The 56,570-nt window shown below is 70.3% G+C and carries 50 protein-coding genes and 2 pseudogenes; 30 read left to right on the plus strand and 22 right to left on the minus strand.

Translation table 11 applies throughout. The annotated features are described in order from the left end of the window. Positions 1-183 (minus strand): annotated as a pseudogene (locus ACWGKQ_RS24940) (hypothetical protein); the annotation flags it as partial. A 298-nt stretch (positions 184-481) separates the two neighbouring features. Here ACWGKQ_RS24940 and ACWGKQ_RS24945 point away from each other — a divergent pair. Then, positions 482-1,675 carry an acyl-CoA dehydrogenase family protein gene (locus tag ACWGKQ_RS24945; protein ID WP_453294151.1) on the plus strand — a complete coding sequence of 398 codons (1,194 nt, stop codon included), beginning with the start codon at positions 482-484 and terminating at the stop codon, positions 1,673-1,675. Between the two features lie 36 nt (positions 1,676-1,711). On the opposite strand, the gene ACWGKQ_RS24950 is transcribed toward ACWGKQ_RS24945, so the two are convergent. Continuing rightward, the gene (locus ACWGKQ_RS24950) at positions 1,712-2,152 is read right to left on the minus strand and encodes a cell division protein SepF (RefSeq protein ID WP_390977655.1); all 441 of its coding nucleotides are present in this window, start codon (positions 2,150-2,152) and stop codon (positions 1,712-1,714) included. Between the two features lie 581 nt (positions 2,153-2,733). On the opposite strand from ACWGKQ_RS24950, the gene ACWGKQ_RS24955 reads away from it, so the two are divergent. From ACWGKQ_RS24955 to ACWGKQ_RS25035, 17 genes and pseudogenes are all read left to right on the plus strand, one after another. Next, complete coding sequence (locus tag ACWGKQ_RS24955; RefSeq protein ID WP_453294152.1) at positions 2,734-5,052, plus strand: nitrate- and nitrite sensing domain-containing protein; 2,319 nt, start codon at positions 2,734-2,736, stop codon at positions 5,050-5,052. Further along, positions 5,049-5,477 (plus strand): roadblock/LC7 domain-containing protein, encoded by a 429-nt coding sequence (locus tag ACWGKQ_RS24960; protein WP_453294153.1) that lies wholly within the window; start codon positions 5,049-5,051, stop codon positions 5,475-5,477. The genes ACWGKQ_RS24955 and ACWGKQ_RS24960 overlap by 4 nt, the downstream gene beginning before the upstream one ends. Beyond that, positions 5,474-5,824, plus strand: coding sequence for a DUF742 domain-containing protein (locus ACWGKQ_RS24965; protein ID WP_453294154.1), 351 nt, complete (start codon positions 5,474-5,476; stop codon positions 5,822-5,824). The genes ACWGKQ_RS24960 and ACWGKQ_RS24965 overlap by 4 nt, the downstream gene beginning before the upstream one ends. Continuing rightward, positions 5,808-6,404, plus strand: a complete 597-nt coding sequence (locus ACWGKQ_RS24970) for a GTP-binding protein (protein ID WP_453294155.1) — start codon at positions 5,808-5,810, stop codon at positions 6,402-6,404. The genes ACWGKQ_RS24965 and ACWGKQ_RS24970 overlap by 17 nt, the downstream gene beginning before the upstream one ends. 581 nt (positions 6,405-6,985) lie before the next feature. Then, the gene (locus ACWGKQ_RS24975) at positions 6,986-8,758 is read left to right on the plus strand and encodes an FAD/NAD(P)-binding protein (protein WP_453294156.1); all 1,773 of its coding nucleotides are present in this window, start codon (positions 6,986-6,988) and stop codon (positions 8,756-8,758) included. A gap of 112 nt (positions 8,759-8,870) precedes the next feature. Beyond that, entirely contained in the window at positions 8,871-9,686 is an 816-nt protein-coding gene (locus ACWGKQ_RS24980) for an LLM class flavin-dependent oxidoreductase (protein WP_453294157.1), read from the plus strand. Between the two features lie 93 nt (positions 9,687-9,779). Then, on the plus strand, positions 9,780-10,559 hold the full coding sequence (locus tag ACWGKQ_RS24985; protein ID WP_453294158.1) for a DUF1684 domain-containing protein: 780 nt from the start codon (positions 9,780-9,782) through the stop codon (positions 10,557-10,559). Between the two features lie 250 nt (positions 10,560-10,809). Beyond that, entirely contained in the window at positions 10,810-11,709 is a 900-nt protein-coding gene (locus tag ACWGKQ_RS24990) for a S1 family peptidase (protein WP_453294159.1), read from the plus strand. 123 nt (positions 11,710-11,832) lie between these two features. Continuing rightward, a pseudogene (locus ACWGKQ_RS24995) lies at positions 11,833-12,659 on the plus strand (slipin family protein). A gap of 279 nt (positions 12,660-12,938) precedes the next feature. Then, positions 12,939-14,018: a S1 family peptidase gene (locus tag ACWGKQ_RS25000; RefSeq protein ID WP_453294160.1), complete on the plus strand. Its 1,080-nt coding sequence runs from the start codon at positions 12,939-12,941 to the stop codon at positions 14,016-14,018. A 416-nt stretch (positions 14,019-14,434) separates the two neighbouring features. After that, positions 14,435-16,381, plus strand: coding sequence for a RiPP maturation radical SAM C-methyltransferase (locus tag ACWGKQ_RS25005; protein ID WP_453294161.1), 1,947 nt, complete (start codon positions 14,435-14,437; stop codon positions 16,379-16,381). Then, on the plus strand, positions 16,363-16,953 hold the full coding sequence (locus ACWGKQ_RS25010) for a DUF5825 family protein (protein ID WP_453294162.1): 591 nt from the start codon (positions 16,363-16,365) through the stop codon (positions 16,951-16,953). The genes ACWGKQ_RS25005 and ACWGKQ_RS25010 overlap by 19 nt, the downstream gene beginning before the upstream one ends. 43 nt (positions 16,954-16,996) lie before the next feature. Beyond that, positions 16,997-17,338, plus strand: a complete 342-nt coding sequence (locus tag ACWGKQ_RS25015; RefSeq protein WP_453294163.1) for a hypothetical protein — start codon at positions 16,997-16,999, stop codon at positions 17,336-17,338. Continuing rightward, positions 17,331-18,272, plus strand: coding sequence for a hypothetical protein (locus ACWGKQ_RS25020; RefSeq protein WP_453294164.1), 942 nt, complete (start codon positions 17,331-17,333; stop codon positions 18,270-18,272). The genes ACWGKQ_RS25015 and ACWGKQ_RS25020 overlap by 8 nt, the downstream gene beginning before the upstream one ends. A 1-nt stretch (position 18,273) precedes the next feature. Continuing rightward, positions 18,274-19,056 (plus strand): class I SAM-dependent methyltransferase, encoded by a 783-nt coding sequence (locus tag ACWGKQ_RS25025; RefSeq protein ID WP_453294165.1) that lies wholly within the window; start codon positions 18,274-18,276, stop codon positions 19,054-19,056. 212 nt (positions 19,057-19,268) lie between these two features. Continuing rightward, complete coding sequence (locus ACWGKQ_RS25030) at positions 19,269-22,721, plus strand: DNA polymerase III subunit alpha (RefSeq protein WP_453294166.1); 3,453 nt, start codon at positions 19,269-19,271, stop codon at positions 22,719-22,721. Between the two features lie 23 nt (positions 22,722-22,744). Beyond that, positions 22,745-23,725 (plus strand): DNA polymerase Y family protein, encoded by a 981-nt coding sequence (locus ACWGKQ_RS25035; protein ID WP_453294167.1) that lies wholly within the window; start codon positions 22,745-22,747, stop codon positions 23,723-23,725. Positions 23,726-23,832: 107 nt separating this feature from the next. Here ACWGKQ_RS25035 and ACWGKQ_RS25040 read toward each other — a convergent pair whose 3' ends face one another. Further along, complete coding sequence (locus tag ACWGKQ_RS25040) at positions 23,833-24,765, minus strand: alpha/beta fold hydrolase (protein ID WP_453294168.1); 933 nt, start codon at positions 24,763-24,765, stop codon at positions 23,833-23,835. Between the two features lie 217 nt (positions 24,766-24,982). Here ACWGKQ_RS25040 and ACWGKQ_RS25045 point away from each other — a divergent pair, with 217 nt between their 5' ends. Both ACWGKQ_RS25045 and ACWGKQ_RS25050 read left to right on the plus strand, forming a co-directional pair. After that, positions 24,983-25,639, plus strand: coding sequence for a TetR/AcrR family transcriptional regulator (locus ACWGKQ_RS25045; protein WP_453294169.1), 657 nt, complete (start codon positions 24,983-24,985; stop codon positions 25,637-25,639). 80 nt (positions 25,640-25,719) lie between these two features. Then, positions 25,720-26,436 (plus strand): alpha/beta fold hydrolase, encoded by a 717-nt coding sequence (locus tag ACWGKQ_RS25050; protein ID WP_453294170.1) that lies wholly within the window; start codon positions 25,720-25,722, stop codon positions 26,434-26,436. Positions 26,437-26,841: 405 nt separating this feature from the next. On the opposite strand, the gene ACWGKQ_RS25055 is transcribed toward ACWGKQ_RS25050, so the two are convergent. Further along, complete coding sequence (locus tag ACWGKQ_RS25055; RefSeq protein ID WP_453294171.1) at positions 26,842-27,423, minus strand: TetR/AcrR family transcriptional regulator; 582 nt, start codon at positions 27,421-27,423, stop codon at positions 26,842-26,844. Between the two features lie 127 nt (positions 27,424-27,550). Here ACWGKQ_RS25055 and ACWGKQ_RS25060 point away from each other — a divergent pair, with 127 nt between their 5' ends. Then, the gene (locus ACWGKQ_RS25060; RefSeq protein ID WP_453294172.1) at positions 27,551-28,390 is read left to right on the plus strand and encodes an alpha/beta fold hydrolase; all 840 of its coding nucleotides are present in this window, start codon (positions 27,551-27,553) and stop codon (positions 28,388-28,390) included. 363 nt (positions 28,391-28,753) lie between these two features. Here ACWGKQ_RS25060 and ACWGKQ_RS25065 read toward each other — a convergent pair whose 3' ends face one another. From ACWGKQ_RS25065 to ACWGKQ_RS25075, 3 genes are read right to left on the minus strand one after another with little or no spacing between them, the layout of a single operon-like run. Next, the gene (locus ACWGKQ_RS25065) at positions 28,754-29,158 is read right to left on the minus strand and encodes a zinc-binding dehydrogenase (protein WP_453294173.1); all 405 of its coding nucleotides are present in this window, start codon (positions 29,156-29,158) and stop codon (positions 28,754-28,756) included. Next, on the minus strand, positions 29,095-29,679 hold the full coding sequence (locus ACWGKQ_RS25070) for an NADP-dependent oxidoreductase (RefSeq protein ID WP_453294174.1): 585 nt from the start codon (positions 29,677-29,679) through the stop codon (positions 29,095-29,097). The genes ACWGKQ_RS25065 and ACWGKQ_RS25070 overlap by 64 nt, the downstream gene beginning before the upstream one ends. 1 nt (position 29,680) lies before the next feature. Beyond that, the gene (locus tag ACWGKQ_RS25075; RefSeq protein ID WP_453294175.1) at positions 29,681-30,163 is read right to left on the minus strand and encodes a nuclear transport factor 2 family protein; all 483 of its coding nucleotides are present in this window, start codon (positions 30,161-30,163) and stop codon (positions 29,681-29,683) included. A gap of 105 nt (positions 30,164-30,268) precedes the next feature. Here ACWGKQ_RS25075 and ACWGKQ_RS25080 point away from each other — a divergent pair, with 105 nt between their 5' ends. After that, positions 30,269-31,105 carry a LysR family transcriptional regulator gene (locus tag ACWGKQ_RS25080; RefSeq protein ID WP_453294176.1) on the plus strand — a complete coding sequence of 279 codons (837 nt, stop codon included), beginning with the start codon at positions 30,269-30,271 and terminating at the stop codon, positions 31,103-31,105. 213 nt (positions 31,106-31,318) lie between these two features. Here ACWGKQ_RS25080 and ACWGKQ_RS25085 read toward each other — a convergent pair whose 3' ends face one another. Further along, positions 31,319-32,284: an alpha/beta fold hydrolase gene (locus ACWGKQ_RS25085; protein ID WP_453294177.1), complete on the minus strand. Its 966-nt coding sequence runs from the start codon at positions 32,282-32,284 to the stop codon at positions 31,319-31,321. Positions 32,285-32,487: 203 nt separating this feature from the next. Continuing rightward, positions 32,488-33,390 carry a LysR family transcriptional regulator gene (locus ACWGKQ_RS25090; protein ID WP_453294178.1) on the minus strand — a complete coding sequence of 301 codons (903 nt, stop codon included), beginning with the start codon at positions 33,388-33,390 and terminating at the stop codon, positions 32,488-32,490. Between the two features lie 167 nt (positions 33,391-33,557). On the opposite strand from ACWGKQ_RS25090, the gene ACWGKQ_RS25095 reads away from it, so the two are divergent. Both ACWGKQ_RS25095 and ACWGKQ_RS25100 read left to right on the plus strand, forming a co-directional pair. Further along, a complete protein-coding gene (locus ACWGKQ_RS25095) occupies positions 33,558-35,051 on the plus strand; it encodes an MFS transporter (protein WP_453294179.1) in 1,494 nt (497 codons plus the stop codon). A 297-nt stretch (positions 35,052-35,348) separates the two neighbouring features. Further along, positions 35,349-35,930 carry a TetR/AcrR family transcriptional regulator gene (locus ACWGKQ_RS25100; RefSeq protein WP_453294180.1) on the plus strand — a complete coding sequence of 194 codons (582 nt, stop codon included), beginning with the start codon at positions 35,349-35,351 and terminating at the stop codon, positions 35,928-35,930. Between the two features lie 155 nt (positions 35,931-36,085). On the opposite strand, the gene ACWGKQ_RS25105 is transcribed toward ACWGKQ_RS25100, so the two are convergent. After that, complete coding sequence (locus ACWGKQ_RS25105) at positions 36,086-36,529, minus strand: SRPBCC domain-containing protein (protein ID WP_453294181.1); 444 nt, start codon at positions 36,527-36,529, stop codon at positions 36,086-36,088. Between the two features lie 5 nt (positions 36,530-36,534). Beyond that, positions 36,535-37,470 (minus strand): NADP-dependent oxidoreductase, encoded by a 936-nt coding sequence (locus ACWGKQ_RS25110; RefSeq protein WP_453294182.1) that lies wholly within the window; start codon positions 37,468-37,470, stop codon positions 36,535-36,537. Positions 37,471-37,607: 137 nt separating this feature from the next. On the opposite strand from ACWGKQ_RS25110, the gene ACWGKQ_RS25115 reads away from it, so the two are divergent. Next, positions 37,608-38,426, plus strand: a complete 819-nt coding sequence (locus ACWGKQ_RS25115) for a LysR family transcriptional regulator (RefSeq protein WP_453294183.1) — start codon at positions 37,608-37,610, stop codon at positions 38,424-38,426. Positions 38,427-38,808: 382 nt separating this feature from the next. Here the strand turns inward: ACWGKQ_RS25115 and ACWGKQ_RS25120 are convergent, their stop codons facing one another. Further along, entirely contained in the window at positions 38,809-40,068 is a 1,260-nt protein-coding gene (locus ACWGKQ_RS25120; RefSeq protein ID WP_453294184.1) for a cytochrome P450, read from the minus strand. 843 nt (positions 40,069-40,911) lie between these two features. Between ACWGKQ_RS25120 and ACWGKQ_RS25125 the strand changes: the two genes are divergently transcribed. Together ACWGKQ_RS25125 and ACWGKQ_RS25130 are read left to right on the plus strand one after the other, a co-directional pair. Further along, entirely contained in the window at positions 40,912-41,772 is an 861-nt protein-coding gene (locus ACWGKQ_RS25125) for an esterase/lipase family protein (RefSeq protein ID WP_453294185.1), read from the plus strand. 295 nt (positions 41,773-42,067) lie between these two features. Then, positions 42,068-42,517, plus strand: a complete 450-nt coding sequence (locus tag ACWGKQ_RS25130; RefSeq protein ID WP_453294186.1) for a GNAT family N-acetyltransferase — start codon at positions 42,068-42,070, stop codon at positions 42,515-42,517. A 22-nt stretch (positions 42,518-42,539) separates the two neighbouring features. Here the strand turns inward: ACWGKQ_RS25130 and ACWGKQ_RS25135 are convergent, their stop codons facing one another. Further along, positions 42,540-42,674 (minus strand): hypothetical protein, encoded by a 135-nt coding sequence (locus tag ACWGKQ_RS25135; protein ID WP_302832631.1) that lies wholly within the window; start codon positions 42,672-42,674, stop codon positions 42,540-42,542. Between the two features lie 141 nt (positions 42,675-42,815). Between ACWGKQ_RS25135 and ACWGKQ_RS25140 the strand changes: the two genes are divergently transcribed. Continuing rightward, the gene (locus ACWGKQ_RS25140) at positions 42,816-43,430 is read left to right on the plus strand and encodes a class I SAM-dependent methyltransferase (protein WP_453294187.1); all 615 of its coding nucleotides are present in this window, start codon (positions 42,816-42,818) and stop codon (positions 43,428-43,430) included. A gap of 31 nt (positions 43,431-43,461) precedes the next feature. On the opposite strand, the gene ACWGKQ_RS25145 is transcribed toward ACWGKQ_RS25140, so the two are convergent. Both ACWGKQ_RS25145 and ACWGKQ_RS25150 read right to left on the minus strand, forming a co-directional pair. Then, positions 43,462-43,965, minus strand: a complete 504-nt coding sequence (locus ACWGKQ_RS25145) for a DUF402 domain-containing protein (RefSeq protein ID WP_453294188.1) — start codon at positions 43,963-43,965, stop codon at positions 43,462-43,464. Beyond that, complete coding sequence (locus tag ACWGKQ_RS25150; RefSeq protein WP_453294189.1) at positions 43,946-44,875, minus strand: GNAT family N-acetyltransferase; 930 nt, start codon at positions 44,873-44,875, stop codon at positions 43,946-43,948. The genes ACWGKQ_RS25145 and ACWGKQ_RS25150 overlap by 20 nt, the downstream gene beginning before the upstream one ends. 69 nt (positions 44,876-44,944) lie before the next feature. Between ACWGKQ_RS25150 and ACWGKQ_RS25155 the strand changes: the two genes are divergently transcribed. Next, positions 44,945-45,316, plus strand: a complete 372-nt coding sequence (locus ACWGKQ_RS25155; protein WP_453294190.1) for a GntR family transcriptional regulator — start codon at positions 44,945-44,947, stop codon at positions 45,314-45,316. 219 nt (positions 45,317-45,535) lie between these two features. On the opposite strand, the gene ACWGKQ_RS25160 is transcribed toward ACWGKQ_RS25155, so the two are convergent. After that, the gene (locus tag ACWGKQ_RS25160) at positions 45,536-46,306 is read right to left on the minus strand and encodes a DUF72 domain-containing protein (RefSeq protein WP_453294191.1); all 771 of its coding nucleotides are present in this window, start codon (positions 46,304-46,306) and stop codon (positions 45,536-45,538) included. 19 nt (positions 46,307-46,325) lie between these two features. Further along, positions 46,326-47,420 carry a DUF5925 domain-containing protein gene (locus ACWGKQ_RS25165; protein WP_453294192.1) on the minus strand — a complete coding sequence of 365 codons (1,095 nt, stop codon included), beginning with the start codon at positions 47,418-47,420 and terminating at the stop codon, positions 46,326-46,328. A gap of 197 nt (positions 47,421-47,617) precedes the next feature. Here ACWGKQ_RS25165 and ACWGKQ_RS25170 point away from each other — a divergent pair, with 197 nt between their 5' ends. Further along, positions 47,618-49,042 carry a GH39 family glycosyl hydrolase gene (locus ACWGKQ_RS25170; protein ID WP_453294193.1) on the plus strand — a complete coding sequence of 475 codons (1,425 nt, stop codon included), beginning with the start codon at positions 47,618-47,620 and terminating at the stop codon, positions 49,040-49,042. Positions 49,043-49,090: 48 nt separating this feature from the next. Here the strand turns inward: ACWGKQ_RS25170 and ACWGKQ_RS25175 are convergent, their stop codons facing one another. From ACWGKQ_RS25175 to ACWGKQ_RS25195, 5 genes are all read right to left on the minus strand, one after another. Further along, positions 49,091-52,903 (minus strand): lipopolysaccharide biosynthesis protein, encoded by a 3,813-nt coding sequence (locus ACWGKQ_RS25175; protein ID WP_453294194.1) that lies wholly within the window; start codon positions 52,901-52,903, stop codon positions 49,091-49,093. Then, entirely contained in the window at positions 52,896-53,696 is an 801-nt protein-coding gene (locus ACWGKQ_RS25180) for a polysaccharide deacetylase family protein (protein ID WP_453294195.1), read from the minus strand. The genes ACWGKQ_RS25175 and ACWGKQ_RS25180 overlap by 8 nt, the downstream gene beginning before the upstream one ends. Then, on the minus strand, positions 53,689-54,678 hold the full coding sequence (locus ACWGKQ_RS25185; protein WP_453294196.1) for a glycosyltransferase family 2 protein: 990 nt from the start codon (positions 54,676-54,678) through the stop codon (positions 53,689-53,691). Before ACWGKQ_RS25185 ends, ACWGKQ_RS25180 begins: the two co-directional genes overlap by 8 nt. Beyond that, a complete protein-coding gene (locus ACWGKQ_RS25190; RefSeq protein WP_453294197.1) occupies positions 54,675-55,496 on the minus strand; it encodes a glycosyltransferase family 2 protein in 822 nt (273 codons plus the stop codon). The genes ACWGKQ_RS25185 and ACWGKQ_RS25190 overlap by 4 nt, the downstream gene beginning before the upstream one ends. A 422-nt stretch (positions 55,497-55,918) precedes the next feature. Further along, positions 55,919-56,362, minus strand: coding sequence for a hypothetical protein (locus ACWGKQ_RS25195; protein ID WP_453294198.1), 444 nt, complete (start codon positions 56,360-56,362; stop codon positions 55,919-55,921). Positions 56,363-56,570 lie beyond the last annotated feature (208 nt).

The raw sequence follows: 56,570 nt of genomic DNA on the forward strand, positions 1-56,570 counted from the left end.
GGCCGCCCCGTCCGCCCTCCCCCCGCCTGCCGCCTGCCGCCTGCCGTCGTCGTCGCCTGCCGCCTGCCGCCTGCCGCCTGCCGCCTGCCGCCTGCCGTCGTCGTCGCCTGCCGCCTGCCGCCTGCCGCCTGCCGTCGTCGTCGCCTGCCCTCTGCTGTCAGCTGCCGTCGCCGCCTGTCCCATCGGCCCCCTGCTGTCCCGCTGCCCGCGGCCCGCTGCCTCGCGGTCGCTGTCCTGTCGCCAGCTGCCCCCGCCAGCTGCCAGCTGCCCCCTCCGCCGCCCTCCTCCAGCCGCCCCCCGCCCTCCCGCGTTCGCTGGCCGCTGGCCCCGTCCCACCCCCCCGTCACCCGCCGGCGGCGGAGTACCCCCGCAGGTCGGTCCACTCCTTCTCCCGCTCGGACGGGTGGTGTGTGGGTGGGGCAGTGGGGAGACTGTGCGTAGGCTGGTGTAACTAGCGGTGCTAGTTTTGGGAGGGTTCTGAATGTCCGTGTCCGTGAAGTTGCCTCCGTTCGATGCCGGTGATCCGCTCGGGATCGACGATCTTCTGGAGCCGGAGGATCTCGCCGTACGGGAGACCGTGCGGAGCTGGGCGGCCGATCGGGTGTTGCCGTTCGTCGCCGAGTGGTACGAGAGCGGGGCGCTGCCCGGCATCAGGGAGCTCGCGAAGGAGCTCGGTTCGATCGGGGCGCTCGGGATGTCGCTGAGCGGTTACGGCTGCGCCGGGGCGTCCGCCGTGCAGTACGGGCTCGCCTGTCTGGAGCTGGAGGCCGCCGACTCGGGTATCCGGTCGCTCGTGTCCGTGCAGGGGTCGCTCGCCATGTACGCCATTCATCGGTTCGGGAGCGAGGAGCAGCGGCAGCGGTGGCTGCCGGGCATGGCCGCCGGTGATGTCATCGGGTGCTTCGGGCTCACCGAACCCGATCACGGGTCCGACCCCGCCGCCATGCGGACGTACGCCCGGCGTGACGCCGGCGGCGACTGGGTGCTCGACGGGCGGAAGATGTGGATCACCAACGGGTCGGTGGCGGGCGTCGCCGTCGTGTGGGCGCAGACGGACAACGGGATCCGCGGGTTCGTCGTGCCCACGGACACGCCCGGGTTCTCGGCGCCGGAGATCAAGCACAAGTGGTCGCTGCGGGCCAGTGTCACCAGCGAGCTGGTGCTGGACGACGTGCGGTTGCCGGCCGATGCCGTGCTGCCGGAGGTCACCGGGCTCAAGGGACCGCTCAGCTGTCTGTCGCACGCCCGGTACGGGATCGTGTGGGGTGCCATGGGCGCCGCGCGCACCTGCTTCGAGACCGCCGTCGACTACGCGAAGTCGCGGGAGCAGTTCGGTCGGCCCATCGGCGGCTTCCAGCTCACCCAGGCCAAGCTCGCCGACATGGCGGTCGAACTGCACAAGGGAATCCTGCTCGCCCATCACCTGGGGCGGCGGATGGACGCCGGCCGCCTGCGTCCCGAGCAGGTCAGCTTCGGCAAGCTCAACAACGTACGGGAGGCGATCGAGATCTGCCGTACCGCGCGGACGATCCTCGGGGCCAACGGGATCTCGCTGGAGTACCCCGTGATGCGGCACGCGACCAACCTCGAGTCGGTGCTCACCTACGAGGGCACCGTCGAGATGCACCAGCTGGTGCTGGGCAAGGCACTCACCGGACTCGACGCCTTCCGGTGAACCCCGCGCGGGGCAGGGCCGGTGAGCGGCCCTGCCTCAGCTCTGGTTGAAGAAACCGTCCTCCCGGCGCGAGGCCGGCTCACCGCTGACGATCTCGGTGTTCGCGGGGGTCAGCAGGAAGACCCGGTTGGCGACCCGCTCGATCGTGCCGCGCAGGCCGAAGGTCAGCCCGGCCGCGAAGTCGACCACGCGCTTGGCGTCGGCCGGCTCCATGGCCGTGAGGTTCACGATGACCGGCACGCCCTCACGGAACAGCTCGCCGAGCGCACGGGCGTCCCGGAAGCTGTCCGGGGTGACCGTGCCGATCCGGCGGCCCTTCTCCTCGGCGGTGTCCGAGGCCACCTTGACCCGGGGGTCGGTGACCCAGGCATCCCCGGGCTGCTCGGTCCCTTCGGAGTAGTCGTCGTCGTAGTAGCGCTCGTCATCGTTGTCGTCGACGAGGCCAAGCCAGGCACTCGCCTTGCGTACCGATCCCATGGACGCCTCCTCTCACAGCGGTCTTTCTTGCTTCCGCATCCCTATCGTCGTCCATGATGCGGATGGCGCGCCAAGTGGATAGACGCCGCACGGGGGGTTTGTGACGGTACTGGTGCAGAGCCAAAACGTCGAGAGCCCAGGTACCCCAAGGGCCGGAGCTCACACGGCTGCTGACTGTGAGTGAAATATGATTGTCTCCGGCGTACGGGTGATGCACGGTGCGTACGGGTGAACGGGACGCGCTCGCCGCGGTGGCCGCGAGCGCTCCGCGCGGGTCGGCGCGGTCATCACAGGCTGCTGTGACCGGCTCTGACGGTGACTCAGCGGCTCGGCGACTCGGGGGTCGCGGCCGGCTCGGGTACGACGCGTGGCGTCAACCGGCGTGCGCGTCCGTCACCGTATACGGATTCGGGGCACAGGGGCGGCTGCCTCGGGATTCGCCTTGATCCTGTTTCCGTGACGTAAAACAAAAACATGATCGGGTGACCGCTGCCCGGAGAGGTTCGTTGGCCGGAGCGCAGAACCATTTCTGCCCCCGGTTCTGCGCATCCACCAACTCGCCTCATGATTAAGGCACTTCCGTGCAAGCAGCCACCATTCGCGCCAGGCTCCTGAGGATTCTGGTCCTGGCCCTCGCCGTCCTGCTGACACTGCTGGGCGTCGCGGCCGGCGAGCAGGTCTCCGCCTATCGCAACGCCGCCGCCACCGCGGACAACGCCCGGCTGGAGATCACGCTCCAGGGCCTGATCCACGAACTCCAGAAGGAGCGCGGTCTCACCACCGGATACGTCGGCGGCGTCAAGGAGTTCGCGGGCAAGCTGCCCGCGCAGCGCAAGGCCACCGACACCGCCCGCGACCGGCTCGACCAGGCACTCCGGGGCCGTTCCGACGCGGCCGCCGGCTCGGTGCGCGAGTCCCTCGGACGGCTCGACGGACTCGCCGGCATCCGCAGGCACGCGGACGACCACACCGGCGTGGTGAAGGACACCTTCGACTACTTCACCACCACCATCACCGTCCTCGACCGGCTCGACCTCGGCCTGAGCGACGTCCACGACGCCACCCTGCGCGACGCCTACCAGTCGCTGCAGATCCTCGGCAACGCCAAGGAGTTCACCGGCGAGGAGCGCGCCATCGTGCTCGGCTCGGTGCGCGCCGGGCAGTTCAAGGACGACGACTACAGCCGGTTCATGGAGATCAGGGCCGGCCGCCTCGCCGCCCTCGACGCCTTCCCGCGTTCCGCCACCGACGCCCAGCAGCGCCGCCTGGACGCGGCCATGACCACCCCGGACGCCGAGCGCGCGCTCGCGTACGAGGCCACCGCCGTCAAGGGCGGCGGCAGGCTGAAGTGGAACGACATCCCGCCCATGCAGTGGTGGGACGCGATGACGTCCACCATCAACGGACTGCGGGACGTCCAGGTCTCGCTCGGCACCGACGTCGAGAACCGGGCCGCAGCCCTGGAGGGCACCGCCCAGCGCGACCTGCTGCTCTTCCTGCTGCTCGCTCTCGGCACCGTCGCCGCGCTCGGCGCGCTCGCCCTCGACTGTGTACGGTCCGTCTCCACGCCGCTCGCCGAACTCGCCCAGCAGGCCCGCGAGGTCGCCGGGGAACGGCTGCCCAAGGCCGTCTCCGCCGTCCAGGACGGCTCCTACGGCGAGCACCCCGAGCCACCGGCCCCGCTCGCCGTCTCCGGCCGGGCCGGCGCCGAGGTCAAGGAGGTCGCCGAGGCCTTCGACCGGGTGCAGCAGGCCGCCTACGACCTCGCCACCGAGCAGGCCGTGCTGCGCCGCAACGCCACCGACTCGCTGGTCAGCCTCGGCCGCCGCAACCAGAACCTGGTGCGCCGGCAGATCAGCTTCATCAACAAACTGGAGCACGAGGACGCCGACCCCGCGACCCTCGCCAACCTCTTCGAACTGGACCACCTCGCCACCCGCATGCGCCGCAACGCCGAGAGCCTGCTCGTCCTCGCCGGGGAGTCCAGCCCCCGGCCCTGGTCCACCCCGCTGTCCGTCACGGACGTGCTGCGGGCCTCCCTCGCGGAGGTCGAGGAGTACCGCCGGGTCACCCTGCGCCGGGTCGAGCCGGTCCATCTCACCGGCTCGGTCGTCGCCGAGATCGCCCACCTGCTCGCCGAGCTGGTCGAGAACGCGCTGAGTTTCTCCCCGCCGGACTCGGACGTGGAGATCGAGGGCCGCCGCACCAGCGCCGGCTATCTGGTCGCCATCGTCGACCACGGCCTCGGCATGGACGCCCAGGCGATCGCCGAGGCCAACGTACGGCTCTCCGGCACCGCCAGCTTCATGGCCGAACCCACCCGGTTCCTCGGCCACTTCGTGGTCGGCGCGCTCGCCCGCAAGTGCGGGGTCGAGGTACGGCTGGGCGAGGCGCCCGCCGCCGGGGTGGTCGCCCGGGTGCTCATCCCGGTCAACCTGCTGACGGAGCCGGCGGCGGCCCCGAAGCAGGCGGCCGCCGCCGAGTCGGCCGCCGCCGTACCGGCCCCGCGCAAGGAGGCCGACGAGACGCAACTCGTGTCCGTCGCCGCCGAGGCCAGGCCCGAGCAGCCGCAGAAGAAGGGGGCCTCGGCCGCCCGGACCCGCAACGGGCTCGTGAAGCGGCCCCAGCGCAGCGCGATCTCGGAGGCCGTCAGCGAGACGGACCGGCCCAGCCGGCCGGCGCCCGCCGAGCGCACCCCCGACCGCAGCCCCGAGGAGGTCTCCGGGATGCTCGCCACCCTGCGCAGCGCGCACATGCGGGGCGGGATCAGCGTGGAGAAGGAGAAGGAAAAAGAGAACGCGAAAGAGAACGCAAAAGAGAAAACGAAAGAGAAAGCCCAGGAGCAGGGGCCGGGGCAGGAGCAGGCGTCCGAAGCGCGCACCGAGGAGGACGGCGAGTGACCACCGTCGGCACCCCCAACGACTCGCGGACCTTCAACTGGCTGCTCGCGAACTTCGTCAGGTCGACGGACGGGGTACGGGACGCGGTCGCCGTCTCCTCCGACGGGCTGCTGATCGCCGTCTCGGACGGGCTCGGACGCACCGAGGCCGACCATCTCGCGGCGATCGTGTCCGGACTCTCGTCGCTCGCGCGCAGCGCGTCCAAGCGGTACAGCTTCGACGGGGTCAAGCTCATCATGATCGAGATGGGGCGCGGCTTCCTGCTGGTCTCCGCGATCCGGGACGGCAGCTGTCTCGGTGTCCTCGCCGACTCCAGCGGTGAGCTGGGCCTGGTCGGCTACGAGATGGCGGTGCTCGCGGAACGGGCCGGTGACCTGCTGACCCCGATGCTCATCGCCGACCTGCGGCAGGCGTTGCCACGATGAGTGCGCAGGAGCCGCACGACCCCGTCGAGGACACGTCCTTCGTACGGCCGTTCATCATCACCGGCGGGCGGGCCGAGCCGCTCCGGACCGATCTGCGGCTGGAGACGCTGGTCATGGCCGTGGGCGCGCCGGACGAGTCGCTCACGTTCGAACGCCGGCACATCGTGACGGTGTGCGCACAGCCGACGACGGTCGCCGAGGTGGCGCACCGGGTCGGCGTACCCCTGGGAGTCGCCAAGGTGCTGATCTCCGATCTCGTCGTCGCCGGACAGCTCGCCTGCCGGCAACCCGCGGAGCTGCCGCTCCAGATGCTGGAAAGGATCAGGGACCATGTCCGGGCGCTCTGAGAAGGCCGTACCGCTCGCCGTGAAGATCGTGGTGAGCGGGGGGCTCGGGGTCGGCAAGACGACGTTCATCGGGGCGATCTCGGAGATCGAACCGCTGGACACGGAGGCGGCGATCACCCAGGTGTCGGTCGGCGTCGACTCGCTCGCCGGGGTCGAGTCCAAGACCACGACGACGGTGGCGCTCGACTTCGGCCGGATCACGCTGGACCCGTCCATCGCGCTGTACCTGTTCGGGACGCCCGGGCAGGACCGGTTCTCGTTCCTGTGGGACGACCTGGTGGAGGGCGCGCTGGGCACGGTGGTCCTCGCGGACACCCGCCGGATCGAGGACTGCTTTCCCGCCGTCGACTACTTCGAGGCCCATGGGGCGCCCTTCGTCCTCGCCGTGAACCGCTTCGACGGCGCCGAGCGGTTCGAACTGGAGGAGATCCGGGAGGCGTTGGGGTTGGGGGCCGATGTGCCGGTGCTGGAGTGCGATGCGCGGGAGCGGGGGGCGGTGCGGGATGTGCTGGGCGCGCTGATGGACCGGGTGATCGGGGTGAGGTCCGTACCCAGGAGAAGGGCGATGGCTGTGCGCTAGCCGTCGTGGGGGCGTGGGTTGTGTGGCGAGTGCGGGTTGTGTGTGGTTGCTCGCGCAGTTCCCCGCGCCCCTTTGGGGCGCGTGAACTGGGCGTCTGTTTTGAGGGAGGGGTGTGCGTGTGAAGGCGGAGGTGGGGCGCGGTGGAGAACGCGAAAAGTCCCCGCTGTCCGCGGGGCGCGCAGGGGGTCAGCTCAACAGGAACAGGACCACACGCGACCGAAGTCGATGTGGGAGCGCTTGACCAGCCACTGCTGCGGATGCATGGGCCAAGTGGAACAGGTCTCCGGTTTTCCGTCAACTGACCTGAGACGCGCTGCCCACACTCTGGACATCCTTGACAGTGAGGGGAAACGGCACCGTAGAGTCGACGGACGGCCCTGCTGAGGGGCTCGGCCGTAAGAGCGCCGTACTCCGGCGTTCCGTGTGAAGGCACCCGCACCCCCGTGTGCGCGTCCACCGTGTTCGATTGATCCGCCACGGAGCCTTCGCATGTCTTCCGAGACCCTCGCCAGAACCGTCACCATCCCCGCCTCCGGCATACCCGGGCCCGCGGCCGACCGTTTCACCTCGCGGGCCGCCCGATGAGGCCCCAGCTGGTGATCGTGGGGGCCGGGCCGCGGGGGACCGGTCTCCTGGAGCGCATCGCCGCCAACGCGCCCGAGCTGTACGCCGGCTCGGGCCTCGACATCCATCTGGTCGACCCGCATCCGCCGGGCGCCGGACGCATCTGGCGGGCCGCCCAGTCGCCGCTGCTGTGGATGAACTCGCACGCCGAGGACGTCACCATGTTCACGGACGAGACGGTGCGGATGGCCGGGCCGGTGCGGGAGGGCCCCACCCTGCACGAGTGGGCGGGCCTGGGCAGCCGTACCTTCGCCGACCGGCAGATCCAGGGCCGCTATCTGCGCCACGTCTACGACCGTGCCGTCGCCGACCTCCCGGACGGCGTCACCGTCCACTACCACCCGCGCCGTGCCCTGCGGGTCAGCGGGCCGCGCGAGGGCCGCCAGCAGGTCTGGCTGGAGGGCCGGCCGCGCCCGCTCCTCGCCGACCTCGTCGTCCTCGCCCTCGGCCACCTGGACGCCGAACTCGACCCGGAACAGGCCGCGCTGGCCGCGTACGCCGACACGCACGGCCTGGTCCATCTGCCGCCCGACTTCACCGCCGACAGCGACCTGTCCGCACTGCGGCCCGGCGAACCGGTGCTCGTGCGCGGGTTCGGGCTCGCCTTCGTCGACCTGATGGTGCTGCTCACCGAGGGACGGGGCGGACACCACGACGGCGACACCTATGTGCCGTCCGGGCAGGAGCCGGTGCTGTACGTCGGGTCGCGGCGCGGCGTGCCGTACCACTCGAAGATCGGGTACGACTGGACCGGCGAACGCCCGCCGCTGCCCCGCTTCCTCGGACCCGCCGAGATCGACGGACTGCTCGCCCGGCCGGGAGGCTTCGACTTCCGGCGGGACGTGTGGCCGCTGGTGGCCAAGGAGCTGGGCTTCGCCCACTACCACCGGCTGTTCACCGTCCACCCCGAGCGGACGGCCGTCGCCTGGCGGGACTTCGAGGAGAAGTACGCCGCCGCCGAGGGCGACGCCGAGCTGCGGGCGCTGGTGGCGGCCGCCGTACCGGATCCGGCCGACCGGCTCGATCTCGCCGCGCTGGACCACCCGCTGGACGGGATCCGGTACGGGTCGCACGAGGAGTTCCAGGACGGCCTGCGCGGCTACATCGAGGCGGACCTGGACCGCCGGCACGATCCCGCGTACAGCCCTGACCTGGCGGTGTTCCTCGGACTGCTCTCCGTCTACGGGCAGCTGGTGCGGCTTGCCGACATCGGGCCCTGGTGGCACGGGTTCTTCAGCTACCTGGCCTCCGGGCCGCCCGGCCCCCGGCTGCGGCAGATGCTCGCGCTGTCCCGGGCCGGCGTGCTGCGGTTCGTCGGCGCCGGGATGACGGTGACGGCCGAGGACGGGGTGTTCCGGGCGTCCGCGGACACCGTGCCCGGGTTCTCCGTCGAGGCGCGGGCCCTTGTCGAGGCGCGGCTGCCGGAACCGACCGTGGGGCGCGCCCGGGACACGCTGCTGCGCGAGCTGCACGACGGCGAGGCCGCCGAGACACCCGAGGGACTGCTCAGGGTGGACCCCGCCGACGGGCGGATCCTCGACGGGGGCGGCCGGCCGCATCCCCGGCGGTTCGCGCTCGGGCCGTTCACGAACGGCCGTACGCCCGGGGCGTTCACCCGGCCGCGCACCGGAGGGCCCGCGTTCCGCCAGAACGACGCCACGGCACGCGCGGCGCTGGCCTTCCTCGCCGACCTGGCGGGCGGGGCCGTCGCGGAGCCCGGTCATGGCTGAGTGCCGTTGCGGCGAGCCGGGAGGCCGCCGCCGCGACAGGTGTTCCAGCGCTGTTGAGAAGGGATTTCGGCGGCTTGTGTGAAACGTGTGTCTTACAGGGAGGTTCGTGGTGATGACCGGCTCGTACGGCCGGGGGCTGCTGCATCTGGCCGCCGCCGTGGATCAGGTCGGCGTGTACGACGCGGAGCGCTACGTCGAGCTGGTGCGGCTCGCCGAGAGCGGGGGCCTTGACTTCGTGACGCTCGACGGCCGGTTCGGGTGGACGGAGACCGACCCGCTCACCGTGCTGGCGCAGGTGGCCCCGGCCACCCGGCGGATCGGGCTGGTGCCGATGACGACCGCCCCCGAGACCGCCGTCGCCCACCTCGACCGGGTCAGCCGGGGCCGGGCCGGCCGGTGGAGCGAGGCCCCGGGGTCCGCGCCGGAGCAGCCGGTCCGGGTGGCCGACGCCACCGAGCCCGCCGCCCGGCAGGCCGCCGCCCGGTACGCCGATGTCGCCCTGGTGCAGGCCGCGAGCTCCGCGCAGGCCGCCGCCGTACGAGAGGAACTGCGGGCGCAGGCAAGGGGGTTCGGGCGGGACCCGGAAGCGTTGCGGGTGCTGGTGAGCCTGATGGTGGATCTCGGCGACGGGGAGCGGGCGGCCGAGCCGGGGCACGGTGGCGGCGGGCCCCGGCAGACCGTGCAGGGACCGCTGTACCGGGGCGGCCCGGTGGACCTGGCGGAGCTGGTCGCCGGCTGGCACGGTGAGGGTGCCACCGACGGCTTCCACCTGGTGCCCGCCGAACCGCGCCGCGACCTGGAGCGGCTGGTCAACGGCACCGTGGCACTCCTTCAGCACCGGGGCCTGTTCCGCACCTTCTACCCGGGCAGCACCCTGCGCGAGCACCTCGGCCTCGCCCGGCCCGCCGGACAGCTCGCGGCGCCGTGAAATACCTCGCGCTCTTGGGCCGTTGGGGACGGACCGAGCGCATACGAGAGACACGGCGTGAGCCGAGACGAAAGCCATGGAAGGACTGATCGTATGAACGCGGACGCGTCCGGGGACTGGAAGCGCTGGCACGAACACCGCGAGGAGACGGTGTCGGCGCCGTACGGGCCGCTCGCGCTGGTCGGCAGCCACTGGATCGAGGACCACCCGGACGGCCGGCTCCCGGACGTCCCCGGCACCTGGGCCGTCGACGGGGGCGGCGTGCGGCTCACGGCGACGGCGGCCGACGGCCTGGCCCTGGACGGCGAGCCCTTCGCCGGTGAGATCCGCCTCACCGCCGACCAGGAGCCCTCCGCCCGGGTCACGCTCGGCGAGCGCCGGCTGGTCGTGCTGGTCCGCGAGGGCGTCTGGGGCGTACGGGACTACGACCCGGCCGCCGCGACCCGCCGCGCCTTCCGGGGCATCGACGCCACCCCGTACGACCCGCGCTGGTCGGTGCCGGGACGCTTCACGCCGTACGACGACGACCCGCGCACCGTCCGGGTCGGCACCGCGGACGGAGTGGAGCGGGCGCTCGTGCTCGCCGGGGAACTCGGCTTCACCATGGCCGGCCGGGAGCTGACGCTCCAGGTCGCCGAACAGGCCGACGGCCGGCTGTGGGCGGTGTTCGCCGACACCACCAGCGGGGCCGGCAGCTTCCGGTTCAGGTTCCTCTATTCGGCCGCCCCGGCCGCCGACGGCTCCACCACCGTCGACTTCAACCGGGCCCAGCTGCCGCAGTGCGCCTTCGCGGACCACTTCATCTGCCCGTTCCCGCCGCCCGGCAACACGCTGGACCTCGCGGTCGAGGCGGGGGAGCGGAAGCTCGCGTAAGTCTTTCGGGGGAATTGCGACAGGGTGTCAACTCGCCCGGACCGCGACGAGATCACCCAAAGTCGACAGGGTTCGAACACAGTCGCACGGCCGAAAGGCCCCCTTGCGGCTACCGGTCGTTCGCCCGAATACTCCCCCTCAGCGCTTGTCAGGGGCATGTGTGTCCGAAATCCGGGCGCACCTCCCTGGCTGCGCCTCACGGGCCCCGACCCCACGCGGGCCCCCGACTTCCCCTGGGAGGGAACGACAAGTGAGGATCAAGCGCACCACCCCACGCAGCGGTATCACGAGACGGACCCGGCTGATCGCCGTCGGCACCGGCTTCCTGGCCGCGGCGGCGTTCGCCGTCCCCACCGCGAGCGCGAGCGACGCACAGACCTTCAGCACGACCCAGCTGAAGGCCGTGAACAGCTCTGTTCTGAAGGCGGACATCCCCGGCACCGCCTGGTCCGTGGACAGCAAGACCAACCGTGTCGTCGTCACCGTCGACTCCACGGTCTCCAACGCCGAGATCGCCAAGATCAAGCGGCAGGCGGGCGCCGACGCCGGAGCGCTCACCATCAAGCACACCAACGGCACCTTCAAGAAGCTGATCACCGGCGGCGACGCCATCTACGGCGGCGCCTACCGCTGCTCGCTCGGCTTCAACGTGCACAGCGGGAGCACGTACTACTTCCTGACCGCCGGGCACTGCGGCGAGGTGGCCTCGACCTGGTACAGCAACTCCGGTCACACCACCGTCCTGGGCACGAACGTCGGCTACAGCTTCCCGACGAACGACTTCGCGCTGGTGAAGTACACCAACACCTCGATCGCGCACCCGAGCGCGGTCGGCAGCCAGACCATCTCCAGCGCGGCCACGCCCAGCGTCGGAACGACGGTGTACCGCCGCGGTTCGACCACCGGCACGCACAGCGGCCGGGTCACCGCGCTCAACGCCACCGTCAACTACGGCAGCGGTGACATCGTCTACGGCATGATCCAGACCACGGTCTGCGCCGAGGGCGGCGACAGCGGCGGCCCGCTCTACGGCGGTTCCGTGGCCTACGGTCTGACCTCCGGCGGCAGCGGCGACTGCACCTCCGGCGGTACGACCTTCTTCCAGCCGGTCACCGAGGCGCTGAGCTACTACGGCGTGAGCGTCGGCTGACGATCCTTCGGAACCCCTTCCGGGCAGCCCCCGTACGCAACCGGCGTACGGGGGCTCGCCCTTGTACGAACGCGGAGTTACCGTCGAAGCACCGTTGAAGTCAGTCACCCCCTGGGGGCCGGCATGGTCGAGGCGTTGGTGGCAACCGCAGCCGCTCTCGTGTCCGTCGGAGCGGTCTACGCGATGTCCGCGGCACGGGTCGTCAAACAGTACGAACGGGGCGTGGTGTTCCGCCTCGGCCGGCTCCGACCGGAGGTGCGTGAACCCGGGTTCACCATGATCCTCCCGTTCGTGGACCGGCTCCAGAAGGTCAACATGCAGATCGTCACGATGCCCGTGCCCGGGCAGGAGGGCATCACCCGGGACAACGTGACCGTGCGCGTCGACGCCGTCGTCTACTTCAAGGTGACCTCGCCCGCCGAGGCGGTCGTCCGGGTCGAGGACTACCGGTTCGCGGTCGCGCAGATGGCGCAGACCTCGCTCAGGTCCATCATCGGCAAGAGCGAGCTGGACGACCTGCTGTCGAACCGGGAAAAGCTCAACCAGGGCCTGGAGTTGATGATCGACAGCCCGGCCCTGGAGTGGGGCGTCACCATCGACCGCGTCGAGATCAAGGACGTCTCGCTGCCCGAGACCATGAAGCGGTCCATGGCCCGGCAGGCCGAGGCCGACCGGGAGCGCCGGGCCCGCGTCATCAACGCCGACGCCGAACTCCAGGCCTCCAAGAAGCTCGGGAGGCCGCCAAGGAGATGTCCGAGCAGCCCGCCGCACTCCAGCTGCGGCTGCTGCAGACGGTGGTGGCGGTCGCCGCCGAGAAGAACTCGACGCTGGTGCTGCCGTTCCCGGTGGAGCTGCTGAGGTTCCTGGAGCGGGCCCAGCAGCCACTGCCCCCGGCGGCGGAGGCCGATGGTACCGGCGGGTCGTCGGGGGCGAATTCCGGCCAGGGGTAGCCGGGAGCCGCCAGGGACGGACGTCACCGCCCGCCGTCCGTCGCCCGCACCTGGTGTTTGCAGTGCGAATCCTCCTGGGCCGACCGGCGACCGCGGACGGCTGTGGGCGACTGTGAACGGTCCCTGCACAGGGGGCGCACAACATCCGCGCACGCGAGACCTGAAGTCGACCTTGTGTGCTCCCTGTGGGGCTCGGAATAGTAGGCGGCCGTCAACCAGCCTTCCGGTTCCCGAGGTCCCCACAACCTCGCGGGCCGACCCCCCACAGGAGGACATGAGTTGAAGCACCGACGCATACCCCGGCGCCGGGCGGCGCTCGCCGGCGCGGGTGTCGCCGCGCTCGTCGCCGCCGGAGTGACCTTCCAGAGTGCGAACGCCAGCGAGCCCGCCAAGGCCGCCGTACCGCAGATCCTGTCCGCCCCGGCGGCCGGAAAGCTCGCCTCGACACTCGCCGCCGACCTCGGCACCGACACGGCGGGCACCTACTACGACGCCCGGTCGAAGAACCTCGTCGTCAACGTGCTCGACGACACCGCCGCCAAAGCCGTCGAGGCGGCCGGGGCCAAGGCGAGACTCGTCGCCAACTCCCTCGCCGAGCTCGACGGCGCGCGTACCGCGCTGAAGCAGGACGCGACCATCCCCGGCACCTCGTGGGCGACCGACCCGGTCGGCAACAAGGTCGTCGTCACCGCCGACAGGACGGTCACCGGGGCCGAGCTGACCAAGCTCACCAAGGTCGTCGACGGACTCGGCGGCACGGCCGAACTGCGCCGCTCGAAGGGGGAGTTCAAGCCCTTCATCGCCGGCGGTGACGCGATCAGCGGGTCGGGCGGACGCTGTTCGCTGGGCTTCAACGTGGTCAAGAACGGTGAGCCGTACTTCCTGACCGCCGGGCACTGCACCCAGGCCATCTCCACCTGGTCGGACTCCTCCGGGAACGTGATCGGCCAGAACGCCCAGTCCAGCTTCCCGGGCAACGACTTCGGCCTGGTCAAGTACACCTCGGAGGCGGACCACCCGAGCGCGGTCGACCTCTACGACGGCTCCACCCAGCAGATCACCGGTGCGGCCGAGGCCACCGTCGGCATGAAGGTGACCCGCAGCGGCTCCACCACCCAGGTCCACGACGGCACGGTCACCGGTCTCAACGCCACCGTGAACTACTCCGAGGGCACGGTCAGCGGGCTCATCCAGACCGACGTGTGCGCCGAGCCCGGCGACAGCGGCGGCTCGCTCTTCTCCGGCAGCAACGCGATCGGCCTGACCTCCGGCGGCAGCGGCGACTGCACCTCCGGCGGGGAGACGTTCTTCCAGCCGGTGACGGAGGCACTGTCGGCCACCGGCACCCAGATCGGCTGACGGCACAGCACCTCGAGGTCCGCGCCGGGGACGGCCCCGGCGCGGACCGTCGCGTTCACGAGCACCAGCGGGTCGGGTCCGGTCCGCTGAGCGGAACAGAGCGCGACAGCCCACCCCGAGCAGCCCACGCTGTCCGGTGAGTCACGACTCGCCGGCGCGACTGCGCAGACCGCGCACCACTCGCGTGTCGGCCCCATCGAGCTGCTGAGGGGAGGAACGCCGTGGAGAAGACCGTCGTCGACAACGACCCGCAGACCGAAGGCACTGAATCGGCCACGATCGTGATACCGATCATTACCGGCAGGTTCTGACGAGGCCCACCTGATCCGGGTTTCCCATCGCTTCCGGTGCGGCCGGAAGTCCGGGCCGCACCGGAAGTGGTCAACGATCACGCCTCGCCCCGCACCGGAGGGCATATGAAGATCACGCTCGTCTGCATGCCATGGGCCTCGATAGCAACTCCTTCGCTCGCACTCGGGATCCTTTCGAAAAAGATCGCGGACACGTTTCCGGAGATCGAGACGGAGACCTTGTACGCCAACATCGACTTCGCGGACTGGATGTATCAGCAGGGCGGATACGGTGCCGTCGACTTCGGCTTCTTCTCCTTGCAGAGCTATTTCATGGGATGCGGCGACTGGGTGTTCTCCTCCGCTCTCTACGACGACACCTCGTGGCGGGTCGAGGAATTCACCCGTGAGATGACGGACCGTATCAGCGTCGAGCAGCTGGAGACCTGCCTGCGGATACACCGGACGGTCCCCGGCTTCGTCGACGCGCTCGCGCGGCGGATCGTCGCCGACGGACCCGATCTCGTGGGCGCGACCTCGACGTTCCAGCAGAACGTGGCATCCCTCGCATTGCTGCGGCGCATAAAGGAGTTGTCCCCGGACACGAAGACCGTCATGGGCGGTGCCAACTGCGACGGCCCGCAGGGCGAAGCGCTGCACCGCAACTTCGACTTCGTCGACTACGTCGTGCGCGGCGAGGGCGAGCGGGCATTCACACAACTCGTCGCGGCCCATCTCCCTGACGGACCCGCCGGACTCGACGGCAAGGCGGACGTCTCCCGCGTTCCCGGCCTGTGCTGGCGCGACGGCGACGCGAGTGTGAGCAATCCGCTGTCCGATCGCCTGCTGGCGCCGGGCGAGATCCCGTCGCCCGACTACGACGCCTACTTCGACCGGATGCGGCGCTCCCGCGTGCAGTCGTGGTTCGAGCCGGTGCTCGTGGTCGAAGGCGCACGCGGCTGCTGGTGGGGCGAGAAGCACCACTGCACCTTCTGCGGGCTCAACGGGTCGGCCATGACCTTCCGCAGCAAGAGTCCGCACACCTATCTGGACGAGATTCTCACGCTCGCCGGGCGGCACCGCGTGCTGGACTTCTACGCCGTCGACAACATTCTGGAGATGTCCTACCTCGACTCCGTCCTGGCCAAGATCGCCGAGGCGCCCTTCGATCTGCGTATCCAGTACGAGGTCAAGTCGAACATGAAGTTGTCACAGATCGCCCGGTTGCGCGCGGCGGGAGTGGTGAGCGTTCAGCCGGGTATCGAGAACCTCAGCACCCGCGTGCTGAAGATAATGGAAAAGGGGGTGAGCGGCACCCTCAACGTGCGCTTCCTCCGGGATGCCGAGAGCAATGGGCTGTCGGTGGCATGGAACTACCTGTACGGGTTTCCGGGTGAGACGCAGGCCGACTACCTGCCGGTCATAGAGCAGCTTCCGGCCCTGCATCACCTGCACCCCTCCACCGGAGCCGGCCGGATCGCGCTGGAGCGTTTCAGCCCCTATTTCAACCGCCCCGAGCTGGGCTTCGCCGACCGGCGCCCGCACTGGCAGTACCAGCTCATCTACGACCTGCCGGACACCGAACTGGCCGACCTGGCCTACCTGTTCGACACCGACGAACGAGGCATCGAGAGCACGCTCGGCGACCGCCTGGACGAGGCCCTTCAGGAATGGAGTGAGAACTACGTCCGCAGCCGGCTGTCCTGTGCCGACCTCGGTGACCGCATCGAACTGGTCAACTCCCGGCCGGGTTTCGCCTGGCGCTCCATGACGTTGGACGACCCGGTCGAGGTGGAGCTGTTCCGTGCCCTGCACGATCCCAGGTCCATCGATCAGCTGGTACGCCGCGCCGGCCGGTGCGGCGACGCCTGGGACCGGCCCCGCGTCGAGGCGCTGCTCGCCGACTGGCGCCGCCAAGGGCTGATCTTCGTCGAGGACGATCGCGTCCTCCAGGTGGCGACCGAGGACGAGAACCAGTTGATGTGCCGCGTCCGGCGCGCGTCACAGAAGTCCGGCGGGCCGGAACTGGCCCTGGAGCTGGCCGAGGAGCCCGTATGCGTAACGATCTCCTGACCCTGCCGTCCACCGCCTCGGACGGCCCGCTCTCCGGCGAGCACGTACGTGACCTGTACCGCCGCGGCATCCGGTGCGCCGCCCTCGACGAGCCCGTGTCGCTGCGTTCCCCCACCGCGCGCGATCTGCGCGCGCTCGACTTCGTCCGGAACGCCACCGGCCGGGGCCTGCTGGTGCGCTGGCACTTACGGGCCGGCCGCCGCGCCGATCCCGCCCTGACGGCACATCACCTGACCCACCTTCAGCCCCCGGTCTCGCTCGACGGCGGCCGGTCGGCCGAGCGCCTGGCCGAGTGGCGGACCCGGTTCTACGTCGGCCGCTGCGTGTGGCGCCGCGGCCCCGGATTCGTGCAGATCCGCGACCGGCGGGACGGCGTACTGCAACGGTTCGACCTGATCCAGCCCGAGTACGTGCAGGCCGTGACCCTGCTGGAGGATGCGCGGGCGGACGGTGTCGACCCCGGGGTCCTGGCCGCGCTGCGCGCCGAGCACCTCGTCCTGGACTTCGGCGGCCGCGACTGGTGGGCACCGTACCGGATCGACCGGTGGCCCGTGCCGTCCATGGTCCTGTGAACGGTCCTGCGATCCGTCCCCGCCAGGTACCGGAGGAGCCGTCGTGATCAACGACATCGCCGCAGCGGTTCTCGGCTGCGGGGCGCTGGGCTGGCTGGTGTGGCGTGGCTTCTGGACCGAGCCGGGTGCGTTCGGCTCCTGGCCGATGTTCGCCAACATCGGTGCCTACCGGGTCCGGCTGCACGACGTACGCGACGGGCAGCCGGTCTGCCCGTGGTGGTACGAGGTGCGGCAGGACTACTTCAGCTCCCCGGAGGAACTCGGCTCACTGGTGAGCTACCTCGACGAGGAGCACGGCAGGCGCGTCGTGGGGGAGGGCGTCATCGTGACGCACTTCGACCACATCAGGATCGTGGTCAGAAACGGCCGGGTCCTCCGTGCATGACCTGCTGCCCACCGCGTTCCCGGTGCACGGAACGACGGCCGGTCCCGCACTGTGCTTCTTCCGCCTGGTCCTGGGAACGGCCCTGCTCTGGAAGATCACCGCCGACCACGTCTTCGGCATGGCGCGGTTCTTCGACCTCAGCCCCAAGTCCCTGCAGCGCTGGCGCTACGAGCGCGCCGAGATGTCCGTGAAGCTGCTGCTGAGCCCCACGGCCTTCAAGGTCTTCTACGCCGCCCGTGCCCTCGCGGCGCTGTGCGTGCTCGCGGGTGTGCTCACCCCGTTGGCGTCGGCGGTCGTGTCCGCCTGGTGCGTCTTCGAGTTCACCTGGGACCGCAAGTTCAACACGCTGTTCCTGGGGGCGATGTGCCTGCCGTTCGTCTTCACCAGGGGGGCCGACACCTATCTGAGCCTGCAGTCGCTGCTGGACGCCCCGTCCCCGGGCGCGTTCTTCGATCCCGCACGGGTGCCCGGGGACGGGCGACCGTCCTGGCCGCAGGCCGCCGCCGTCGTGCTGGTGTTCCACCTGTACTGGAGCAGTGCCTGGCACAAGGCCGCCTCCCGCCAGTTCACCAGCGGGTACACCCTGCAGAGGGTGTTCGAGCAACTGGTCTCCGTGCGCGACGACCTGCCCGACGGACCGCGCGAGTACTTCTTTCCCGACTGGTTCACCCGCCGCTTCGCCACCGCCGCCCCGTCGCTCGTCGCCCGCCGCTGGCGCCTCCCCTCACTGGCGACGATCGCCGTGGAGGCCGTCCTCCCCCTCCTGCTGATCTTCCCCGCCACCTGGCCGGCGGGTGCGCTGCTCGGCCTGCTCACGCATGCCTCGTTCACCACGCTCCTGCCCAAACGCCTCGTACCCTTCGGCCTTGCCTCGGTGGGCACCTACGTGCTCTTCCTTCCGCAGCACACGTTCGTGACCCTGATCGGAGGCTGACGTGACAGACCGGACGGTGTGGGCACCCACCAGCTTCGGCGCCCGCGCGCACGACTACGACCGGCTGCGCCCCGGCTACCCCGCCGAAGCCGTCACCGAGACCCTGGCCGCCCTGGGCGGCGGCCCACCCGGCACCGCGCTCGACATCGGTTGCGGCACCGGCAAGCTCGGGGTCACCCTGGCGGCACTCGGCCATGCGGTCACCGGCCTCGAGCCGGATCCGCGGATGGCGGCCGTCGCCGCGGCCAACGGACTGGCTGTCGAGGTGGGCGCCTTCGAGACGTGGGAGCCCGGCGACAGGCGGTTCGACCTGGTGGCATGCGGCCAGGCATGGCACTGGCTGCACGGCGGAGAGCGGTCGGACAGGGCGGCGCGGTGTCTGCGCCCGGCCGGCCGGATCCTCCTCGTCTGGAACTTCGGCTCCTACGCGCTGCGCAACGGCGCCTGTCTCAACCGTGTCTACGCCTCCGTCCTGCCTGACGGCCTGCCGACCGGGCCGGGTGGCAGGCCGTCCCTGTCGGAGACCGACCTCGACGGATATGCCGAGGAACTGCGCTCCCACGGGTTCCGGCGCGTGACGAGGACCGCCGTGCCCTGGCAGAGCCGGCTCACCTCCCGGGAGTTCTGCGGTCTGCTGGGCACCGACAGCCGCCACCTGGCCCTGCCCTCGGCGGTGCGGCAACGGCTTCTGCGCGAGGTCGCCGCCTGCCTCGACGCCGAGGAGGGCGGCGAGGTCCGCATGGACTACATGTGCCTGGTCGTGGGGGCGTCCGCCGCCGGGTGACGTCGTTTCTCCCAACTCCGCTGCCCGGTAGGGGAGGTGGTGGTGCGGCGCCTTCCGGTCACCGGTCACCTCGCCGAGAAATCGTTGATGTGTTCGAATTTCAGGTCGCTGACCGGGGCTGATGAGGTTAGAGTAATCGAACGCGAGTACGATGAACATATCGGGTGTATCGGGTGTATCGCTGAAAAGGGGTGGAGTGATGGAGGTGCGGCATGACGGGCTTCGCCCATCTGCACGTCGCGTCCGGTTACTCCGCCCGCTACGGCGCCTCCCATCCCGAGCAGCTCGTCGGGCGGGCGGCCGAGCGGGGCATGTCCGCGCTCGCGCTCACCGACCGGGACACGGTCACCGGGGCTGTTCGATTCGCTCGGGCCTGCGCGAAGGAGGGGGTGCGGCCGGTCTTCGGCATCGATCTGGCGGTGCAGGCCCTGGCGCCCGGGCCGCCCGCCCAGCGGCGCCGTACCCCGGCGCGCGGTGGTGCGCACGTCGTCGAGCCGCCGCTGCGCTTCGTGCTGCTCGCCCAGGACCGGGCGGGCTGGGCGCGGCTGTGCCGGATCACGTCGGCCGCCCATGTCGGTGCCGTCTCCGGTACGCCGCCGGTGGTGCCGTGGGAGGCGCTGCGCGAGTACGGCGGCCCCGGCCTGACCGTACTGCTCGGCCCGCTCTCGGAGCCGGTGCGGGCGCTGTCGGTGGGCCGGGAGGACGTCGCGGTGAAGCTGCTGGCGCCCTGGCAGGAGATCTTCGGGAGGGATGTTCGATTGGAAGCCGTCGCGCAGAAACGTTCCGGCACTGGTCCCGGATCCCTGCGTCTGGCCGCCCGCACCCTCGCCCTGGCCGACCGCACCCGCACCACCGCCGTACTCTCCAACGCCGTCCGCTACGCCGACCCCGACCAGCACCGCCTCGCCGACGTCCTGGACGCCGCCCGGCTGCTGCGGCCCGTCGACCGGCGCCGGCTGGACAGCGGACAGCGCTGGCTCAGGGACGAGCGAGGAATGGCGGCCGTCGCCCGCATGATCACTGACTGCGCCGGAACGGACGTCCGCAGGGCCCGCCGGTTGCTGGCGGACACCGCGGCCACGGCGACCGCGTGCACCGTCGATCCGAAGGCCGACCTCGGCCTCGGGACCCCGCACCTCCCCGAACCGGCGCTCTTCGGCGCCGGGCCGGAAGCGGGCGGTGCGGCCCGACTGCTGCGGCAGAAGTCCGAAGACGGCCTGGCCAGACGCGGCCTCGACCGCGACCGCGCGGCACTCGACCGGCTGGACGAGGAACTCGCCGTCATCTCCCACTGGAACTACGACGCGTACTTCCTCGCCATCGGACAGGTCGTCGCCGACATCCGGGCCAAGGGCATCCGGGTCGCGGCCCGCGGCTCCGGTGCCGGTTCCCTGGTCTGCCACGCCCTGGACATCGCCACCGCCAACCCGCTCGACCACAGCCTGCTGTTCGAACGCTTCCTGAGCAGGCGCCGGGAGTCGCTGCCCGACATCGACATCGACGTGGAGTCCGCCCGACGCCTGGAGTGCTACGACACGATCTTCGAACGCTTCGGCAAGGAACGGGTGGCGGTCACCGCCATGCCCGAGACCTACCGCGCCCGCCGCGCCCTGCGCGACACCGGCCTCGCCCTCGGCATCCCGCCCGCGGACGTCGACCGGATCGCCAAGAGCTTCCCGCACCTGCGCGCCTGCGACATCACCGGCGCCCTCGCCGAACTGCCCGAGCTACGGCAACTGGCGACGGAGATGGACCGCTACGGACCGTTGTGGGAGCTCGCCGAGGGCCTCGACGCCCTCGTCCACGGCATGGCCATGCACCCCTGCGGCGTGGTCATCAGCGACGCCACCCTGCTGGACCGGCTGCCCGTGCAGCCCACCCCGCAGGGCGACTACCCCATGGCCATGGCCGCGAAGGAGGAGATCGAAGCGCTCGGCAACATCAAACTCGACGTCCTGGGTGTGCGCATGCAGTCCGCGATGGCCCACGCCGTCACCGAGATCGAACGCACCACCGGCAACCGCATCGACCTCGACGACCCCGAACAGGTCCCGCTCGACGACGTCTTCGCCTTCAAGCTCATCCAGTCCAGTCAGACCCTGGGCCTGTTCCAGCTGGAGTCGCCCGGTCAGCAGGACCTGCTGTCCCGGCTCCAGCCCCGCGACGTGCAGGACGTCATCGCCGACATCAGTCTCTTCCGTCCAGGTCCGGTCGCCGGCGGCATGCCCGAGCGCTATATCGCCGCCCGCCACGGCGGCACACCCGCCTACGCCCACCCGGACCTGGAGCCGGTGCTCGCCGACACCTACGGCGTGACCATCTGGCACGAGCAGATCATCGAGACCCTGCGGGTGCTGACCGGCTGCGACCGGGCCTTCGGCGAGATCACCCGGCGGGCGCTCGGCGACAAGGAGCAACTGCCCAGGATCAGGGACTGGTTCCACGAGCGGGCACGCGCGCGTGGCTACAGCGCGGCCGTGCGGGACGAGGTGTGGAAGACCGTGGAGGCCTTCGGGGCGTACGGCTTCTGCCGGGCCCACGCGGTCGCCTTCGCCGTACCGGCCCTGCAGAGCGCCTGGCTCAAGGCGCACTATCCGGCGTTCCTGCTGGCCGGCCTCCTCGAACACGACCCCGGGATGTGGCCCAAGCGGGTCCTGGTCGCCGACGCCCGTCGGGGCGGGGTTCCCGTCCTGCCTGTCGATGTCAACAACTCCCGGGTGCGGCACACGGTGGAGAAGGCCGACGGAGACCAGTGGGGGGTACGCCTCGCCCTGTCCGGGGTGCGCGGCATCAGCGAGGAGGAGGGTGCCCGGATCGAGGAGGGGCAGCCGTACGGATCGCTGTCGGACTTCTGGCAGCGGGCCCGTCCCAGCAGACCGGTCGCCGAACGCCTTGCCGAGATCGGCGCGCTGACCTGTCTGCACGACAGCCGGCTCACCCGGCGTGACCTGCTGCTCCAGATCGCCGAACTGCATCGCCAGTCCCGCAACCGGACCGCTGGTACCGGCCAACTGCCCATCACCGCGGACGCCGTCGGCGGGGCCGAGCCGAGCGGGCTGCCGGAGATGACCGGCCGCGAGGCCCTGAGCGCCGAGCTGAGCACCCTCGGCATCGACGTCTCCCGGCACCTGATGGAGCACCACCACCGGTTGCTGCGCGAGATCGGCGCGACCGACGCGGCGCACCTGGCCGGGATGCGCGCCGGTCGGCAGGTCCTCGTGGCCGGGGTGCGGGCCTCGACCCAGACCCCGCCGATCGCGAGCGGCAAGCGGATCATCTTCGTCACGTTGGAGGACGGGTCGGGCCTGGTCGACCTGGCGTTCTTCGAGGACTCCCACCCGGCCTGCGCGTACACCGTGTTCCACAGCGGGCTGCTCCTCGTCCGCGGCACGGTCCAGGTGCGCGGCACCCGCCGTACCGTCGTCGGCACGATGGCCTGGGACCTGGACGAGATCGCCGCCGCCCGCCGCGACGACGGCCCCGAGGCCGCCCTCGCCCTCCTCGGCCGGAGCCGCCCGCACCCGACCCCCGCCCAGCCGCAGCGCACCCTGGCCGACGGCACCGCGGGCGCCCGCCTGCACCCGTACGCAGACCTCCAGCCCGCCGGCACCCGCTCGGCCGACCTGAAGAAGTTCGGCCACCGAAGCCCCGGGAGCGCGGGATGAACGGGATGAGCGGGATGAGCGGGATGAGTGCACGGCAGCGGCACATCGCCCACCTCCACCTGCACGCCTCGCTGAACGAGGCCCAGTACGCCGATATAATCGAACTGGTGTCTGGTATTACGCCTCACGTTCAGGCTCTCCCGCCCAACGCGGTGCAACTGGACCTGACGTCGGCACTCAGATACTTCGACCTGTCTCCCTATGACGTCGTCCAGTTGGCGAAGCTCCGGTTGAAGGCTCTGTACGGCATCGACTGCAGCGCAGGGCTCGCGGGCAACCGGATGCTCGCGGCCATGGCAGCCGACGCATCCGCACCGGGAGACACCACCTGGGTCCCCACTGACCGTGTGACCGACTGGCTGTATCCGCGGCCGGTCACCGTGTTGCCCGGCGTCGGCCGCGCCATGGCGGAAACGCTCACCCGGTACGGCCTGCACACCATCGGCCAGATCACCGACCTGCCCCCGGCGACCCTGCAACGGCTCCTCGGCACCGCCCAGGCGAGGCTGCTGGCCGAACGTGCCCGCGGCCACGACCCCCGCCCGGTCGTCCCCGCGGAACCGGCAGAACACCTGGTCGCCGACCTTGTGCTGGAGCGGGACTGCCTCGACCCGGCCCAGCACCACCGCGCCGTGCTGGGGCTTGCCGACCGGATCGGCGGGCGCCTGCGCGGCGAGCGCCAGGTCGCCGGCCGGCTCACCCTCACAATGCGATACGCCGACCGCAGCTCCACCACCCGCACGCGCACCCTGCCGGAACCCACCAACCACTCACCCGCCCTCGCCGCAGCAGCCCTGGGACTGTTGGCCTCCTTGGGACTGCAGCGAGCAAGGGTCCGCGTCTGCGCGATCCGTGCCGACGGTCTGCTGTCGGCCGACAGTGCCTACCGACAGCTTTCTCTGGACCCGGTCGATGCCCGCGCCCACGCAGCCGAAGCTGCCGCAGACCGCGCCCGTCGGCGCTTCGGGCCGGAGGCTGTGCGCCCAGCCGCTCTGGCGAACTGACCGCTTGCGCCAGGAACCCCACTGGTTCCTGGCGCAAGCGGACGGTGTCGAGCCTGTACCAGTCGAGGTGCTCGGGGATCGGGTATCGGCCCGGAAGAAGGCGCCGCCTATGCGGGTTCGCTCGTCTGAGCGGCGTTCCGAGTCCACGCCGTCACGAATCGGGACACTTCCTGGGAGAAGCGCTCGGGCTCCTCGATGTGAGCGAAGTGGCCGCTGTTCTCCATGATCAGAAGCTGTGACCCGGGGATCAGCGCGTGCAGTTCCTCCGCCCAGCGCACCCCGCAGATGACGTCGTGGCGGCCCACGGCGACCAGGGCCGGGACGGCGAGCGTGCCCAGATCCTGACGGTCGTCGATGGCGTCCGGGACGAGGTTGTCGTCCAGCCCCGAGATGTGGGTGCAGGTCACGGAGGCACGCAGGGCCGCGCCCACCTTCGCGCCCTCGCCCCAGAAGTCGGCGAAGTACGCCGGGAGCAGCCCCCGGACCACCGTCGACATGTCCTCGTCGTTCGTGATGGCGGGAATCGCCTGGAACGCTTCGAGGACGCCCGGCAGCTCCGGGTGGCCGTCGTGCCGGGCGGCGAACTCCTGGACCAGGCGCATGGCTTCGGCGCCGTGCTCGGGGCCGGTGACCGGAGCGCTCTCGTAGAGCACGATGCCGGCGACCCGGTCGGGGTGACGCAGGGCGAAGTGCTGGACGACGAAGCCGCCGTGCGAATGGCCCAGCAGGTGAGCCTCGGAGACGTCGAGGTGATCGAGCAGCGCGAGCAGGAAGCGGCTGTAGCGGTCCCGCGTGTAGCCGTGAGGGTGGGAGGGGAGACGGCCGGAGCCACCGGTGCCGATCGGTTCCGGGTACACGACGGTCAGGTGCCGCTCCAGCTCGGGCATCCGCAGGTACTCCCAGAAGATGCCCGGACCGCCGGAGTGCGCCACGCACACGGGTCCGCTGCCGTGGACGTGGTAGCGCTGGGTTACGCCCTCGATCTCGATGGTGTGGGTCCCCGGGGAGAGCGGGTCGTCGAGGGGAGTGGCGGTGGTCATGGTGGCTCCGAATCCTGAAGAGGTTCTTCGATGACGCCGTTCATGTGATGGCCGTTACGCAGTGGCGGGTGCGTCGCCGTGGCCGCGCAGGCAGTCGATCAGGGTACCGGTCTAGCTGAACACACTGTATGAACATAACGTATGCTGCGCGTGGCTGGCCGGACAGTCCGGCACCGCGATCCGGCACCGTTCGCGGCTGTATGGGAGGAGGGTGACCATGACGTCGGTGACGCGACGCCGAACTCATGATCACGAGCGGCGGTCCGCGGCAACGGAGGCGAAGCTGCTCTCGTCGGTGGAGAAGCTCCTCAATGCCGGTGAATCCTTCACGGAGATCAGCGTTCAACGCATCATCGAAGAAGCCGGCGTGTCACGGGCTACGTTCTACGCGTACTTCCAGGGGAAGCCGGACATCCTCAGGCGGCTCGCACGGAAAGTCAGGGACAAGTCTCTTGCCTTGGCCCGGCAGTGGGACCCCGGGGCGGGCGAGGACGGTGCGGCCAGGTACACGAAGTTCTTCGAGGATGTGCTCGCCCTCCACCGGGCACACCATCCCGTGCTTTCGGCGGTTCGAGAGGTCGCTTCCTACGACCCGGAAATGCGGGACTTCTACACGGCCGATCTGGAGGGATTCGACGAGGCCGTGCTCGCGACGCTCGTGGAGCAGCAGCAAGCCGGGGCGACGCCGGCCGACCTTGATGCCGTGGCCGCCAGCAGGGTCATCGTCTGGGGCGGAGCCCAGGCCATCGCCCATCACATCAGCGTGGACGACGGGACCGGCGATGCCGCACTGGCCCGTGAGCTCGGAAACATCTGGTGGTACGGCGCCTATCGCCGTCCAGCCAGTAACGACGGGCGCCCGCGCGACGGGTGAATCCTCACCCGGCACCGGCAAAAACGGCCCTCCGCTGTTTCTTCTTCCGAGGACGCTCACTCAATCAAGGGAGGATTCTAGTGACCGAAATAAATTCTGCGTATGTCCTGATCCCGGGTGCCTGGCATGGGGGATGGTCCTGGCGTCCGGTTGCCGAGCGGCTGCGTGCCGCGGGTCATCGTGCGGTCTGTCTCACTCTGCCCGGCCTGGGTGACGGTGACGATCCCGCGGGTCTTGGACTCGAGGATGCCGTGGACCATGTGGTGTCCGAGGTGGAGAGGCTGGGTCTCACCGATGTGACTCTGGTGGGTCACAGCTGGGGTGGGTATCCGCTCACCGGCGCAGCGCACCGTCTGCCGGGCAGGGTCTCCAGGGTCGTCTACTACGCCGCGCAGGTTCCTGTGCGGGGCAGGTCGCTGGTGGAGGACAATCCTCCGGAGGCGGCAGCGATGCTGCGGGGACTGATTCAGGCATCCCCGACGCGTTCGATACCGCCTACGCTGCAGTGGGTCCAGGGCATCTTCATGCAGGGCGTCGAAGAGGGGACCCAGCGTCTGGTGGCGGATCTGCTGACCCCGCAGCCCGGTGCCTATTTCCTGGACGCGCTCGATGTCCCCAGCGTGGCCGAACTCGGCATTCCCGCGCTCTACATCCTCGGTCAGGACGATCATGCGCTTCCCCTGCCCGGTGCCGAGTTCGCGGCGCGGCTGGGACTGGAACCCGTGATGGTTCCCGGGACCCACGAGGGCATGCTCACCCACCCTGACGAGGTCGCCAAGGCGATCCTGAACGGCTGATATTGAGTGCACGGGATCCCCGGACACCGGACTGCTGCAAAGGGGGAGTTTGTGGCTCCAGCCGCGATCACGGCTGGAGCCACAGGCGTTGACGGCATGCCTACTCCTGGTCCGTGCTCGCTGATCCTCCATGCCCCTTCACGCTGGAACAACTCCCGCAGCATGTCGCCCATCGGTCGCCCAGGTCGATGGCGGACCGCAGCGGTCTGTCGAAGACCACCGTGGGCCGGATCCGGCGGAAGTTCCGGCTCGAGCCGTATCTGACGGACACTCTCAAGCAGGCTGACCGTGCGCCGTCGCCACGACATGCACACCCCGGACACGCCCCCGTCGGCCCCGCACCACAGCTCCTCCCGCCCCGGAAGAGGCCGATATGCGGGCCGGCTTGGCCAAAAAGCTCATATGTCAGGGCTCGTCAGTGATTGATCGCATAGCTGAGGCGAGTACGGCGTCGAGTACGGCTTGGGCGTGGTCGCCGGAGGGGAGGGCCCGTGCCAGGGTGATCGCGCCCACGATCGAGGCGAGCAGGGTCCAGGCCTGCTGCTCCCGTTCCTCCTGTGTGCCGTGCATGGCGGGGGCCAGGAGGGCGATCACCTCGACCATCCGGCGCCGGTACGCCTCGCGGACCGGGTCGCCCGCTCGTGCCACGTCGGTGCTCAGCGACGGCATCACGCAACCGTGTCCGGGGTCCTCGCGGTGCAGGCCGCTGAGGTAGAGGCGGAGTATCTCGCCGAGCATGCGCCGTCGCTCGGCCGGCTCCTGGTCGGCGAGGCCGGCGAATTCGATGCCGAGTTGCGCGGCCACCACCTCTTCGAGGATCGCTTCCTTGTTGGCGAAATTGGAGTAGAGGGCCCCTGAGGTGACCTGGGCCGAGGCGGCGAGTGCGTCGACGCCGACGGCGTGGAAGCCGCTCTCCTTGAGCGTGCGGCCCGCTTCGCGCACGATCGCGGCTTTGGCCTGGGCTTTGTGCTCCTTGGAGTACCTCACCCTGGTCCCCTCCTTCGGCGTATCCGGCTCTCTCCGACAACTTAGGGTAGCGCTCGTTATATAACGAGCGTTACGCTATGAGGGTCAGACGCCGTCACCGGCGCGAAGCGACAGAAAGAGCACAGCCATGCCTGTAACCAGCAAGGACGCCGTCACCAAGACCGTGGACGTGGGCGGGACCCCCTTCGCCTACCGCGAGCTGGGTCCGGCCACGGGCGTTCCGGTGGTGTTCCTGCACCACTTCACCGCGGTCCTGGACGACTGGGACCCCGCGGTGGTCGACGGGATCGCGGTCGAGCGGCGCGTCATCCTGGTCGACCTGCGCGGCGTCGGCAGCTCCGGCGGCGACACCCCCGACAGCGTCGAGGCCATGGCCGACGATGCGGTGGCCTTCATCGAAGCGCTCGGGCTGGGCACGGTCGACCTGCTGGGCTTCTCCCTCGGCGGCGCGGTCGCCCAGGTCATCGTCCAGCAGCGACCCGACCTGGTCCGCCGCGTGGTCCTGGCCGGCACCACACCCGCCGGCGACCAAGGCCCCGCAGGCACGGGGGCCGTTCTGCAGGCCGCCATGGACAAGGCGAGTGCCCAGGGAAAGCACCCCAAGCACTTCCTGTTCTTCTCGCCGACCGCCACCAGCCAGGCCGCCGCAGACGGCTTCCTCGCCCGCCTGGACGAACGCTCAGCAGACCGCGACGCGCCGGTGTCCAACGAGACGATCGGCGCCCAGCTCACCGCCCTGGCCAAGTGGGAAGAGGGCAGCTCGCCCGCAGCCCTGGCCGCCGTGAACAAGCCCGTCCTGGTCGTCAACGGCGACGACGACACGATGCTGCCCACCATCAGCTCGTTCCGACTTGCCCAGATCCTGCCCAACGTCCAACTGGGCATCTATCCCGATTCCGGACACGGCGCCATCTTCCAGCACCACGAACTGTTCGTCGCGCAAACCCTGGGCTTCCTCCGCAACTGACACCCACCCCCTTACCACCGCACGATCACCCGGAGAGAAACCACACCGGCATCCTTCGATACCGAACCTGTCCGCGTCCCGTCGGACGGGGGGCTGGTACTCCGCAGCGTTTCGCTGTCCGGCCTGGTCAGAGGCATCGTCGGCGGTAGTGGCAGTGCAGGGCGACGGCCTGGCGCCTGCGCCGCCACTGCGGCCCGCTCAGGGTGCGGACGCGAAGCGGCGGGCCGGGCCGGTGCGTGGGGCGGGTCGCCAGGAGCCGGCGGACTTCCGCCACAAGGTCGACCCCCCGACCCGTCCCCGGCGTCGCACCGCTGTCGACAGCCGGGGACGTTGCCGCCGAGCCCCGACGAACACCGTGCTCCGTCACGCACCGATGCGCAGGACGATGCGTCCCTTGCCATGCCGTGTCGCGGCGAGCCGGTGCGCGTCGGCGGCCGCCTCCAGGGGCAGCACCACTCCGACGTGTGGGAGAAGACGGCCGGCGGCAGCGAGTGCGGTCACCGCGTGCAGGTCTGCGGATGCCAGACGCGCGAACACCGGGCGGGTATCGGGACCCGCGATGTCGACCGTCGACGCACAACGCGTGGTGTCGTGGCCGGCCGCGGCTGCACGTTCGAGTGTGCCGCGGCCGACGGTGTCGAAGACCGCGTCGACGCCGTCCGGTACCAGTGCCCGGACCCGCTCGGTGACCTGGTCGTCGTCGCCTACCGGCGTCGCGCCGAGGCCGCGCAGGTAATCGTCGCGCCGGGCCGCGTCGGCGCCCAGCACGGTTGCGCCACGGGCCACCGCGATCTGGACTGCCATCGAGCCCACACCGCCGGCGGCGCCGTACACCAGGAGGGATTCCCCTGACTGCACGCCAGGACCCGGGTGACGGCCTGGTACGCCGTGAGTCCGGCCAGCGGAAGCGCGGCGGCCTGCTCCCAGCTCAGGTCGGCCGGCTTCGGTGCGAGGGCCTGTGCGTCGGTGGCCACCAGTTCGGCGTACCCGCCGTGTTGGTGGCTGACGCTCGTGCGGACGTACCCGACCACTTCGTCGCCCGGGTGGAACTCGGGAGCACCGGGGCCGGTCTCCTCGACGACCCCGGAGATGTCCCAACCAGGGATGACGGGGAAGTAGGTGGGGACGTTCGCGTCCGCCAGTCCCTCGCGCATCCGGAGGTCGGCCGGGTTCACGGCAGCGGCTCGGATCCGGACGAGGACGGAGTCGACGTGGACCTTGGGCGGCTTCACCTCGGCCAGTTCCAGTACCTCGGGGCCGCCGTACCGCCGGTAGACGATCGCCTGCACCTCACCCTCCGGGCAGGACCAGGGGTTGGTCCAGGAGGATCGTGTGGTGGAAGATGCGCCAGGCTCCGTCGACCCTGCGCAGTCGCGGCTGGTAGTAGCCCGACTCGATCGGGGTGATGGTGCCCTGTGCGCCGGACGCTCCCGCGGGCCAGCCCTCGGCCGGACGCTCGTGCCCCTGGATGCTGAAGACGACGAACTGGGCGTCGAGCGTCGCCTCGTCGCCGTCGACCTCGATGATGTGGTCGTGGGTCGTGTGGTGGCTCCACCCGCGCGGCGGATGCGGGGCCATCAGCCCCGCGACGGCCTTGCCGATGGTCTCGGCCCCGGTGAGCTCGGCGAGCTTCTCCCGGGTGCCGCCGTTGTTGTAGTAGCTCTCGGCCACGGCGTCCGCCACGAACAGCGCTGACATCGCCGCGCTGTCGCGGTGGTCGACCGCTCGCACATACCGGGCCAGCACCTGGGCCACCGCGCGCTCGTCGTCCATCTTCTCTCCTCTTTGCTTCTTGTCGGTCTGAGAACGCGTCCAGCGTGCAGCCTGGTCAACGGGGAGAGCGATGCAGACTTTGGCGCGGATCATTACCCTGTAGGTATGGATCGCCTTGAGGTTCGGCAGCTCGAATACTTCGTCGCAGTAGCCGAGGAACTGCACTTCAGCCGAGCCGCCGAACGGCTGGGCATCGCACCTCCGCCACTGTCCCGGGCCATCGCGCAGTTGGAACGACGCCTGGGCGTCACGCTGTTCGAACGGACAAGCCGACGCGTCGACCTCACCTCCGCGGGCAAGGTCCTCCTGGTCGAGTCCCGCAACGCATTGCGGGCAATCGATCGCGCGACCCAGCGAACCATCCATGCGGCAAGCGGCGCCTTGCGGATCGCCGTGGCCCCGGGCATGGGCTCCGGGCTGCTGCGTAACCTCCACCGCCGCTACGAGACCCGCCACGGCCATGACGCGATGCAACTGCTCTTCACCCATGATCAGGCCGCGGCCGTCCGAGGCGGGCAGGCCGACGTCGCCCTGCTGTGTGCGACCGAGGACCCCCTCGATCTTGAAAGCAGCGGCATCGGCGAGGAGTACCCGGTCGCGCTGCTGCCCGCCAACCATCCCCTCGCCGGGCTCCGGGACATCTCCCTGGCTCGTCTGCGCAGCGATCCCGCCTACGCCCCCGAGCCCCCCGCGACCGGCCTGGACGAACTCACCGACCGCGTCGCACTCGGACGGCTCGTAGTCGTCGTGGGCCACAGTGTGACGGATCGCCTCGGCTCCGCCGTGGTCGGGATTCCCGTCACCGACCTGCCCCCCACCGACCTTCGGCTCGCTTGGCCGGCAGAGTCGCGCGACCGCCGGATCGCGAACCTCCTCGACCTGGCGAACAGCATCGTGCCGTCGGTGCCGCCGCACACCACCATCACTCCCGCCGCCGGCTGAAGGCCGTCACACACAGCAGTCCTTCCTCCTCGCGGGCACCGAGCCGTCCTTTCACGCAGATGACGCCGTCGGTGCCCTCTTTGGCGGGGAGTTGCTGGCAGAGACGCCGGAATTGGCTGAGGGGATTTGCTGGACGGCCGGGCCCTCGACCGGTTGCTGGTCGCCCTTGGCCTGCCCGCGCCCGGGGTTGCCGCACGAGGCGCTTGCCGAACCTCAGCCGCCTGCGAAGAAGTCGAGGTAGGCCTGGGCCAGGACGGTCGGGTTCTCCAGCGCGATGTTGTGACCGGACGCGGGGATGACGGCGCCGCGGACGTCGCGGGCCACCTGCGCGAGCTGTCTGGATACTTCGTCCCCGAGATAGGCCTGCGCACCGACGGCGAGGACCGGGCAGCTGATCGGGTCGGCGTAATGCGGGCGGTTCTGTTCGGCGTCGGTCTGGCGGGCGCGGTACATCTCCAGGATGGCTCTGGTACCGCCCGGCTGCTCGGCCGAGTGCACCATGTCGTCGATGTCCTCCTCGGCCAGCGCGCTGGGGTCCCACATCTGGCGTCTGGCGTAGTACGTCCAGAAGGGCCGTTCCCGTCCGGCCAGCAGCAGTTCGGGCAGGTGCGGCAGGCTGAAGAAGCTGAAGTGCCAGCCGGTGCGGCCGTCGTCGGCCGCGAGCGAGGGGTCGTGCTCGCCGCCCGGCAGTCCTGGGCCGGCCGGCAATCCCGGTAGGAGCGTTTCCTGGAAGACCAGTTGCCGCACCCGGGGCCGGTGGAAGGCGGCGACGGCGTAGGCGATGGCAGCGCCCCAGTCCTCGCCGGCGACGCGGAACCGGTCGAAGCCCAGGTGGGTGGCGAGTTCGGCGACGTCACCGGCCATCGTGGCGGTGTCGTAGCCGGTCAGAGGGCGCTGGGAGCCGCCGAAGCCTCGGTTGTCGACCGCGATGACGGTGTAGTGCGGGGTCAGCAGCGGCACGACGTGGCGCCAGTACGACATGGTCTTCGGTACGCCGTGCAGCAGGAACACCGGCTCGCCGGCGCCGCCGACCGCGTAGTGGATCTCCACCCCGTTGACCTTGGGCTTGCCGTGTGTGAGCCGGACTCCGGCGTGGTCGGTGAGGTTCATCTCGGCGAGCTCCTTCTTCGCTTCGGCCGTGCAGGCGCCGACCGGGTGGCGGATCTTCCGGAGCGGCATCTCTTCTCTGCCGTTGGGCCGGCGTCCACGGTCGGCATGGGAGTTTCGCCCGGTACAACCGCGCCTCCGTTGCCGCCGATGTCGCCTGCGTCGCACCTGTCTCAGATGGAGTCCATCTGACGATCAGATGGTCGCGGCATGAGCGCACCCGCAGCCGCGCCACTTCCGAGTCGACAGGGCTGCGTTGGCCGACAGACGCCGGGTCAGCTGTCCGCGGGGTGGATACGCAGCAGCTGATCGGCGAACCGCCGTGCTGCCGGGCTGGTCTCGCCCGCCGAGGGCAGCATCAGGTAGATGTGCCTTTCCAGACGCACGCCCTCGACCGCGATGAGCCGCAGAACGCTGTCCGATGCGGTCAGCACCGGGTACTGCAGGCCGACGGGAGCGAAGCCGATACCGACGCCTGCGCTGACCAGCTCGAGGAACAGCTCCCAGTCGCCGACCTCACAGACGACGCGGCGCTGAATTCCTTCGTTGGCGAACGCGGCGTCACTCAACAGGCGGGCCGTCCACCCCGGGGGTACCTCGACGAACCGCTCGTCGGCGAGTTGTCCGATGTCGACCTCGGCCTGCTCCGCCAGGCGGTGATCGGAACGGCAGACGAGGTGCAGCGGCTCTCGCGCCAGGCGAGTCATCCGGACGCCCGGGACCTGGCTGACCGCGGGTCCGATCACGCAGTCCAGTTCTCCCGTCTCGACCATCGAGATCATCGTCAGCGCGGGCGCGTAGTGCAGGCGCAGGTCGATGCCGGGATGTTCGCGAGTGAACTCGCCGAGGTAGGAGGCGAACGGCACCAGATGCTGAGCGGAGAGCGAGACGCCGAGACGCAGTGTGCCGATGAGCACGTCGCGGGTGTGGTGTACGGCCTCTTCCGCCTGCGCGGCGCTGGTCACGGTCCGGCGAGCCGGGCCCACCAAGGCCTCGCCGGCCGCGGTGAGCCGGACGGGCCTGGTTCCGCGGATGTAGAGGGGCGTACCGAGTTCGCGTTCGAGGGCCTGGAGCGAGTTCGACAGGCCCGACTGCACGTTGAGTTCGCGCTTGGCGGCGCGAGTGACGCTGCGTTCCTCGACCAACGCCAGGAAGTGACGTAGCTGTCTGAGTTCCATCGGCCATCACCTCTGGGCCTGAATTGCAGCACATCTGGACAGTTCCATCTGTCAGGCAGATGCAGTGTATCTCTGCGCGCTGCCGCCGGACCGCCATCGAAGTTCCCACGGGCCTGGTTGACGCCGACGAACCAGTAAGGAACACCGTCAGGACAGGGGATTCGCCCATGGCAGACCACTCGACGAATGACGCCACGCCCAGGCCCGCTGCGGGCGGCTCGCAGCGGGCCGCGTTTGTCATCTCGCTGATCTGCGCCGCCCAGTTCGTGCTGCAACTGGACTTCAGCATTGTGAACGTGGCACTGCCGTCGCTCCAGCGGGATCTGGGCATGCCCGCAGCGGAGTTGCAGTGGATCGTCACCGGGTACGCACTGGGGTTCGGGTCGCTGCTGCTGGCCGGCGGCCGACTGGCGGACCTGCTCGGCCGACGGCAGGTGCTGGCCGTCGGCCTGGCCCTGTTCGGGATCGCGTCGCTGGCCTGCGGGCTCGCGCAGTGGCCGATCATGCTGATCACCGCCCGGATCGTGCAGGGCGCGGCCGGGGCGATGGTCTCCCCGGCCGCGCTGTCGCTGCTGACGACGACCAACGCGGAAGGGGCCGCGCGCCACCGGGCGCTGGCGATCTGGCAGGCCACCACCGCGGCGGGCGCGACCGCCGGGATCGTGGCCGGCGGGCTGCTCACCCAGTACTTCGGCTGGCGGGCGGTGTTCCTGATCAACCCGCCGGTCATCGCCCTCATGCTCGCGCTGGTCCCGCGGCTGCCGGCCGGGAAGCGGTCCGGCAGCGGCGGGAGCGTCGATGTGCGCGGGGCGCTGCTGGTGACCACCGGTATCGCGGCGCTGATCTTCGGGCTCAGCAGCGGGCAGCAGCACGGCTTCACCGCGCCCGCCACCCTCGTCGCTCTCGCCCTGGCGGTGCTTCTGGCCACGGGCTTTGTGTTCGCCGAAAAGCGGTCGGCGGCCCCGATGCTGCCCCTGCCGATCCTGGCGGAGCCGGCCCGGCGGGCCGCGATCGCGGCCATGTTGCTGATCGGCGCCATCCTGGCCGGCTACGTCTACTTCGCGTCGCTCTACCTGCAGAAGGTGCTGGGGTTCAGCCCGGTGGCGACCGGCCTGGCGCTGGTCCCGTCGACCGTCACCGTCGTGCTCGTCTCCACCCTCGGCACCCGCCGGCTGCTGGCCCGGTTCAGCATCAAGGCCGTCCTGCTTGCCGGGCTGGCCTGCATGGGCGCCGGGCAGCTGTGGCTTGCCCAGATCACCGCCGGGGCCGGCTACCCCGCGGCGGTGCTGCCCGGCCTGGTGCTGACCGCGGCCGGGGTCGGGCTCGCCCTGCCGACCGCGTCGATCGCGATCACCAGCGGAGTCCGGGCCGGTGACCAGGGACTGGCCGGAGCCCTGTTCACCACCAGCCAGCAGACCGGCGCCGCGGTCGGCCTCGCGATCCTCGCCACCGCCGCCGCGGCCGCCTCCGGCCACAGCGGCTCTCTGGTGGACGGCTACCGCCTGTCGTTCCTCATCGCCACCGGCCTCGCCGTCCTCGCCGCGATCATCGTCGCGCTCCAGCTCAGCTCGAAATCCCACCGCGTCGACCCCGAGCACCAGCAGGCCGACCCCGACGGACCGCCCGCCGCCCCGACCGCGGCGCAGCTCGGCAAGAACTGACAGGTCCTACGGCGGGCTGACCGGAAGCGTCCTACCCGGCGAGCTGTTCGCGGGGCCGGGGTTGCGTCACCTCCACTCCGCGAACAGTCGCATCACCGAGGTTCGTGAAACAAAACCAGGGCATTCTTCTCCGCCGCCGGCACGCTCAATTGCCTCCCCGGGCCGCCGGACGAAGGTCCGAGGAATCGTCCCGGCCAAGGTGACGCAATCGATCGGGCGTTGTTGTGCTCAGCCGCGCACTGGTTGGCGCGCGAACAGCCTCAGCAGCCAAGGGAAAACCGGAGAGGAGAAGTGCGAATGGCCAGTACCAAGGGGAAGACGGCACGAGAGCGCCTTCTGGCAGCTGCTGATGAGTTGTTTTACACCCACGGTGTTCAATCGGTCGGCGTCGACCTGATCGCCAAGCGAGCCGGGTCGTCCAAGAAGTCTCTCTATGCCATCTTCGGCAGTAAGGGAGCGCTCGTCCTTTCATACCTGGAGGCCCGTCAGGATTCGATCCAGAAGCGCATCATGAGTGAACTGAGACGGTTCGACACGCCGCGTGAACGCCTGCTTGGAATCTTCGACATCGTGGCCGAGTTTTTCACCGGTCCGGACTATCATGGATGCCCGTTCCTGTCGGCCAGTGTCGGGTCCGCCATAGGTAGTCCGATCGATCTCGCGCACGCCAAGTACCGTACATGGGTCCGTACTCTGGTGACTGACTTGGCGGCCCAGACGGGTGTATCCGATCCAGAGAAAGTCGGACGCGAAATACACCTTCTTTATGACGCTGCGAACGTTGCCTTCAATGCGGACCGGGATCCATCCGCCGCCTTCATGGCCCGAGCTGCGGCCATCGCCGTGCTGGACCACGGGAAGCAGTCGGCTGACAACTGAAACCGGGGCCGCCTCGACGCGGCGCTCTATGGCGCCGCCGTGCGCCTTTGGGCGCACCCGTGGCCCGCGGACCATGGCTCGTGAGAACTGCGGTCTGCGGGCGTGGATGTGTTGCGGTGCGTGGCCAGGGGGCCGGTGTGGGCTGCGTTGGGTTGTCAGTGGCCGGATTCGAGTCGTTCTCTCAGGGCCCTGCCGTAGCTTGCGTAGTCTTCCTCCATTTGGGATCGGGCGGGTTCCACGGTTGCCACGGCGGCCGTGCCGGTGAATTCCTCGGATTCCGTGTATCGCGTTCCGCCGGCCCGGGGCTCGAGAATGAAGGAATGTTCACCCATGAGGACATCTGGAATGCCGCCCTCCCAGACAAGCCGTCGCGGCGCTTCGTAGTGGAGGACCGTGAAGGTGTATTCCCCGTCGTTCTCGGTCCCCGGCGACACCTGGGCCCGCAGCCGGGTTCCGGGCAGGATTTCCGTCGGAACATCGACGAAACGCAGCGTGGGGTGCCACAGTGCGTATCCGGCGAAGTCGGTCAGTTCCCTCCACACCTCCTCGGGGGGTGAGGCGATGTCGGTGACCGCGGTGATGACCGGACCGTGCTGCACGTTCCTCACACCGCCCTGCGGTTGTCCAGGACGATCTTGCCGCGGACGTGACCGCCGGCCAGCGTCCGCTGGGCCTCCGCAGCTTGACCGAGGGGGAATGCCCGGTCGACGTGCACCATGAGCTTCCCCTCCTCGGCAAGCTCCACCAGCCGGGTCAGGTCGTCCCCGTCAAGGCGGGCGTAGACATCGATGGCGCCCTCGTACTCGGTGGCGGAACGTGTGATGGAAGCGACCCGCGCCCCGACGGCAGCGAGTGCCTGCGTCGTGGAAAGGGAGCCGCGCCCCGCGGTGTCGAGCACCGCGTCGACCCCGTCCGGAGCGATCTTCAGCACCTGCTCGACGAGCTCGTCGCCGTAGCGCACCGGTATCGCTCCCAAAGACCCGATGAACACCTGACTGGCCTCGGAGCCCGTCCCGAGCACCCGTGCGCCCCGCGCAATCGCGATCTGGACGGCGAGGTGCCCGACGCCTCCCGCCGCCCCGTGCACCAGCACGGTGTCGCCGGCGGTCACCTCGAGGCTGTGCACGATCGCCTGGTAGGCGGTGAGTCCGGCGAGCGGCAGCCCGGCGGCCTGGGCCCAGCTCAGGTTCCGCGGCTTGCGGACGAGCTGGCGCGGTTCGGCCGAGATCTTCTCCGCATAGGTGCCGTAGTGCATGGCCTGGCCGCGAACGAACCCGATCACCTCGTCGCCCGGCCGGAATCCCGTCGTCGCGACTCCCACCTGCTCGACGACCCCGGCCAGATCCCACCCGGGCGTCACCGGAAAGAGAGAGTCCACCAGAGGATCCGCGGCACCGCTCTGGAATCCCAGATCCGCAGGATTGAGCGCCGCTGCCTCGATTCTCACCAGAACGAGATCGGCGAACATCTTCGGATCCGGAATGTCGACGACTTCAAGGACCTCGGGTCCGCCGAAGTCCTGGTACTGAACAGCCTTCATAGCTCCAACTCTTCTTTTCCGTGTGATTCGGCGAAAGCAGCTCACCCGGCTGCTGCCTGGGAGGCGCCTGGTCAAGCTGACCAGGATGCCTACGGCGGAGCAATGACTCTCTGGGCAACAGGTAATACCTTGGATGCATGAATCAGCTGGAGACCCGGGAACTCGACTACTTCGTGGCCGTGGCCGAGACGCTGCACTTCGGCAAGGCCGCGGAGCGCCTCGGCATCACACAGCCGCCCCTCTCCCGGGCCATCGCGCACCTGGAGAGGCGCGTGGGCGTCCCACTGCTGGAACGCACCACCCGACAGGTGAAGCTGACCGCTGCGGGCGAGGTCTTCCTGGCCGAGTGCCGCACGATCCTGGCGACGATGGACACCGCCGTACGCAAGGCGCGTAAGGCTGCCGAGCAGGAACAGGTCACCATCGCGGTACGGCCCGCCGCAGGCCCCGGCATCCTGCCCGCCCTGCTCGCCGCCGCACAGGGCCCGGACGGTGTGCTCGCCGACGTCGTTTTCACCTACGACGAGATCAGCGCACTTCGGGACGGCACCGCGGACGTCGCCCTCATGTGCCGGTCGACTGCCACCCCCGGTCTCGAAACGGTCGAGCTCGGGGAGGAGCGGCCCGTCGTCCTGCTCCCGGCGGGCCACCCCCTGGCCGACCGCCCGTTCCTGACACTCACCGAGGTGGAAGCGCTGCCGGGCTACGAGGCGCAACTGCCGAACGAACCGCTGGACGCCATGGTCGACCGCGTCGCTCTGGGCCTGCTCGTAGTCGTCGTCGGCGAAAGCGTCCGTGACCGCCTCGGCATATCCGTTCGGGCAGTGCCCGTCCACGGATACCCGGCCACCCGGCTGGTCCTGGCCTGGCTCCCGGCCGCGCGCTCGGCCGCGTCCCGCCTCGCCGCGACCGCCCGCGCAGTGATGGCGCGGGACAAGCCGCGACTGTCGGCGTAGGGGAGCGCGAACCTCAGCCGGAGGCTTCGAACAGCCCCCGGGTCCGCTCACCCGGTACGCGCGCAAAATCGACGGGTGCCACGGGCAAGCGGCTGAGCAGGTCCGGGTTCGGCACCCGAGGTGCCTCGTCTTCCAGGTCCGCCAGTTGTTCCGCCTGCAGTGGGCGCGGTCGGACCGCTCTACCGGCTCCCGGAGTCGCGGCAGATCTGGCGCACCGCACAACCGTGAGGGATGACAGATGGCCGTCGGCACGCATCATCGACGACTGACATCGGTGAGGCACACAAGCCGGAGTCCTTGACCGGCGAAAATGCCAGGGTGGGCTGCCTACGAGTTGCAGGGCCCCAGCAGTAATTCCCGTTCGCCGGCCTGCAGCAGAAGGTCAGGAGGTCGCCGCGACCTGCGTACCGGCGTCGTGACCGTCGGAGGGCGGAGTGAAGGCGACGTCCAAGCTGGTCAGTCCTCGGAAGTTGAGACTGCGCTGCCAGCGCGGCGGAGCGCCGTCGAGCCGCCAGCCGGGCAGCCTCGTGAGGAGCGCCTCCAGCACGGCGACGCCTTCCAGCCGGGCGAGCGCTGCGCCGAGGCAGAAGTGCGGCCCGTATCCGAAGGCGACATGACGCCCGCCAGGTCGCTGGAAGTCCAGCACGTCGGGGTCGGGGAAGGCTGCCGGATCGCGGTTGGCGGCGCCGCACACGAGGAGTACCGCCTGTCCGGCGGCGATGGAGCGACCCGCCAGGTCCAGGTCGTGCCGGGCCCGCCGAAGCATCAGCTGCACGGGGCTGTCGTAGCGCAGGAGTTCCTCGACGGCTGCGGGGATCAGGTCCGGCCGGTCGCGCAGTTGGTCGGCGGCCTGCGGGTGCTTCAGGAGGGCGAGGGCGGCGTTGCCGATGAAGTGCGTGGTGGTCTCGTGGCCGGCGATCAGGAGCAGGGCGCAGTTGGCGAGGAGTTCGTCGAAATCCTGGTCGGGGTTCTCGGCTCCGGTGTCCAGCAGGGCGCGCAGGGTGTGGGGCGCGGGCGGGCCGTCCTGACGGGTGAGGAGTTTCCGGAGATAGGCGAGCATCTGTTCCATGCTCTGCGAGGCGGCCCGGCTCTCGTCGGCGTCGAGCCGGGAACTGCCGATGGCCGCGGCTATCGGGTCGGACCAGGCGGACAGGGTGGGCCGGTCCTCTTCCGGTACGCCCAGGAGGTCACAGATGATCGCCAGGGGCAGCGGGCGGGCAAGGTCGGCGACGATGTCCAACCGGCCGGTCGGTGCAGCGCGGGCGATGATCTGATCGAGGCTTTCGGAGATCCGGTCGCGTAGTGCGGCCACGGCCCGGGGGGTGAAGGCTCGGCTGAGCAGGGCACGCAGCCGGGCGTGGTCAGGGGCGTCGCTGTAGAGCATCTGGCGACTCAGGACCCGGGCCAGTGGCTGTAGTTCCTCGGAGACCGACTCGATGTCCGGGTAGCGCACCGAGGAAAAGCGGGGATCACTCGCCGTGTTGCTGACCACGGCATAACCGGTCGCAACCCAGGCGTCCAGGTAGCGGTCCCAGTAGAGGTCATCAGCGTCTCGAAGGTCCCGGTAGAAGTCGTAGAGGCGGTCCTGGTTCTGGGGCCTCAGAGCAGACAGCAGGGACGAGTGTGTCGCGCGTGTGGGCACCGGCGCATCGTAACAGCGCAAGAACACCAACTGTCCGAATGATCGATTGTCTGATCAAAGGATGGTGTGGCGAGTGAGTCCGACGCGCTCCGGCCGTCCGGCGGTCGGGAAGGGGAAGCCCAGGAGGCGGGGCAGGAGGACGTGGCGTGCCCCAAGTTCACCCCAGAGCACAGGAGTTGCCAGCCCGAAGCCGATCGACGTTCGGAGGTGGAGGAGCCTTCCCGGTGCGGGCCGCCATCTCGGAGTGGGCGGCCTGACTTCCTGGGACGAGTACGCGGTGAGATGGAGAACGGCCTCGGTATCGACCTTCGGCGCGTGTGTTGCGTTGGCATGACGCTTGAGGGTGCGGCGGTGGGCATCGGTGAGTAAGGCTCGCTGCTTGTCTTCGAGACATCGGCGGTGTCGAACGGCCTGTCGGTCGCTGAGGCTCGCATCAGCTGCAGCTTGAGACAGCTGAGGTGGTGAGACGGGTGAACTCTGCCTGACGCGGGCCTCCTCGAACACGACCCCGGGATGCGGCCCGAGCGGGTGCGGGCCTCCGACGCCCGCCGCCGCAGGCCGGGCCCGCCGGCGTTTCGGGGCGCAGGCCGCACCCCCGGGGACGGGGAGTGTGCGTGTTGCGGGATCTTTTTGCCCGTATCGCGCCCTATGGTCCCCTCAGGCCCGGCTGGTGACATCCCGTCAGGTGGGTGGTGTGCGACCGGTTACCCGGAAGTTTTACCGACGCGTAACTTCACGCTTGCACTACTCGTCCGTAACTTGATGAGTGAACAGCATCCTCGTGATCCGGATCACAGGGCGTAAGGCCGTCGTACCTCCCTTGAGCCGCAAGGAGATCACCCGATGCTGCCCTGGAAACGAGTGCTCAGACCCCTGACCGCGCTGCTCCTCGCCGCCGCCGTCGCCACCGTTCCCGCCGCCACCGCCCACGCGTCGAGCGCCCCCAGCACCGGCTGGAACGACTACTCCTGCCGCCCCTCCACCGCCCACCCCCGCCCCGTGATCCTGGTCCACGGCACCCTGGGCAACTCCGTCGACAACTGGCTCTCCCTCGCCCCGTACCTGGAGGACCGCGGCTACTGCGTCTTCTCCCTCGACTACGGGCAGCTGACCGGCGTCCCCGTCTTCTACGGCCTCGGACCCATCGACAAGTCGGCAGAGCAACTCTCCGCCTTCGTCGACAAGGTGCTCGCCGCGACCGGCGCCGCCAAGGCCGACCTCGTCGGCCACTCCCAGGGCGGCATGATGCCCCGCTACTACCTGAAGTTCCTCGGCGGCGCCGCCAAGGTGAACGCCCTCGTCGGGCTCGCCCCCGACAACCACGGCGCCACCATCAGCGGTCTCACCAACCTGCTGCCGTACTTCCCCGGCGCCTCGGACCTGATCAAGGCCACCACCCCCGGCCTCGCCGACCAGATCCCCGGCTCCGCCTTCCTCACCAAGCTCAACGCGGGCGGCGACACCGTCTCCGGAGTGCACTACACGGTCATCGCCACCAAGTACGACGAGGTGGCCACGCCCTGGCAGAGCCAGTACCTGAGCGGCTCCGACGTCCGCAACGTCCTGCTCCAGGACCTGTGCTCGCTCGACCTCTCCGAGCACGTGGCGATCGGCCTCTTCGACCGGATCGCCTTCCACGAGGTGGCCAACGCGCTCGACCCGGCGCACGCCACCGCCACCACCTGTGCGTCGGCGTTCAGCTGAGCCGCTGCCCAACTGAACGCCGCCGGGGCCTGTCCGGCCTGAGCCGCCGGTCAGGCCCCGGAGTCACGACGGATCGGCGGAGCGGCCTCGCTCCCGTTGGGCCGAATCCCGTGGGGGCGATCAGAAAGCTAGCCTCTGGAAACCGTGAAATCGCCTGCTGGAGGCGGTGGACGGAGATCCTTATGCTTGCGTTAAGGCAGGCCTAAAGACCCGCTCAGGTTGATCAGCCCGGGCCCCGTGCCGGCGGCGAGGTGATTCATTCGGCCATGTCTGTCAGTTGACTAGCGTTCGCGGTATGACGAGCGACGACATCCGGCCCGCCCGCGCCGCCGACGTACCGGCCGTGAAGGCCGTGACCGATATGGCGTACCACCACTACATCGCGCGGATCGGGGTGGTGCCGCAGCCCATGGAGGCGGACCACATGGCGAATGTGGCCGCTGGCCGGGTGTTCGTCGTCGGGGAGCCGGTGGTCGGGCTCGTCGTCATCGAGGCGCACGGCGACCACCTGTTCCTCGACAGCATCGCGGTCCACCCCGACGCACGCGGCAAGGGGGTGGGAGGCCGGCTGCTGGAGTTCGTGGACGCACGCGCGCGTGCGCTGGGCCTGCCCGAGGTCAGGCTCTACACCAACGCCCTGATGTGGGAGAACCAGGAGATCTACCCGAAGTACGGCTACGAGGTCGTCGGGCGGCGCGTGGACGGGCCGTACGACCGCGTCCACTACCGCAAACCGCTGGGCTGAAAGGCACGCGGAACGGGCGCGGTCAGCCGTCCGGCCACCAGGTTCGTGCGATGTCCTTCCGCACCTCCGGGCGTCCGGCGGGGCGCTCGTCGGCCTCCTCGCGGGTCCGGCGGCGGTCCGTCCTCTTCAGGGGCTTCTGCACGGTTTCGCGGCGCATGGCTGCCTCCTTCAGTGCCTACCGAGATCCGTGTGGGCACGGAGGTAGACCCTTTTGGCGAGAGTTCCTCATCGATGCCAGGTCTGTCAGTGGTCGCTGTCACACGGATCGAGTGTCAGTGGCGGGTGTCACGCTGGGGGCATGACGAACGACAGTGATCGGACAGTTGCGGTGAGTGTCGACTGGGATGCGGAGGCCGCCACCTTCGACGCGGAGCCCGATCATGGGCTGGGCGCGCCCGAGGTCCGCGCGGCCTGGGCGGAGCGGCTCCGGGCGTGGCTGCCCGCCCGTCCCGCCGACGTCCTCGATCTCGGCTGCGGCACCGGCAGCCTGGCCCTGCTCGCCGCCGAGCAGGGCCACCGCGTCACCGGGGTGGACAGCTCCCCGGCGATGGTGGAGCGGGCCCGCGCCAAGCTCGCCGGCCGCGACGCGGTGTTCCTGCTCGGCGACGCGGCGGCCCCGCCGGTGGGCGAGCGGCTCTTCGACACCGTGCTGGTACGGCATGTGCTGTGGACGCTGCCCGACCCCGCGCGCGTGCTGCGGCACTGGCGCGGGCTGTTGCGCCCCGCCGGGCGGTTCGTGCTGGTGGAGGGGGTGTGGGGAACCCTGACCCCCGTCGGCATACCCGCCGACCGGCTCGCCGCCCTCCTCGCACCGCTCGCCGCGGACGTCCGCGTGGAGCGGCTGTCCGCGGCGGCGGTGCTGTGGGGCAAGGAGGTGGACGACGAGCGGTACGCGGTGGTGGCGACGGTGTGAGGGGGTGCTTCCGGACAGCTGTGAGGGGGCTTCAGGACAGCAGGGCGGTGGCAAAATCCGGCTCGCGGGCCAGGTCCTCCAGTGTGTCGAGCGCGGCCACGGCCGCCGCCGCGGCCTCCGGGTCCCGCTCCGCGAGGCCGCTCTCGGCGAACTCGTCCTCGTCCAGGCGGCGTACGTCCGTGCCGTCGGCCGAGCGCCACAGGTCCAGGTCGAGGTCCTCGACGACCAGCCGGCCGCCGCTGAGCGTCGCCGGACGGGTGACGTCGCAGTACCAGCCCTTCAGTGTGCCGTCGGCGGCGCGGACCTCCTTCACCGCGTACCAGCGGTCGCGCCAGTAGAACTCGGTGAAGACATCGCCCTGTTCGAAGCGGACGAAGCCGAAGTCGCGGGGCGTGTCGCCGGCCCAGGGGGCGCGTACGGCGATCCGGGTGCCGTCGTCGTGCAGCAGTTCCGCGGGGTAACGGATCTTCGTGCGGCCCGCCTTGACCAGCACGACGTCCACCGTGCCCGTCGGCTCAGCCGAGTTCGCGGACATACCTGACCTCCGTCGCGCAGATCTCGTACCCGAACCACTTGTTGATCGCCAGCATCGGGCCGTTGTCGCTGTCGTTGCCCGTGACCGCCTCCGTGCAGCCGGCGGCGCGGGCGCGGTGCAGGGAGTCGTTCTTGGCGAGCTTGGCCAGACCCCGGCCGCGGAAGGCGCGGGCGGTGCCGGTCATGACGGTGCCGTACCGGGTGCCGCCGTCGGTGCGGGCCGCGCTGAAGGCGGCGGGGCGGCCGTCGACCAGGGCGACCGAGGTCAGCTCCCGGCTGAACAGCGGGTGCCGCCAGGTCCCGTCCAGCCAGGCCTCGTAGTCGGTGAACTCGTAGTCGATGTCGCTCGGCTCGTCCGACGTCGTGTCCGCGTCGAGGGCGAAGAGCGGGCGCGGGTCGTCCGCGAAGTCGGCGGCGCTGCGCAGCTCCACGCCGGGTGGGGGAGTCCGCAGCGGGGGGAGTGCGCCGTGCGCGAGGTCGAGACGGAGGAAGTGGGCGGAGCGGCTCGCGGTGTAGCCGTGCCGCTCGGCGAAGGCGCGGTTGGACGGGGCGTCCAGGACCCAGGCGTACGAGGTGCTCGCGCCCACCGCCGACAGGTGCGCCTCCGCTGTACGGGCCAGGAGGGTGCCGACGCCCTGGCCGGTGCGCTCCGGATGCACGTACACGTTGGCGAAGCCCTGGCCCGGTTCCGTGCTCTCGTGGGCGAGGCCGACCTGGGCGGTGCCGACGACCTCGCCGTCCTTCTCCGCGATCAGCTGGCGGAAGTGGGCGTCGGGGTGGGTGTGCGTGAGGTCGTGGACCAGGGACTCCGGGGTGAACAGTATGTAGGGGAGGGCGAGCTGCCGGACCCGGGCGAAGCCGTCGGCGTCGGACCGGACGTCCGGTCGCAGGTCACGCACGATCACTGTCATGAGCCGCACGCTATGCGGGACGTGTACAGGATGCCTCTCATTTTCCGGCGCGTACGGGAGAATCGGGCCGTGACCTTGAAGATCCACATCGATGACAGCGCGCCGCCGTACGAGCAGGTGCGGGCGCAGATTTCCGAGCAGGCGCGGGGCGGGGTGCTGCCGGTGGGATACCGGCTGCCGACGGTGCGGGGGCTGGCGGAGTCGCTGGGCCTCGCGGTGAACACGGTGGCCAAGGCGTACCGGGCGCTGGAGACGGACGGGGTGATCGAGACCCGGGGCCGCAACGGCACGTTCGTCGCCGCGGCGGGCTCGGCCGCGCAACGCGAGGCGTCGCTGGCCGCACAGGCTTACGCCGAGCGGGTCCGACGCCTGGGCCTGGGCGAGGCGGAGGCGTTGGCCGCGGTGCGGGACGCGTTGCGGGCGGCGTATGGGGAGGGCTGAGGACGGCTAGGCACCGCCGGAGTGCGCCGTTGCGGCAGATCGCCGTCGCGGCAGATCGCCGTCGCGGCGGGAAGAAAAGAGCCGGTGGGGGGGAGATGAGACCAGTGGGAACGGTCGACGACGGCGGGCTTCCATCCTTTCCGCAGCGACGGCGTCCAGCCATGACGGCGGAATCCGGCGGTGCCGCACTCTGCTCGGCCCGGAGCGGGAAGCGTGGCATCACCTGCTCGTGCTCAGCTCCGGCGTGCGGGTCACCGTCAGCCCTGCTGCCTGCGCCGCCCTTCCGAACGCCACCGCGTCCCGGACCGCCGCCCCGCCGGGGTCGTTGTTGAAGTACGTGTAGACGTCGGCCTTCCCGGGGTACGCCGTGGCGATGCGGTCCAGCCAGGTTTCCAGGGAGCTGCGGCCGTAGCGGGGCCACGGGGTGGCTCGGCCCTCGTGGAAGCGGACGTAGGCCCAGTCGGTGGTGCGCCACAGCGGGGTCATGGGGTGGGCCTGGATGTCCGACCAGCACAGGGCCGCGCCCCGGGACGACAGGACTTCGCGGGTCTGAGGCGTCCACCAGGAATCGTGCCGGGGTTCGACCGCGACGCGCGTGCCATGGGGGAAACAGGCCAGGCAGGCGTCCAGCAGGGGCGGGTCGGCCTTGAGGGTGGGCGGGAGCTGGAGGAGGACCGGGCCCAGCCGGTCGCCCAGGCCCGCCGCGTGGGTCAGCAGGCGGTCGACCGGCTCTTCCGGATCCTTCAGGCGTCTGATGTGCGTGAGATAGCGGCTCGCCTTGACCGCGATCACGAAGTCCGGCGGCACCCGGTCCCGCCAGGACGCGAAGTTCTCCCGGGTCGGCAGGCGGTAGAACGCGTTGTTCAGCTCGACCGTGGCGAAGTGCTCCGCGTAGGTCTCCAGCCACGACCGCACGGGAACGTCGGCCGGGTACAGGACGCCCCGCCAGTCCTTGTACTGCCAGCCCGAGGTTCCGATGAACAGGGGCATACCTCCATCAAAGCACCGGCTAGAGGTACAGGCCCGCGTCCGCGCCCTCCCGCGCCCCCGGTACCGACGTCGGCGCCGTCCCCCGGCGCAGCGCGTACAGCTCCGCCAGGGTCGCCCCGTCCCGGCCCACCCCCTCTTCCATGCCGAGCCAGTTCACCGCCTCGCGCTGGGTCAGCGGGCCCACCTCGATCCGGGCCAGACAGCGGCCGGGGCGGACCACGGCGGGGTGCAGCCGCTCCAGGTCCTCGTTGGTGGTGACGCCGACCAGGACGTTGCGACCCTGGCCGAGCAGGCCGTCGGTGAGGTTCAGCAGCCTCGACAGCGCCTGCCCCGCCGTGTGCTTGGCCTCGCCGCGGATCAGCTCGTCGCAGTCCTCAAGCAGCAGCAGCCGCCAGCGGCCCTTGCCGGCGCTGTCCTCCTCGCCGATCGCGATGTCCATCAGATAGCCGACGTCGGAGAAGAGCCGCTCCGGGTCGAGGACGCAGTCCACCTGGCACCAGTCCCGCCAGGAACGGGCGAGGGTGCGCAGGGCGGAGGTCTTGCCGGTGCCCGGCGGGCCGTGCAGCAGCAGGAGACGGCCCGCGATGTCCTCCGGCGTCGTCTTCATCAGGCGGTCCATCGCGTCCGCGACCGGCGCCGTGTAGTTGGCGCGGACCTCGTCCCAGGTGCCCGCGGAGATCTGCCGGGTGGTGCGGTGCGGGCCACGGCGCGGCGAGACGTACCAGAAACCCATGGTCACGTTCTCCGGCTGCGGTTCCGGCTCGTCCGCCGCGCCGTCCGTCGCCTCGTTCAGCACCTCGGCGGCCAGCTCCGCCGTGGTGGCGGTGACGGTGACGTCGGCGCCCCGGTTCCAGCGGGACACCAGCAGCGTCCAGCCGTCGCCCTCCGCGAGGGTCGCGCTGCGGTCGTCGTCGCGCGCCACCCGCAGCACCCGCGCCTCCCTCGGCAGCAGGGTCGCCCCGGAGCGCACCCGGTCGATGTTCGCCGCGTGCGAGTACGGCTGCTCGCCCGTCGCGAAGCGGCCGAGGAACAGCGCGTCGACGACGTCGGACGGGGAGTCGGAGTCGTCGACGTTGAGCCGGATCGGCAACGTCTCGTGCGGCTTGGCAGACATGCCGCCATGATCCGTCACCGGGGCCCGCTGCGCACCCGTTTTCCGAAGTGGGAGGGGAGTGTCGGGTGCGCACCGAGCTTCCGGAGTATCGCGAAGAGGTCACGCACGCGGTCCCGGAGCGCACCCGGTCCTGTCACACGGCTGTCGATCCCCGATACCTGCCCCCGGGGCGATTTCCGCCGTTACTCTTGTCCTTGATGGCACGTCATGGGTGGAATTCGGGGGCTCGGCGGTGGCGGCTCACCGCCCTGCTCGGGGTGGGCGTGGCCGCTCTCGCCCTGATCGTGACACTGGTCAACACACTTCCCGGGGGCGGCACCGGCACCGCGGGCACCACGCGCGACGGCGACAAGGTGCACGGCACCCCCGCCACCCCGCCGGACACCACCGAGCCGTACGTGGGCTGGGGCTTCACCCACACCCAGTACAGCGCCGACGAAGGCAGTACGACGGCCACCGACCGGGTCGAGGGCCTGCTGTCCCAGGACGCCGGGCTGCCGCAGGACCAGGCCGTCATGGGCTGGGGCGCCGACAACCCGGAGCCGGTGAAGGGGCGTTACGACTTCGGCGCGCTGGACCGCCGGGTGGACTTCATGCGCAGGTCGGGCGGCACCCCGGTGATCACCCTGTGCTGCTCCCCGGACTGGATGAAGGGCGGCAGGGCGGGGGTGAACAACACCGACTGGAGCCAGGCCGCCCTGGAGACCGCGCCCACCCCCGACCACTACCAGGACTACGCCGACCTCGCCGCGACCGTCGCCAAGCGGTATCCGGACGTCCGGCACTTCATCGTCTGGAACGAGTTCAAGGGCTTCTGGAACAACGCGAAGGCCCGCTGGGACTACGAGGGCTACACCGAGCTCTACAACCTCGTCTACAAGGCGTTGAAGGCCGTCGACAAGGACATCATGGTCGGCGGGCCCTACCTCGTCATGGACAGCTTCGACCCGCGCCAGACCGAGAACGCCTCCAGCACCCTCAAGGGCGCCTGGGGCGTCATGGACCAGCGGGTCGTCGACGCCTTCGACTACTGGAACACCCACAAGGCGGGCGCCGACTTCGTGGTCGTCGACGGGTCCAGCTACACCAACGACGACGACCTGCTGCCGAACGAGTTCGCGGCCACGGACAAGCTCACCGCCGTCAGCGAGTGGGTGCGGAGGCAGACCCACGACCTGCCGCTGTGGTGGGCCGAGTACTACGTCGAACCGGCCGACGGCCGCGACGAACGCGACGGCTGGACCGAGGGCCACCGGGTCGCCGTCCAGGCCACCGGCATGATCGCCCTGGTCGAGGGCGGCGCCGACTCCGGCTTCTACTGGAACCCGGAGGACGAGAAGGGCGGTGACTGCGCCGGCTGCCTGTGGACGACGACCGACAGCGCGGACGGCGGGCGGGCACTGCCCATGTACGACCTGGTGTCCCGGTTCGGGAAGGCGTTCCCGCCGGGGACCCGGTACGAGACGGTCTCCGTCGCCAAGGACGACGTGCCCAACGTCCGCGTCCTCGCCAGTGACAGGACCGTCCTCGTCGTCAACACCCTCGACCGGGCGATCAGCGCCCAGGTGGACGGGAAGCGGTTCGAGATGAAGGCCTATGAGGTGAAGTGGCTCACCCGGTGACACCGGATGACACCGGATGTACCGGCCCGGTGAGCCACTTCGGACCCCTCACTTGAGCGTCAGGAACCGTTGCGCCAACGAGGCCAGCAGTACCGCGAGCAGCGGCACCGAGAACCAGAAACTGCTCTGCAGCCAGCGCAGTTGCCGCACCCCGGGCCGGACCGCGACCCGGACCACCTCGCGGGCCGTCAGCAGCAGGATCAGCGCGACGGCGGCGAGAGCGCCGATCACCGACCACGGCGTCCAGGTGATCCGCGGCCCGATCGGCCCCGGATCCGGCTTCTCCACCGCACCCGCGGGCTGTTTGCGCAGTGCGTACACGGTGGCGTCGTCGTTGACCAGGACCTTCGTCAGATCCTGCCGGTTGTCCAGGTTCTGGATCAGCCGGCTCTCCCAGGTCGCCGAGTAGCCGGCGTCCATCTGGAGATAGGTGACCTGACTCCTGTTGACCATCAGATACGAGTGCGGGCCGGCGTCCTTGAGCGCCTTGACCAGACTAGACACCAGCACCGGGTCGGTCGGGGCGAGCGTCGGCACGTAGTCGACCCGCTCCATGTCCTTCGCGCCCCACGGAATCGCCGGGGTCACGTCGTTGACCGTGTCGTTGCTCAGCCACAGCAGCCGTACCGTCGGCTTGTCGTGGGCGTAGACGTAGTCCATGGCGGCGACCTCGCCGGGCCGCACCCGTTCGAAGGACTCGTTGCCCCAACGCGCCACCAGGAAGCCGCCCATGAGCAGCAGCCCGGCCATCAGCGCGGCCACCGGCGCCAGGCTGACCCTGTCCTTCTCCCGCTCCTTCGCCGTGGTGCCGGTACGCGGGAACAGGGCGAGCCCGGCCAGCAGGGCCGCGCCCGGCAGGGCGAACATGAAGACGCGCAGCGCCATCTCGCCGCCGTACGACTGCATGCCGAAGCCCAGGAACGGCACGAAGGTCAGGACCAGCAGGGAGCGCTCGCGGTACCGGTGGAAGCGGCGGCGCCACCAGCCCCAGACGGCGAACGTCATCATGCTCCCGGCCAGCAGGACCCGGACGTACAGGACCAGCTTGTGGGTCGAACTGCCGCCCTGGATACGGCCGGAGACCGAGGTGGAGACATTGCTGCCGACCCCGCCGACCCCGCCGAACAGGTCGTTGAAGTGCCCGGACCAGTACGGCTCGGCCATGAAGCCCAGCCAGACCGCCGCGACCACCCCGAACAGGATCGGCAGACCCCGCAGTTCGGACCTGCGGATCAGGACCAGGGCCGCCAGCACGCCCAGCATCACGAACGGGGTGAGCTGGTGCGCCGGGACCGTCGCCGCGTACAGGCCGACCAGCACCATGAGCAGCACGGCCTGTTGACGCCGGTTCGTCGGCTCGACCTCCGCCTCGCCCGGCCGGAACCGCGTCCAGATGACGTGCGGGGCGCGGAACCAGACGAGCAGGATCGCCACGAACACCAGATAGAGCAGGTAGGTGAAGCCCTGCGGGGAGAAGTAGTCCTGGCCGACCCAGCCGCACAGCACGAAGATCCAGATGCCGGTCCACTTCGCCCGCCAGCTCGCCCGCAGCGACCGTACGAGCAGGAACATCGGTGCCAGATACGCCAGTTCGATGAACGTCGGCCACCAGCGGATGACCTCGGTGAAGTCCGTGACCCCGCACGCCCGGCCGATGAACGCGGCCGCCGCGAAGAAGCCCGGCCAGCTCCAGCGGGCGTCCAGGTCCGGTACGGCCGAGCCGGTGCGGTCGATGTAGTCGATGAACCCGAGGTGCTGCCAGGCGGTCGGGAAGCGCGGCTCCGTCTCGATCACGGCGGGCAGCGCATGGAGCGATACGACCGTCGCCAGCAGGGTGACCAGGAGCAGCGCCTTGTGCTCCCGGCGCAGCCAGAGCAGCGCGGCGAACACCGTGACCAGCAGCGCCGCCCCGACCAGCGTCGGCAGCGGCAGCACCGAGATCAGCCCGAGCCCGCCCATCCGGTCCAGGTCGGCGTCGTCGAGCCGGGCCGCCGGCACCCAGTAGAGCAGCAGGGCGGCGGCCAGGAGGCAGCCGAGGACGACTCCCGCGCGGCTGGGCGTCAGCCGCTCCCGCAGCGAGCGCGCGGGCGCAGGCTCCTCGGGAGCCTCGGCCGGCACCGCCGCCTCCTCCGGCTCCGGTTCCGGTACGGCGGCCTTCCCGAACGGCGCGTCGACCTCGGCCTCCTTCAGCAGCGAGACCTCGGCGGGCCCCAGCGAGGCCTCCGCGTGCGGCTCCCTCTCCTCCACCGGCAACCCCAGGTTCCGTGGCGGCCGCAGCGCCCATGTCGGCCGGTCGTCCGGTCGGACAACGGGCGTACCCGTGGGCGGAGTTCCCGGCCCCGGCCGTACGTCCGGCCGGCGCTCCACATGGTCGAAGTCCACGTGGATGCCGAGGGCGAGGGTGTCGGTGTCCAGTGCCCACGCGGGGCCGCGCCTGCGCGGGGCGGTCGCGGCCGGGGCCTCGCGCGTCCCCAGGTCGGCGAGGTCGCCGTCCGGTGCGGTGTCCTCGGGGATCTCGGCCGGGGCCGCCCGGAGCGTCTTCCACAGCCGGGGCGCCGCGATCGTCACGATCACCGCGAGGCTGGAGATCTCGGCCACGCCCGCGCCGGTCAGCCCCATCCGGGGCAGCAGGAGCAGGGTCAGCCCGAGCACCAGCACGCACAGCAGGCCCTGCAGCCAGGCGAGGCCCGCGGTACGGCTCTGCGCACGCAGCACCGCGAAGTAGGTCTCCATCACGACCCGCAGCAGCGCGCCGACCGCGAACCAGCGCAGCAGCGGGGTCGCCGCGTCCGCGTAGCCGGGGCCGAACACACCGAGGATCCAGGGCGCCCCGAAGAACAGCAGCGCGCAGATGGGGATCATGATCCGGGCCATCCGCTTCAGCGCGGCCCGGGCGTTGCCGGCCAGCCGGGCCGGGTCGTGCGAGCCCTCGACGGTCAGCGAGGCGCCCATGTTGATGGCGAGCAGGTTGGTGGTGCCGCCGATGGTGGTGGTGATGTAGAAGTACGCGTTGTCCTCGGAGCTGACCTGCGAGGCGATGATCACCGGGACCAGGTAGACCACGGCGAGGGAGAACAGCGAGCCGGTGTAGTCGCCGGCCAGGAACCTGCCGATCTCCCGCAGCGTGGGCGGTTTCGCATGGTCCTCGGTCGCCTTGACGTGCCGGGGCACCAGGCGCCGGAACACCAGCCAGCCCAGCGGTACGAACGAGGTGGCGATCGCCGCGACCCAGGAGACGAAGACACCGGCCGTCGGGATCGCCACGGACAGCGCGACCAGCAGTCCCAGCTTGACGGCCGAGAACACGGTGTTGCCCACCGGCACCCAGGGCGCGTTGCGCAGCCCGGTCAGTACCCCGTCCTGGAGGGTGAGCAGGTTCCAGGAGACGACCGCGACGATGAACCCGAGCCCGTTGAGCGGCCCGTGCAGGAAGCGGTACGACGGCCCCCACGCGTTCAGCGTCAGCAGGAAGACCCCGGCGGCCGTCGCCACGATCAGCGAACTGCCCGCGTAGGTACGGAAGATCAGGCGCCCGGTGTGGCGGCCCGCCACCGGGATGAAGCGGGCCAGGGCGCCGGTGAGGGTCACCGCGGTCAGGCCCGCCAGGAACTTCATCGCGGCGATCGCGGCGGAGCCCTGGCCGACGGCCGACTCGGAGTAGTAGCGGGCCGCGGCCAGCCAGAAGCCGAGGCCCAGGACGGCGGAGATGCCGGTGTTGAGCATCAGCGCATAGGCGTTCCTGAAGAGTGGACTGCCGCCGGACGAACCGCCCCGTCCGGGCAGGCGAAGACGGCGCCCCGACTGCTCGGGCGCCGACGTCTCGGTTGTCGCGGTCTCGGTTGCGGTGGTCGTGTCAGACACGGGAACGGCTGGCCTTCCGGCGGACCTGTCGGGCTCTGCGGAGAACGGCGTAACCCTTGGTGAGGGCACGGTCCCTGGCGAAGTTGCGGGCGATCGCACGGCCTTCGAGCAGCTGGGCGAACTCCGCGGCGTCCGTACTGCGGCGCACGGTGACGCGCCGCAACGCGAACGGACCCTGACGGCGGTGGGCGAGAGCGTTGCCGACGGCGAGCGCCTGGGCGTACCCGGCCGCCCGCACGGCCTGCCGGACCCGGCGGCTGGAGTAGCCGTACGGGTAGGCGAACGAGGTGGGTTCGGCGCCCAGTTCGCCGGTGACGATGTCCCGGCAGCGCATCAGTTCCTCGCGCAGCCGGTCGTCGTCCAGCTGGTCGAGCTCCGGGTGGGTGTGGCTGTGCCCGCCGATCTCGCAGCCGGCGCCCGCGAGTTCGCGCACCTGGTCCCAGTCGAGCATGGCGTCCAGGCCGCCTCCGGTGTCGTACGCGCCCCGGAGCCAGCCCGTCGAGACGAACAGGGTGGAGGCGTAGCCGTGCTTGGCGAGCACGGGCAGGGCGTGCCGGTGCACGCCCTCGTAGCCGTCGTCGAAGGTGATCAGGACCGGACGGTCGGGGAGCGGGCCGCCGGAGCGCCAGCCGGCGGCCAGGGCAGCCGTGCTGACCGGGGTCAGGCCCAGGCCGCCGATGAGCGCCATCTGCTCGGCGAACGCCTCCGGTGCCACCGACAGCGCGCGGGTGGCGTCGTTGGGTGCGGTCGCGACCGAGTGGTACATGAGGATCGGGACCGGCGCCTCAGCCATGGGATCCCTCCTCGATCCCGGCGACGGCGAAGGCCGCCCCGCCCCGCCGCGCCCGCACGCTCCCCACCACGTAGCCGCCGGCCGCCGTCAGCACCCCGGCGACGATCGCGCCCGCCCGGCCCGCGCCGCCCGGCCGGGCCAGCAGTGCGTCCCGCAGGCCACGAGCGACCCCGGCGGGCAGCACCCGCGTGGTGTACCGGCGTTCGGACTCCAGGCCCTTGCCGGCGCCCACACTGCGGGCGACCAGGGCCTTGGAGAGGCCCTCGGCGTAGGCGCGGGTGCGGAAGTACCCGAAGTGCTCGCGGGCCTTGGGCACCCGATGGTGGATGACCGCGCGGTCGTCGATGAGGAGGACCGCGTCCGGGCGGGCCCGGGTGAGGCGGATGCACAGCTCCGTCTCCTCGCAGCCCAGCGGGCGCTTGTCGCCGTCGCGGCCGATGCCGGTGGCGAAGCCGCCCGCCGCGTCGAAGGCCGTACGCCGGAAAGAAGCGTTTCCGCCGAGGACGTTACGGACCCGGACGCGGCCCGCGGGCAGCCCCCGGTAGGTGCAGCCGACGACCCAGTCGAACTCCTCCGGGAACCAGTCCGGTCGGCGGCCCGACGCCCAGATCGGCATGGTCCGGCCGCCGACCGCCATCACCTTCGGGTCGGCGTACCCCTCGGCGAAGCGGCGCAGCCAGTCCCGCTCGGCCACCGCGTCGTCGTCGAGGAAGGCGATCACCTCGCCGTAGGAGGCGGCGATGCCCGTGTTGCGGCCCGCGGACAGGCCGCGGGGGCCCGCGTTGGCGAGCACCCGCACCCGGGTGGCCTCTTTGTACTCCTTCGTGAGCCGTTCCAGGAGCGCCGGGTTGTGGTCGACGACCAGCAGGGTCTCCTGCGCCGGATACGACTGGGCGCGCACCGAGGAGACCGCCGCGAGGATGTCCTCCCAGCGGTCCTCGGTGTACACGCAGATCACGACGGAGATGTCGGGATCGCTCAAGACGTCTCTCCCCGGCCCGTGCTGAGCATCGGGGAGCGCCTTACCTGCCGGCGCAGGTCACGCCGGTTGGAGCGCTCCTTGAGGATCACCTTGAGCACGCGCAGGCCGTCGCGTACGGCGCGCAGGTTGCTGGTGCCGTGGATGCGCAGGTACTCGTAGCTGGGTATCTCCTGCACCTTCAGGCCCGCCTTGACGACCCGGATGTTGATCAGGGTCTCGATCTCGAAGCCGGTGCAGTCGAGGTCGATCTTGTCGAGGCAGTGCCGCCAGAACGCGTTGTACCCGTAGCAGAGGTCGGTGTAGCGGGCGCCGAACTTGCGGTTGACGACCGTGCACAGCGCCCAGTTGCCGAGCTTGCGGATGAAGGTCATGTCGTCCGTGCCGCCGCCGTTGGCGAAGCGCGAACCCTTGGCGAAGTCGGCGCCCGAGACCAGGGCGGAGACGTACGACACGATCTCGTGGCCGTCGGCCGAGCCGTCCGCGTCCACCATGACGATGATGTCGCCGGTGCACGCCTCGAACCCGGTGATGAGGGCATCTCCCTTGCCCTTGCCCCGCTGTTCGACGACTTTCACTTCGGGCCACAACTCCCGCGCGACTTCCACGGTGTTGTCGGTGGAATTACCGTCCACAAGGACCACTTCATGTATCCAGCCCGGAAGTGTCTTGAAGACGTAGGGGAGATTCTCCGCCTCATTCATCGCGGGAATCACCACGCTCACCGGCGGTGTGATGGCCAGGTGAGAGGAGATCGGCCGGTATTCGGGTCCCATTAACGGATCTTGGCCCGAGGCCGGTGTGCGCAGAACAGAACTCATGAGTCTTGTCCCTCTCGTCCGGTGGACCGCCCGCCCCTGGGCGGCCCGCTTCTGTGTCCGGTTCGAAAGGGGGGTTTCTCACCGACGGCTCGGAGAACGGATCTCCGTATCCGCAGGTGAGCTGGCAAAGATGGCCGGTCTGCCGGAAAACGGCAGCCGGTCGCGCGGCACGACTCGGAAACGACAGTGGTCACACGAGAAACGACAGTGGTCATTGCGGTCACCGAGCACGGCACCCCCCTACCGCGCCCCGCCCCGGAACATCGCGGTCCTTGAGCCCTCCCCTAGAGCCGCTTGATGACGATCCGATGCGGGTGAGATGTACGACGGTATTGATGATTGAACCAGTATGGCAAGACCCGGAAGCGGGCCTCACGTTTTTGTTGGTTTGGCCGTTACGAAACTTTGGCCGACCTTGTTCTTCAACTCGAACGTATTTTCCCGGCTCGCCGAGGAATCCGTTCGAGAATGCGTTCCACCGGTCGCAGGAGTACCAGCAGAAGCAGCAGAAGGCTGATCGCGGTCACGGCGATGATGCCGCCGCGCCAGGACCAGTGATGGGTGGCGAGCATGCCCTGGGCGATCAGCATGTCCAGGGCGACGGCACCCGCCAGTGCGGTGAGCGCGCGGGCGAACGGGCCGAGTCCGCGCAGTGCCAGACCGATGGCCGCGGCCGGCGCGGCGAGCAGGAAGAACAGCCCGAGCGGCCCGCGCAACGACGAGCCGGAGTCGGTGAGTGCGAGCAGTGCACCGAACCCGGCGACGGCTGTCGCGGCCCCCGCGAACAGGGGTCCCAGGTCCCTCCCCGGTCCTGGCCGTGCCCGTTCGTCCGCTGTTGATGATGTCTTGAGCCGTATGGTCTGCATGGCCGACTTTGCCCCCCAAGGCGTCGGATGCCGGGCTTCAATGTCGCGCAGCCGAACGGGGGGCGTCAAGCGGGTCTCCGGACATGACCGTTCCCCGGAGACACCTGATGCCTCCGGGGAACAAGTCGCTCGATTCTGGTGCGTTCCGGTGATCGATTGCGACATGGGTCCCGAGAGCGCGAGGGGGCTGACGGGCTGTCACTCCGCT

The sequence above is a fragment of the Streptomyces sp. NPDC054770 genome (genome assembly GCF_053611985.1).

Coding starts and splice junctions, on each gene's coding strand:
- ACWGKQ_RS24945 (WP_453294151.1), top strand. CDS start 482: ATGTCCGTGTCCGTGAAGTTGCCTCCGTTCGATGCCGGTGATCCGCTC.
- ACWGKQ_RS24950 (WP_390977655.1), bottom strand. CDS start 2,152: ATGGGATCGGTACGCAAGGCGAGTGCCTGGCTTGGCCTCGTCGACGAC.
- ACWGKQ_RS24965 (WP_453294154.1), top strand. CDS start 5,474: ATGAGTGCGCAGGAGCCGCACGACCCCGTCGAGGACACGTCCTTCGTA.
- ACWGKQ_RS24970 (WP_453294155.1), top strand. CDS start 5,808: ATGTCCGGGCGCTCTGAGAAGGCCGTACCGCTCGCCGTGAAGATCGTG.
- ACWGKQ_RS24975 (WP_453294156.1), top strand. CDS start 6,986: ATGAGGCCCCAGCTGGTGATCGTGGGGGCCGGGCCGCGGGGGACCGGT.
- ACWGKQ_RS24980 (WP_453294157.1), top strand. CDS start 8,871: ATGACCGGCTCGTACGGCCGGGGGCTGCTGCATCTGGCCGCCGCCGTG.
- ACWGKQ_RS24985 (WP_453294158.1), top strand. CDS start 9,780: ATGAACGCGGACGCGTCCGGGGACTGGAAGCGCTGGCACGAACACCGC.
- ACWGKQ_RS25005 (WP_453294161.1), top strand. CDS start 14,435: ATGAAGATCACGCTCGTCTGCATGCCATGGGCCTCGATAGCAACTCCT.
- ACWGKQ_RS25010 (WP_453294162.1), top strand. CDS start 16,363: ATGCGTAACGATCTCCTGACCCTGCCGTCCACCGCCTCGGACGGCCCG.
- ACWGKQ_RS25030 (WP_453294166.1), top strand. CDS start 19,269: ATGACGGGCTTCGCCCATCTGCACGTCGCGTCCGGTTACTCCGCCCGC.
- ACWGKQ_RS25035 (WP_453294167.1), top strand. CDS start 22,745: ATGAGTGCACGGCAGCGGCACATCGCCCACCTCCACCTGCACGCCTCG.
- ACWGKQ_RS25040 (WP_453294168.1), bottom strand. CDS start 24,765: ATGACCACCGCCACTCCCCTCGACGACCCGCTCTCCCCGGGGACCCAC.
- ACWGKQ_RS25045 (WP_453294169.1), top strand. CDS start 24,983: ATGACGTCGGTGACGCGACGCCGAACTCATGATCACGAGCGGCGGTCC.
- ACWGKQ_RS25060 (WP_453294172.1), top strand. CDS start 27,551: ATGCCTGTAACCAGCAAGGACGCCGTCACCAAGACCGTGGACGTGGGC.
- ACWGKQ_RS25075 (WP_453294175.1), bottom strand. CDS start 30,163: ATGGACGACGAGCGCGCGGTGGCCCAGGTGCTGGCCCGGTATGTGCGA.
- ACWGKQ_RS25080 (WP_453294176.1), top strand. CDS start 30,269: ATGGATCGCCTTGAGGTTCGGCAGCTCGAATACTTCGTCGCAGTAGCC.
- ACWGKQ_RS25085 (WP_453294177.1), bottom strand. CDS start 32,284: ATGCCGCTCCGGAAGATCCGCCACCCGGTCGGCGCCTGCACGGCCGAA.
- ACWGKQ_RS25090 (WP_453294178.1), bottom strand. CDS start 33,390: ATGGAACTCAGACAGCTACGTCACTTCCTGGCGTTGGTCGAGGAACGC.
- ACWGKQ_RS25095 (WP_453294179.1), top strand. CDS start 33,558: ATGGCAGACCACTCGACGAATGACGCCACGCCCAGGCCCGCTGCGGGC.
- ACWGKQ_RS25100 (WP_453294180.1), top strand. CDS start 35,349: ATGGCCAGTACCAAGGGGAAGACGGCACGAGAGCGCCTTCTGGCAGCT.
- ACWGKQ_RS25110 (WP_453294182.1), bottom strand. CDS start 37,470: ATGAAGGCTGTTCAGTACCAGGACTTCGGCGGACCCGAGGTCCTTGAA.
- ACWGKQ_RS25115 (WP_453294183.1), top strand. CDS start 37,608: ATGAATCAGCTGGAGACCCGGGAACTCGACTACTTCGTGGCCGTGGCC.
- ACWGKQ_RS25125 (WP_453294185.1), top strand. CDS start 40,912: ATGCTGCCCTGGAAACGAGTGCTCAGACCCCTGACCGCGCTGCTCCTC.
- ACWGKQ_RS25130 (WP_453294186.1), top strand. CDS start 42,068: ATGACGAGCGACGACATCCGGCCCGCCCGCGCCGCCGACGTACCGGCC.
- ACWGKQ_RS25135 (WP_302832631.1), bottom strand. CDS start 42,674: ATGCGCCGCGAAACCGTGCAGAAGCCCCTGAAGAGGACGGACCGCCGC.
- ACWGKQ_RS25140 (WP_453294187.1), top strand. CDS start 42,816: ATGACGAACGACAGTGATCGGACAGTTGCGGTGAGTGTCGACTGGGAT.
- ACWGKQ_RS25145 (WP_453294188.1), bottom strand. CDS start 43,965: ATGTCCGCGAACTCGGCTGAGCCGACGGGCACGGTGGACGTCGTGCTG.
- ACWGKQ_RS25150 (WP_453294189.1), bottom strand. CDS start 44,875: ATGACAGTGATCGTGCGTGACCTGCGACCGGACGTCCGGTCCGACGCC.
- ACWGKQ_RS25160 (WP_453294191.1), bottom strand. CDS start 46,306: ATGCCCCTGTTCATCGGAACCTCGGGCTGGCAGTACAAGGACTGGCGG.
- ACWGKQ_RS25165 (WP_453294192.1), bottom strand. CDS start 47,420: ATGTCTGCCAAGCCGCACGAGACGTTGCCGATCCGGCTCAACGTCGAC.
- ACWGKQ_RS25170 (WP_453294193.1), top strand. CDS start 47,618: ATGGCACGTCATGGGTGGAATTCGGGGGCTCGGCGGTGGCGGCTCACC.
- ACWGKQ_RS25180 (WP_453294195.1), bottom strand. CDS start 53,696: ATGGCTGAGGCGCCGGTCCCGATCCTCATGTACCACTCGGTCGCGACC.
- ACWGKQ_RS25190 (WP_453294197.1), bottom strand. CDS start 55,496: ATGAGTTCTGTTCTGCGCACACCGGCCTCGGGCCAAGATCCGTTAATG.
- ACWGKQ_RS25195 (WP_453294198.1), bottom strand. CDS start 56,362: ATGCAGACCATACGGCTCAAGACATCATCAACAGCGGACGAACGGGCA.